The sequence below is a fragment of the Bacteroides cellulolyticus genome, from assembly GCF_025567135.1.
GTDB lineage: Bacteria > Bacteroidota > Bacteroidia > Bacteroidales > Bacteroidaceae > Phocaeicola > Phocaeicola cellulolyticus.
The window spans coordinates 115,343-173,013 of the sequence record NZ_JAOQJJ010000004.1; the positions used below are offsets into that span (position 1 = coordinate 115,343).

At 44.8% G+C, this 57,671-nt stretch carries 49 protein-coding genes (2 of these 49 running past the window's edge); 34 read left to right on the top strand and 15 right to left on the bottom strand.

Going from position 1 to position 57,671, the window contains the following annotated elements; translation table 11 throughout:
- Both OCV82_RS06170 and OCV82_RS06175 read left to right on the top strand, forming a co-directional pair.
- Nucleotides 1-948: the 3' end of a SusC/RagA family TonB-linked outer membrane protein gene (locus OCV82_RS06170; protein WP_154043643.1), read on the top strand. The gene continues 2,148 nt to the left of window position 1, outside the view; the window shows 948 of its 3,096 coding nt (coding positions 2,149-3,096); the start codon falls outside the window, past its left edge; the stop codon is at nucleotides 946-948.
- Between the two features lie 25 nt (nucleotides 949-973).
- On the top strand, nucleotides 974-2,437 hold the full coding sequence (locus tag OCV82_RS06175) for a RagB/SusD family nutrient uptake outer membrane protein (RefSeq protein WP_154043644.1): 1,464 nt from the start codon (nucleotides 974-976) through the stop codon (nucleotides 2,435-2,437).
- A gap of 62 nt (nucleotides 2,438-2,499) precedes the next feature.
- Here OCV82_RS06175 and OCV82_RS06180 read toward each other — a convergent pair whose 3' ends face one another.
- Both OCV82_RS06180 and OCV82_RS06185 read right to left on the bottom strand, forming a co-directional pair.
- On the bottom strand, nucleotides 2,500-4,140 hold the full coding sequence (locus tag OCV82_RS06180) for an ABC-F family ATP-binding cassette domain-containing protein (RefSeq protein WP_154043645.1): 1,641 nt from the start codon (nucleotides 4,138-4,140) through the stop codon (nucleotides 2,500-2,502).
- A 130-nt stretch (nucleotides 4,141-4,270) separates the two neighbouring features.
- Nucleotides 4,271-5,953 carry a putative transporter gene (locus OCV82_RS06185; protein WP_154043646.1) on the bottom strand — a complete coding sequence of 561 codons (1,683 nt, stop codon included), beginning with the start codon at nucleotides 5,951-5,953 and terminating at the stop codon, nucleotides 4,271-4,273.
- Nucleotides 5,954-6,240: 287 nt separating this feature from the next.
- Between OCV82_RS06185 and mutA the strand changes: the two genes are divergently transcribed.
- Nucleotides 6,241-8,148, top strand: coding sequence for a methylmalonyl-CoA mutase small subunit (gene mutA / locus OCV82_RS06190; protein ID WP_154043647.1), 1,908 nt, complete (start codon nucleotides 6,241-6,243; stop codon nucleotides 8,146-8,148).
- Nucleotides 8,149-8,150: 2 nt separating this feature from the next.
- Nucleotides 8,151-10,301, top strand: a complete 2,151-nt coding sequence (gene scpA / locus OCV82_RS06195) for a methylmalonyl-CoA mutase (protein WP_154043648.1) — start codon at nucleotides 8,151-8,153, stop codon at nucleotides 10,299-10,301.
- A gap of 209 nt (nucleotides 10,302-10,510) precedes the next feature.
- On the opposite strand, the gene OCV82_RS06200 is transcribed toward scpA, so the two are convergent.
- The 3 genes from OCV82_RS06200 to OCV82_RS06210 all read right to left on the bottom strand — a co-directional run bounded on the left by OCV82_RS06200 (nucleotide 10,511) and on the right by OCV82_RS06210 (nucleotide 14,255).
- On the bottom strand, nucleotides 10,511-12,061 hold the full coding sequence (locus OCV82_RS06200; RefSeq protein ID WP_154043649.1) for an ATP-binding protein: 1,551 nt from the start codon (nucleotides 12,059-12,061) through the stop codon (nucleotides 10,511-10,513).
- A gap of 175 nt (nucleotides 12,062-12,236) precedes the next feature.
- The gene (locus OCV82_RS06205) at nucleotides 12,237-13,523 is read right to left on the bottom strand and encodes an NCS2 family permease (RefSeq protein WP_154043650.1); all 1,287 of its coding nucleotides are present in this window, start codon (nucleotides 13,521-13,523) and stop codon (nucleotides 12,237-12,239) included.
- A 30-nt stretch (nucleotides 13,524-13,553) separates the two neighbouring features.
- Complete coding sequence (locus OCV82_RS06210; RefSeq protein ID WP_154043651.1) at nucleotides 13,554-14,255, bottom strand: nucleoside-specific channel-forming Tsx family protein; 702 nt, start codon at nucleotides 14,253-14,255, stop codon at nucleotides 13,554-13,556.
- A gap of 114 nt (nucleotides 14,256-14,369) precedes the next feature.
- On the opposite strand from OCV82_RS06210, the gene OCV82_RS06215 reads away from it, so the two are divergent.
- On the top strand, nucleotides 14,370-16,346 hold the full coding sequence (locus tag OCV82_RS06215) for an alpha-L-fucosidase (protein WP_154043652.1): 1,977 nt from the start codon (nucleotides 14,370-14,372) through the stop codon (nucleotides 16,344-16,346).
- A 27-nt stretch (nucleotides 16,347-16,373) separates the two neighbouring features.
- Nucleotides 16,374-17,600: a phosphoserine phosphatase SerB gene (gene serB, locus OCV82_RS06220; RefSeq protein WP_154043653.1), complete on the top strand. Its 1,227-nt coding sequence runs from the start codon at nucleotides 16,374-16,376 to the stop codon at nucleotides 17,598-17,600.
- Nucleotides 17,601-17,714: 114 nt separating this feature from the next.
- Here the strand turns inward: serB and OCV82_RS06225 are convergent, their stop codons facing one another.
- From OCV82_RS06225 to OCV82_RS06235, 3 genes are read right to left on the bottom strand one after another with little or no spacing between them, the layout of a single operon-like run.
- Nucleotides 17,715-18,170, bottom strand: coding sequence for a TspO/MBR family protein (locus OCV82_RS06225; RefSeq protein ID WP_154043654.1), 456 nt, complete (start codon nucleotides 18,168-18,170; stop codon nucleotides 17,715-17,717).
- Between the two features lie 12 nt (nucleotides 18,171-18,182).
- Nucleotides 18,183-20,372 (bottom strand): glutamine synthetase III family protein, encoded by a 2,190-nt coding sequence (locus OCV82_RS06230; RefSeq protein ID WP_154043655.1) that lies wholly within the window; start codon nucleotides 20,370-20,372, stop codon nucleotides 18,183-18,185.
- Between the two features lie 49 nt (nucleotides 20,373-20,421).
- The gene (locus tag OCV82_RS06235; RefSeq protein WP_154043656.1) at nucleotides 20,422-21,651 is read right to left on the bottom strand and encodes an LL-diaminopimelate aminotransferase; all 1,230 of its coding nucleotides are present in this window, start codon (nucleotides 21,649-21,651) and stop codon (nucleotides 20,422-20,424) included.
- A 225-nt stretch (nucleotides 21,652-21,876) separates the two neighbouring features.
- Between OCV82_RS06235 and OCV82_RS06240 the strand changes: the two genes are divergently transcribed.
- Both OCV82_RS06240 and OCV82_RS06245 read left to right on the top strand, forming a co-directional pair.
- Nucleotides 21,877-22,764, top strand: coding sequence for a YitT family protein (locus OCV82_RS06240; protein WP_154043657.1), 888 nt, complete (start codon nucleotides 21,877-21,879; stop codon nucleotides 22,762-22,764).
- 20 nt (nucleotides 22,765-22,784) lie between these two features.
- Nucleotides 22,785-23,372 (top strand): Crp/Fnr family transcriptional regulator, encoded by a 588-nt coding sequence (locus tag OCV82_RS06245; RefSeq protein ID WP_154043658.1) that lies wholly within the window; start codon nucleotides 22,785-22,787, stop codon nucleotides 23,370-23,372.
- A gap of 85 nt (nucleotides 23,373-23,457) precedes the next feature.
- Here the strand turns inward: OCV82_RS06245 and OCV82_RS06250 are convergent, their stop codons facing one another.
- The 4 genes from OCV82_RS06250 to OCV82_RS06265 all read right to left on the bottom strand — a co-directional run bounded on the left by OCV82_RS06250 (nucleotide 23,458) and on the right by OCV82_RS06265 (nucleotide 26,160).
- Complete coding sequence (locus OCV82_RS06250; RefSeq protein ID WP_154043659.1) at nucleotides 23,458-24,093, bottom strand: outer membrane beta-barrel protein; 636 nt, start codon at nucleotides 24,091-24,093, stop codon at nucleotides 23,458-23,460.
- Between the two features lie 14 nt (nucleotides 24,094-24,107).
- Nucleotides 24,108-24,728 (bottom strand): DUF4136 domain-containing protein, encoded by a 621-nt coding sequence (locus tag OCV82_RS06255; protein ID WP_154043660.1) that lies wholly within the window; start codon nucleotides 24,726-24,728, stop codon nucleotides 24,108-24,110.
- A gap of 23 nt (nucleotides 24,729-24,751) precedes the next feature.
- Nucleotides 24,752-25,303 carry a DUF4251 domain-containing protein gene (locus tag OCV82_RS06260; RefSeq protein ID WP_154043661.1) on the bottom strand — a complete coding sequence of 184 codons (552 nt, stop codon included), beginning with the start codon at nucleotides 25,301-25,303 and terminating at the stop codon, nucleotides 24,752-24,754.
- 164 nt (nucleotides 25,304-25,467) lie between these two features.
- A complete protein-coding gene (locus tag OCV82_RS06265; RefSeq protein WP_154043662.1) occupies nucleotides 25,468-26,160 on the bottom strand; it encodes a DUF4369 domain-containing protein in 693 nt (230 codons plus the stop codon).
- Nucleotides 26,161-26,466: 306 nt separating this feature from the next.
- Between OCV82_RS06265 and OCV82_RS06270 the strand changes: the two genes are divergently transcribed.
- Entirely contained in the window at nucleotides 26,467-28,632 is a 2,166-nt protein-coding gene (locus OCV82_RS06270) for a S46 family peptidase (protein WP_154043663.1), read from the top strand.
- Entirely contained in the window at nucleotides 28,632-30,794 is a 2,163-nt protein-coding gene (locus OCV82_RS06275; RefSeq protein ID WP_154043664.1) for a S46 family peptidase, read from the top strand. The genes OCV82_RS06270 and OCV82_RS06275 overlap by 1 nt, the downstream gene beginning before the upstream one ends.
- Before the next feature lie 132 nt (nucleotides 30,795-30,926).
- Here OCV82_RS06275 and OCV82_RS06280 read toward each other — a convergent pair whose 3' ends face one another.
- The 3 genes from OCV82_RS06280 to OCV82_RS06290 all read right to left on the bottom strand — a co-directional run bounded on the left by OCV82_RS06280 (nucleotide 30,927) and on the right by OCV82_RS06290 (nucleotide 35,413).
- The gene (locus tag OCV82_RS06280) at nucleotides 30,927-33,254 is read right to left on the bottom strand and encodes a transglycosylase domain-containing protein (protein WP_154043665.1); all 2,328 of its coding nucleotides are present in this window, start codon (nucleotides 33,252-33,254) and stop codon (nucleotides 30,927-30,929) included.
- 437 nt (nucleotides 33,255-33,691) lie between these two features.
- Nucleotides 33,692-34,510, bottom strand: coding sequence for a GIY-YIG nuclease family protein (locus OCV82_RS06285; RefSeq protein ID WP_154043666.1), 819 nt, complete (start codon nucleotides 34,508-34,510; stop codon nucleotides 33,692-33,694).
- A gap of 84 nt (nucleotides 34,511-34,594) precedes the next feature.
- Nucleotides 34,595-35,413: a hypothetical protein gene (locus OCV82_RS06290; RefSeq protein ID WP_154043667.1), complete on the bottom strand. Its 819-nt coding sequence runs from the start codon at nucleotides 35,411-35,413 to the stop codon at nucleotides 34,595-34,597.
- A gap of 277 nt (nucleotides 35,414-35,690) precedes the next feature.
- On the opposite strand from OCV82_RS06290, the gene OCV82_RS06295 reads away from it, so the two are divergent.
- The 24 genes from OCV82_RS06295 to OCV82_RS06410 form a co-directional block, all read left to right on the top strand.
- On the top strand, nucleotides 35,691-36,836 hold the full coding sequence (locus tag OCV82_RS06295; protein ID WP_004320429.1) for a site-specific integrase: 1,146 nt from the start codon (nucleotides 35,691-35,693) through the stop codon (nucleotides 36,834-36,836).
- Between the two features lie 199 nt (nucleotides 36,837-37,035).
- Nucleotides 37,036-37,740 carry a hypothetical protein gene (locus OCV82_RS06300; RefSeq protein ID WP_005679961.1) on the top strand — a complete coding sequence of 235 codons (705 nt, stop codon included), beginning with the start codon at nucleotides 37,036-37,038 and terminating at the stop codon, nucleotides 37,738-37,740.
- Nucleotides 37,741-37,940: 200 nt separating this feature from the next.
- Nucleotides 37,941-38,315: a helix-turn-helix domain-containing protein gene (locus OCV82_RS06305; RefSeq protein WP_008645392.1), complete on the top strand. Its 375-nt coding sequence runs from the start codon at nucleotides 37,941-37,943 to the stop codon at nucleotides 38,313-38,315.
- On the top strand, nucleotides 38,293-39,393 hold the full coding sequence (locus tag OCV82_RS06310) for an AAA family ATPase (RefSeq protein ID WP_007487638.1): 1,101 nt from the start codon (nucleotides 38,293-38,295) through the stop codon (nucleotides 39,391-39,393). Before OCV82_RS06305 ends, OCV82_RS06310 begins: the two co-directional genes overlap by 23 nt.
- 102 nt (nucleotides 39,394-39,495) lie before the next feature.
- Nucleotides 39,496-40,383, top strand: coding sequence for a toprim domain-containing protein (locus OCV82_RS06315; RefSeq protein WP_004320436.1), 888 nt, complete (start codon nucleotides 39,496-39,498; stop codon nucleotides 40,381-40,383).
- A 243-nt stretch (nucleotides 40,384-40,626) separates the two neighbouring features.
- Entirely contained in the window at nucleotides 40,627-41,070 is a 444-nt protein-coding gene (locus OCV82_RS06320) for a hypothetical protein (RefSeq protein ID WP_004320438.1), read from the top strand.
- 1 nt (nucleotide 41,071) lies between these two features.
- Nucleotides 41,072-41,398 (top strand): DUF4134 domain-containing protein, encoded by a 327-nt coding sequence (locus OCV82_RS06325; RefSeq protein ID WP_005679963.1) that lies wholly within the window; start codon nucleotides 41,072-41,074, stop codon nucleotides 41,396-41,398.
- Nucleotides 41,399-41,452: 54 nt separating this feature from the next.
- A complete protein-coding gene (locus OCV82_RS06330; protein WP_004320444.1) occupies nucleotides 41,453-41,830 on the top strand; it encodes a DUF4134 domain-containing protein in 378 nt (125 codons plus the stop codon).
- Nucleotides 41,831-41,845: 15 nt separating this feature from the next.
- Complete coding sequence (locus OCV82_RS06335) at nucleotides 41,846-42,142, top strand: DUF4133 domain-containing protein (protein WP_004320446.1); 297 nt, start codon at nucleotides 41,846-41,848, stop codon at nucleotides 42,140-42,142.
- A gap of 111 nt (nucleotides 42,143-42,253) precedes the next feature.
- Nucleotides 42,254-44,962: a TraG/VirB4 family ATPase gene (locus OCV82_RS06340; RefSeq protein WP_004320448.1), complete on the top strand. Its 2,709-nt coding sequence runs from the start codon at nucleotides 42,254-42,256 to the stop codon at nucleotides 44,960-44,962.
- Nucleotides 44,963-44,973: 11 nt separating this feature from the next.
- Complete coding sequence (locus OCV82_RS06345) at nucleotides 44,974-47,520, top strand: GumC domain-containing protein (protein ID WP_004320450.1); 2,547 nt, start codon at nucleotides 44,974-44,976, stop codon at nucleotides 47,518-47,520.
- The gene (locus OCV82_RS06350; RefSeq protein WP_004320452.1) at nucleotides 47,517-48,242 is read left to right on the top strand and encodes a hypothetical protein; all 726 of its coding nucleotides are present in this window, start codon (nucleotides 47,517-47,519) and stop codon (nucleotides 48,240-48,242) included. Before OCV82_RS06345 ends, OCV82_RS06350 begins: the two co-directional genes overlap by 4 nt.
- An 18-nt stretch (nucleotides 48,243-48,260) precedes the next feature.
- Nucleotides 48,261-49,028, top strand: a complete 768-nt coding sequence (locus OCV82_RS06355) for a DUF5045 domain-containing protein (protein ID WP_004320453.1) — start codon at nucleotides 48,261-48,263, stop codon at nucleotides 49,026-49,028.
- A 12-nt stretch (nucleotides 49,029-49,040) separates the two neighbouring features.
- Nucleotides 49,041-50,174, top strand: coding sequence for a membrane protein (locus OCV82_RS06360; protein WP_008645383.1), 1,134 nt, complete (start codon nucleotides 49,041-49,043; stop codon nucleotides 50,172-50,174).
- A gap of 41 nt (nucleotides 50,175-50,215) precedes the next feature.
- Nucleotides 50,216-50,611 (top strand): hypothetical protein, encoded by a 396-nt coding sequence (locus tag OCV82_RS06365; protein ID WP_004320474.1) that lies wholly within the window; start codon nucleotides 50,216-50,218, stop codon nucleotides 50,609-50,611.
- A 3-nt stretch (nucleotides 50,612-50,614) separates the two neighbouring features.
- Nucleotides 50,615-51,229 (top strand): conjugative transposon protein TraK, encoded by a 615-nt coding sequence (traK, locus tag OCV82_RS06370; RefSeq protein WP_004320476.1) that lies wholly within the window; start codon nucleotides 50,615-50,617, stop codon nucleotides 51,227-51,229.
- Between the two features lie 12 nt (nucleotides 51,230-51,241).
- A complete protein-coding gene (locus OCV82_RS06375) occupies nucleotides 51,242-51,622 on the top strand; it encodes a hypothetical protein (RefSeq protein WP_004301338.1) in 381 nt (126 codons plus the stop codon).
- 10 nt (nucleotides 51,623-51,632) lie between these two features.
- A complete protein-coding gene (locus OCV82_RS06380; protein ID WP_004320479.1) occupies nucleotides 51,633-52,115 on the top strand; it encodes a DNA N-6-adenine-methyltransferase in 483 nt (160 codons plus the stop codon).
- A 7-nt stretch (nucleotides 52,116-52,122) separates the two neighbouring features.
- Entirely contained in the window at nucleotides 52,123-53,274 is a 1,152-nt protein-coding gene (gene traM / locus OCV82_RS06385) for a conjugative transposon protein TraM (protein WP_005680011.1), read from the top strand.
- An 11-nt stretch (nucleotides 53,275-53,285) separates the two neighbouring features.
- Entirely contained in the window at nucleotides 53,286-54,071 is a 786-nt protein-coding gene (locus tag OCV82_RS06390) for a DNA-methyltransferase (protein ID WP_004320483.1), read from the top strand.
- A gap of 37 nt (nucleotides 54,072-54,108) precedes the next feature.
- Nucleotides 54,109-54,960 (top strand): conjugative transposon protein TraN, encoded by an 852-nt coding sequence (traN, locus tag OCV82_RS06395; protein WP_004320485.1) that lies wholly within the window; start codon nucleotides 54,109-54,111, stop codon nucleotides 54,958-54,960.
- A complete protein-coding gene (locus OCV82_RS06400) occupies nucleotides 54,957-55,469 on the top strand; it encodes a hypothetical protein (RefSeq protein ID WP_004320486.1) in 513 nt (170 codons plus the stop codon). The genes traN and OCV82_RS06400 overlap by 4 nt, the downstream gene beginning before the upstream one ends.
- 25 nt (nucleotides 55,470-55,494) lie before the next feature.
- Complete coding sequence (locus OCV82_RS06405; RefSeq protein WP_004320488.1) at nucleotides 55,495-56,151, top strand: hypothetical protein; 657 nt, start codon at nucleotides 55,495-55,497, stop codon at nucleotides 56,149-56,151.
- A gap of 28 nt (nucleotides 56,152-56,179) precedes the next feature.
- Nucleotides 56,180-57,671, top strand: the 5' portion of a protein-coding gene (locus OCV82_RS06410; protein ID WP_004320491.1) for a type IV secretory system conjugative DNA transfer family protein. Its footprint extends 695 nt past the window's final position; only the first 1,492 of its 2,187 coding nucleotides appear in the window; its start codon is at nucleotides 56,180-56,182; the stop codon falls past the right edge of the window.

The following is a 57,671-nucleotide window of genomic DNA, read 5'->3' on the forward strand; positions in this document are numbered from 1 at the left end:
CTCAATTTAGGTTTGGATATAAGCTTCCTGAACAGAATATCAATATCAATCGACTGGTACAACAGAATAACCAAAGACCTGCTGATGAACAAACAACTTAACTCAATTAGCGGTTTCGGTTCTGTTATTGACAACATTGGCAAGATGCAGAACAAGGGAGTTGAACTGGAAATAAGAACAAACAACATACAAAAACGTGATTTTTCCTGGAGCACCTCTTTCAATCTGAGCCACAACAAAAACAAGATATTAAAACTGGCAGACCTTTCATGGTACACTGACGGAAGGTATATCAGAAAAGAAGGACTTTCTTACGGAACACTCTATTTAAGAGAATATGCGGGTGTAGATCCTGACAACGGTAAGCCGATGTATTACGACAATGTGGAAGATGAAAACGGAAATCTTTCAAAAAACATTGTTTACGACCCTAATGACGCCAACCCTATTCCACTGGTGGACATTTATCCAAAAGTATCAGGTGGATTGATGAATACATTCAACTATAAATTCATAGACCTGTCCTTCAATCTTTCTTATAGTCTTGGTGGACACTCTTACGACAATGGAATGTACGCCATACAGGATGACGGATATTATTACCAATACAACAAGAGTACAGAATTGAGAAGAAGATGGCAGGAACCAGGAGACATTACAGATGTGCCAAGATTCGTTTACGGACAGGAATATGGCGGATACTGGAATTCATCGAGAGGAATACACAGCACAGACCATCTGAGACTTAAAAATCTTACATTAGGTATCTCAGCTCCAAAGGAATGGTTGAAAAACATTGGTATCAGTAACCTAAGAATATTCTTCTCTGGTACAAACCTGCTCACATGGGCAGCATACGACCAATACGACCCTGAACTGACTGGTGTGGTATCTTTCTTTACACCTCCATTGAAAACATTCTCTTTCGGGTTAGACATTAAGTTATAACTAAAAACATTTAACAGAATTGATTATGACAAGACATAAATATATTTCAAAACTGGCAGGAGTTTTAGTTCTGTCATTAGGCTTGGTCTCATGCACCGGAAGTTTCCTTGACACTACCCCAAGCAACAAAGTACCTACAGAAAATGCTTTCGATTCATTCAGTTCTACTGAAAATGCAGTTAACGGACTATACGACCTGATGTCGTCATACGGCTATTACGGTGGAACCATGTTCTTTTATGGAGACATGAAAGGAGACGATATACAGAGCTCATACAACAGCGGACGAGATTGCAACAACTGTTATCTGTTCAATCATAGAGCAAACAATCTTGGTGCTGGATATCTGTGGGGAAGGCCATATTATATTATACGTCAGGGATGGAACATTGTAAGTGCAATAGACAACAACAAAATACAAGACGCTACCACTGAAGATCTGGCGTATCTTAAAGGAGAAGCTTTGGCTGTGATTGCTTTATGCCACTTTGATCTTACAAGATGTTTTGGATATCCTTATACAAAAGACAACGGTTCTTCATGGGGTGCACCAATAGTAGAAAGAGCAATAGGACTGGATGAAAATCCGGAAAGAAAAACTGTTGCCGAAGACTATAATTTTATCATAAAAACCCTCAACGATGCTATTCCACTCATGACAACAGACAAAATGAATGGAAGGATGAACCAATATGCCGCACGTATGCTTTTGTCAAGAGTGTACCTGTATATGGGAAACGAAGAAGAAGCATATAATGTGTCAAGCAAACTGATTGAAGAATTGAAAACAGGTAACGAATACAGGTTATATACCAACGAAGAATACCTGAAATCATGGAATCTGGATGAAAAGTTCGGAACAGAATCACTGTTTGAAATAGCAAACGCGTCGGACGACAATGAAGGAAGAAACTCACTGGCTTATCTTATGCATCCGTATGGCTATGAGGAAATGTTCCTGACAGAAAGCTTCATGGAACTAATGAACAAGGATAAAAACGATGTCAGATATCAACTGATTGGAGAAGTTACCTATAATAAAGCTACCAGATATTGGCTAAAGAAATGGCCGGGTAGTGATGATACAACACCGGCATCGTATAACAACTATGTTGTATTCCGCCTGTCAGAGCTTTATCTTATAGCAGCCGAAGCGGCATTAACACTTACAGGAGAAAAGAAAGATAAAGGATTGGAATATCTAAACGAAATTGTATCAAGAGGAAATCCTGACAATAGTGTTGATATGGACGAATATACACTGGAAAGAGTCCTTGAAGAAAGAAGAAAAGAACTTGTGGGAGAAGGACACCGTTTCTTTGACGTCTTAAGAAACGGAATGAAAATTACAAGAACAGGAAACCTACATATGGAAAACGCAGTGAAGGAAATAGACTGGAACTACGAAAAATGCGTTCTGCCTATACCAGAAGACCAGTTTGTATTTAATCCTGACATGGAACAAAACCCGGGATATTCAAAATTCTAATAGTACATAAGCTCTAAAAAATAAACGGCAAATCCTTGTTGGATTATGCCGTTTATTTTTTTTTATTTCTTCTTTTCCAATTCCTGAAGACTTTCCATCTTCTTAGTCTCAAGGAACTCGTATATACCGCAAAGGTGTTCTTTAACCTTCTTGTTACCAAACTCATAAACCTTGGTAACGAGTCCATCAAGGAAGTCACGGTCGTGGGAAACCACAATCAGAGTTCCGTCAAAATCCATGAGAGCCTGTTTCAGTATATCCTTGGTTTTCATGTCAAGGTGGTTGGTAGGCTCGTCAAGAATAAGCAGATTCACCGGTTCAAGCAGGAGTTTAATCATAGCCAGACGGGTACGTTCACCACCGGACAAGACCTTGACCTTCTTCATTGATTCTTCCGGACCACCAAACATAAATGCTCCAAGCAGGTCCCTGATTTTGTTTCTGATTTCGCCTTTAGCCACATCGTCTATAGTCTGGAACACCGTAAGATTTTCGTCAAGAAGAGAAGCCTGGTTCTGTGCGAAGTATCCTATCTGTACGTTATGACCGAGAGTAAGTGTACCTTCGTGGTCTATCTCATTCATTATACATTTCACGAGGGTTGACTTACCTTCACCGTTCTTACCTACGAAAGCCACTTTATCGCCACGTTCTATCGTCAGAGTGGCATTGCGGAACACCACATGGTCGCCGTATGTCTTTCCTACTCCATCCATTATCACAGGATAGCTTCCACTGCGTGGTGAAGGAGGAAACTTAAGCCTCAACGCCGATGTATCTTCCTCGTCAACCTCTATCAGTTCAAGCTTCTCCAACATCTTCACACGGCTCTGTACCTGGAGTGTCTTACTGTATGTACCCTTGAAACGCTCAATGAAATCCTTAGTTTCCTGAATCATCTTCTGCTGTTCTTCGTACTGCTTCATCTGCTGTTCGCGACGTTCCTTACGCAGAACAAGATACTGGGAGTAGTTCACCTTATAGTCGTATATACGCCCCATAGTGACTTCAATGGTACGTGTAGTGATATTGTCAACAAACTTACGGTCGTGGCTTATAACGATTACAGCCTTAGCACTGTTGATCAGGAACTCTTCAAGCCACTGTATAGACTCGATGTCAAGATGGTTTGTAGGCTCGTCAAGCAACAATACATCCGGATTTTGAAGAAGAAGTTTTGCCAACTCTATACGCATACGCCATCCACCGCTGAAATCACTCGTAGGACGGTTGAAATCTTCTCTCATAAACCCAAGACCAAGGAGAGCCTTCTCTACATCTTCTTCGAAGTGAGTCATGTCTATGGCATAGAACTTTTCGCTCATGGCAGCCACTTTCTCTATAAGAGCCATATATGAATCGCTTTCATAGTCTGTTCTTGTGGCCAGCTCATTGTTCATTGCCTCTATCTCCTTTTCCATCTCCTGAAGATGGGCAAAAGCCTGCGAAGCTTCTTCGAAAACGGTTCTGCCATCTTCGGTCATCAGATGCTGTGGTAAATATGCAATGACACAGTCCTTAGGTGCTGTAACTTTTCCACGGGTAGGTTGCCTTACCCCAGCCAAAATCTTTAACAAGGTTGACTTTCCGGCTCCGTTCTTTCCCATAAGGGCTATACGGTCTTTCTCATTGATCTGAAAACTAATGTCACTAAACAAGGTGGTACCGCCAAATTCAACGGTCAATCCATCTACTGAAATCATATAATTAAAAGTTTTTAGTTTGTGAGTTTATAAGTTTTTGAGTTGAACTGCAATTACAAAATAAATTGGCAAGCAGACGGGGATATTGTCCTTATCCACTTGCCAACACACATTTCATATAAAATTAATATTATGCCATAAGCAATATAAGCAACTGGGCCGTAAGAATACGCAAGAACATACTCAACGGATATACTGTAGAATATCCTACGGCAGGAGCATCATTGCTTGACACCTGGTTTGCGTATGCCAGTGCTGGTGGGTCTGTATTACTACCTGCAATAAGTCCCATCAGTGTATAATAGTTGAGTTTATGTCTCCAGCGGGCTACAATACCCATGATAATAAGAGGTATTATAGTGATAAGGAAACCTATACCTACATAAAGAAGCCCATCGCCCTCTACAACTGTCTGTACGAAACTTCCGCCTGCCTTAATACCTACACTGGCAAGGAACAAGGCCAAGCCTACTTCACGAAGCATCAGATTGGCACTCATTGTAGTATAAGTAACAAGTTTTACCTTATGTCCGAAACGACCTATAAGTATGGAAATGATAAGCGGACCACCGGCAAGACCTAACTTGATAGGGGTAGGTATTCCCGGAATTGCAAAAGGAAGGCTACCGAACAGAATACCACAAAGAATACCTATAAATATGGTAACAATGTTAGGATGGTCAAGACGCTTCAACTGATTTCCCAGCAAACCGGCTACACGTTCCACTGCATCCTGCGGACCTACAACCATCACACGGTCACCCACCTGTAGAGTCAACTGGCGTGATGCGAAAAGGTCCATACCTGAACGGTTAACACGAGTGACGTTTACTCCATACATACTGTTGAAATGCAATTCACCAAGTGTCTTACCGTTAATGTTGGACTGAGTGACAAGAATACGGCGTGACACCATCGGTTTGTCTGTTTTGCCTTGAGCCTCCCAGTCAACATTCTGAACCTGAGGGCCAATGAATGTTATAATAGCCTCCGAATCATCTTCGGCACATACAATGAACATCTTGTCGTTAAGTTCCAAAACAGTGTTTGCAGTAGGAATATATACGCAACCGTCGCTTTTCATTATTCTGGAACAAACAAAGTCGCGAGCAAGGAAATTACGTACCTGCAAAACTGTCTTACCCTGCAAAGCTTCATTATGAACCTCCAGATTGAGGAAGAAAGGTTTCAGATGAGGATTGGCTTCTTCACCACGCTTGATTTCCTCCTCTTCCTTATTTAAATCTATCCTGCAGATTATACGTATGAGAATCATAGATAAGATAATACCCATCACTCCCAACGGATAAGCACAAGCATATCCCATTGCTATCTGAGGTCCGTTATAATTAATCTGAGTCAAAGCTTCATTTGCGGCACCAAGACCAGGAGTATTGGTTACGGCTCCACATAGAATACCTACCATCATAGGTATATCTACCCTACCCTGAAGTGCAAAGTACAGTATCAAGGCTACAGCTATGTTCAGCGCCACTATGCCTACAGCAACCATATTCATGGCTATACCGCCTTTCTTAAAAGAAGAGAAGAAAGATGGTCCAACCTGAAGACCAATACAGAACACAAATAAAATTAACCCGAAGTCTTGCACGAAATTAAGAATGGAGGTATTTCCGGTAAATCCAAAATGTCCAACCAGAATACCTACGAACAAGACAAATGTGACCCCCAGCGAAATACCGAAGATCTTAATCTTTCCCAATAACACACCCACTGCTATAACAAAGGCATAAAGAGCAACTATGTGGGCTATTGAATCGGGATTGAATAACAAATCACTTAACCAATTCATAGTTTTTAAAATAACACATAAATAATTTGCAACAAAAGTAGTTAAAAAATAATAAGGTGTCAAATTATAAGCCTCAAAAGTAATTATTATGAAAGTTTTTTTTGCCACACAGACATTACAATACTATAAAAAATCATTCCGTTTTATAAAATAAATGTTTATATGAAGTGTATTTCTTACCCGAAAATGCACGAGATAACAAGAAATTTGTATCTTTGCCTTAAAAGGTACTTGAACTATGAAGTACGAATCTTTAATATAACCTATTTATATAAACCTAATCAACTATGGCAGATAGTAAAGAAAAACTCTTTTCCGATTTCCCTTCCGTAAGCACACAGGAATGGTTGGATAAGATTACAGTTGACCTTAAAGGCGCTGATTTTGAAAAGAAGTTGGTATGGAAAACCAACGAAGGATTTAAAGTTAAACCTTTTTACCGCAAAGAAGATCTTGAAGGACTGAAAACAACAGAAGGACTTCCCGGAGAATTCCCATACGTAAGAGGAATAAAAAAAGACGACAATACTTGGTTCATACGTCAGGATATAAAAGTCATTGATCCGACTGAAGCAAATGCCAAGGCTCTGGACTTGCTAAACAAAGGCGTTGATTCACTTGGATTTAAAGTAAAGGCATCTGATTTAAGTTCCGAATATATAGCTACACTGCTGAAAGACATCTGCTGTGACTGCGTAGAACTGAACTTCTCTACATGTCAGGGACATACAGTAGAACTGGCAGAATTACTTGTAGCTTATTTCAAGGAAAAAGGATACGATCCTAAGAGTTTGCAGGGTTCTGTCAACTTCGACCCTATCAGCAAGATGTTAGGCAAAGGCAAAGACAGAAGCGGACTTATTGCCAACGCAAAGAAACTTGTTGAGGTTTTGGCAGAATATCCAAAATTCCGTTGCATTACCGTAAACTGTGTTGACCTTAATAATTCCGGTGCATATATTTATCAGGAATTGGGATATGCACTCTCTTGGGGTAATGAATATCTTAATCAGATGGTAGAGGCAGGCGTTCCAGCAGCTCTAGCCGCAAAGAAAATAAAATTCAACTTCGGTATCAGCTCAAACTATTTCATGGAAATCGCAAAATTCCGTGCCGCTCGTATGCTTTGGGCTAACATCGTAAAAGAATATAATCCTCAATGTCCTCGTAAAGACTGTTCTAACACTGGTGCAGACGGTACTTGCTACTGCGCTTGCAAGATGGTTGCACATGCTGAAACATCCAAATTCAACCTTACACTTTTCGATGCTCATGTAAATCTGCTCCGTACTCAGACTGAAGCCATGAGTGCTGCTCTGGCAGGTGTAAACTCTATCACAGTGACTCCTTTCGACAGTGTTTACGAAACTCCTAACGAATTCTCAGAACGTCTGGCACGCAACCAGCAGTTATTGCTCAAGGAAGAATCTCACCTCAACCGTATAGTTGACCCTGCTGCCGGTTCATATTATATCGAGAACCTGACTGCTTCTATTGCTCAGCAGGCATGGAACCTGTTCCTGGCTACAGAAGACGAAGGCGGTTTCCTTGCAGCTGTAAAAGCTAACAAGGTACAGGAAACTGTAAATGCCAGCAACAAGGCTCGTCATGAGGCTGTTTCAAAACGCAAGGAGATACTCCTCGGTACAAACCAGTATCCTAACTTCACTGAAATGGCAGGCGAAAAGACTCCTGAAGAATGCAAGTGCAACTGCGGATGCAGCCACGGAACAGAAGAAACTCCTTATATGGCTCTTGACAAGTCACGCGCTGCAAGCGAATTCGAAGTTCTTCGTCTGCAGACAGAACACTCAGGCAAGCGTCCTAAAGCATTCATGCTTACTATCGGTAACCTTGCTATGCGTCAGGCCCGTGCACAGTTCTCTTGCAACTTCCTTGCATGTGCCGGATATGAAGTTATCGACAACCTCGGCTTTGCTACAGTAGAAGAAGGTGTGGAAGCTGCAATGAAGGCTAATGCTGACATCGTAGTGATGTGTTCAAGCGATGACGAATATGCAGAATACGCAATCCCTGCATTCAAGGCACTCGACGGACGCGCTATGTATATCGTGGCAGGTGCTCCGGCATGCATGGACGACCTGAAAGCTGCAGGTATAGAGAACTTCATACACGTTCGCTGCAACGTATTGGAAACTTTAAAAGAGTATAACGAAAAGTTAGGAATTAAATAACTATGAAACCGAATTTCAAAAACATCGATATATATGCCGGATTCCAGCCTAAGAACGGTATGGAATGGCAGAAAGCCAATGGCATCGAAGCCAATTGGAGAACACCGGAACAGATTCAGGTAAAACCGGTCTATACAAAAGAAGACCTTGAGGGAATGGAACACCTTGACTATGTTGCAGGTATCCCTCCTTATCTTCGTGGCCCTTACTCAATGATGTACACTTTCCGTCCTTGGACTATCCGCCAGTATGCAGGATTCTCTACAGCCGAAGAATCAAACGCATTCTATCGCCGTAACCTTGCATCAGGACAGAAAGGTCTTTCTGTGGCATTCGACCTTCCTACTCACCGCGGTTACGACCCTGACCATCCACGTGTAGTGGGCGATGTAGGTAAAGCCGGAGTATCTATCTGCTCGCTAGAAAACATGAAGGTTCTGTTCGACGGTATTCCATTGAACAAGATGTCCGTATCAATGACCATGAACGGTGCGGTACTTCCAGTTATGGCCTTCTACATCAATGCCGGACTTGAACAGGGTGCAAAACTTGAAGAAATGGCAGGTACAATCCAGAACGATATCCTTAAAGAGTTCATGGTGCGTAACACATATATCTACCCACCAGCATTCTCAATGAAGATTATCTCTGACATCTTCGAATATACTTCACAGAAGATGCCTAAGTTCAACTCAATCTCTATCTCAGGTTACCACATGCAGGAAGCAGGTGCTACAGCAGACATCGAGTTGGCTTATACTCTTGCCGACGGTCTTGAATATCTCCGTGCCGGTGTAGCTGCAGGTATCGACATCGATGCCTTTGCTCCTCGCCTCTCGTTCTTCTGGGCTATCGGTATGAACCATTTCATGGAAATTGCCAAGATGCGTGCCGCTCGTATGCTTTGGGCCAAGATTGTAAAACAGTTCAATCCTAAGAACCCTAAGTCACTGGCATTGCGTACTCACTCACAGACTTCAGGATGGTCGCTAACAGAGCAAGACCCGTTCAACAACGTAGGCCGTACTTGTATCGAAGCTATGGCTGCCGCTCTTGGTCACACTCAGTCACTGCATACAAACGCACTTGACGAAGCCATCGCACTTCCAACAGATTTCTCTGCACGTATCGCACGTAACACTCAGATTTATATCCAGGAAGAAACTCAGATATGCAAGAACGTTGACCCATGGGGCGGTTCTTACTATGTTGAGGCTCTTACAAACGAACTTGCTCACAAAGCTTGGGAACACATTCAGGAAATCGAACGTTTGGGCGGTATGGCCAAGGCTATCGAAACAGGTATTCCTAAGATGCGTATCGAAGAAGCTGCAGCCCGCACTCAGGCACGTATCGACTCTGGCGAACAGACTATCGTTGGTACAAACAAATACCGTCTTGAAAAAGAAGACCCAATTGATATCCTCGAAGTGGATAACACTGCCGTTCGTCAGGAACAGATTGAAAACCTCCGCCGCTTGAAGGAAGGCCGTAACCAGGCTGAAGTTGACAAGGCTCTTGCAGCAATCACCGAATGCGTGAAGACAGGTAAGGGCAACTTGCTTGAACTAGCAGTAGAGGCAGCACGAGTTCGCGCTACATTGGGAGAAATCTCAGATGCTTGTGAAGTGGTAGTAGGACGTTATAAAGCAATAATCAGAACAATATCAGGCGTGTATTCATCAGAAAGTAAGAAAGATGCAGATTTCGCAAGAGCTTGCGAACTGACAGAAGAATTTGCGAAGAAAGAAGGTCGCCGCCCACGTGTAATGATTGCCAAAATGGGTCAGGACGGACACGACCGTGGTGCAAAAGTTGTAGCAACAGGTTTCGCCGACTGCGGTTTCGACGTTGACATGGGACCATTGTTCCAGACTCCGGAAGAAGCAGCACGCGATGCAGTGGAAAACGACGTTCATGCAGTAGGTGTTTCTTCACTTGCGGCTGGTCATAAGACTCTTATCCCACAGATTATCGCCGAGCTGAAGAAACTCGGCCGCGAAGATATACTTGTATTCGCAGGTGGTGTAATCCCTGCTCAGGACTATGACTTCCTCTATAAAGCAGGCGTTATGGCTATCTTCGGTCCCGGTACATCAGTAGCAAAATCTGCTTGTCAGGTTATGGAACTGTTGATGGAAACTGAAGAGTAATATATTATAAGTTAGACAATAAATTATCCGGTCATTAAATGCTGTTTAAATGGTTATTAAATACTATTTAAACAGCATTTAAAGGCCGGATTTTTATTACTTTATCAAATACTAATTTAATATACTAATCTATCGGCAAATTTATATAATAAAATTCATGAAAAAGATACATTTTTTGCCGATATCGGCAATATTTCACTCAAATAAAGTCAGGCTATTATCCACCTGTCTATAGTTCTTGTCTCGGAACTGAAATTCACCCCAACCTTGACAACTTTTCTTCCGTCGGCAGCAAATGCAGAGGCATACCCTTTCGCGTCTATCTGAGCCATTGCTTCCTCGGCTGTTCCATCAAGTTTGAATTCCATCACGTAGATATAGTCAGAGGTTTTCAGCACGAGGTCAACTCGTCCGCGCGATGTATGATATTCCACTTCTGCATGGAATCCCATAAGCTTGAACACTATGTAGAGAATATTCTGATAGTGCACTTCACGGTCGCGTGGAGCAAGTTCGTATGGTATATCATCAAAGAAAGTCTGCAGGCGGCTCAGGAAAGAATCCACATCACCTTTGCGGACTTCCTCTACAAAACGCTGGATCTCGTATGGAGATTTTGTTACGCTGACAGAGGCATAATTGGGAAGAAGGAAACGGAAAAAGCCCTGCTCAACCTCACGGTTAGGAAAACCGAGAGTGTAGTTCTCGAACTCTTCATTATAGCCCTTTATTGTCAGATAACCGCTCTGATAGATTACAGGAACAGGGTCAGTGGATGCCGCATCTATGGAATCAAGAACAGGACCGCTGGTCACTATATCCTCTATCTCCTCAACATTGTAGTTATGCTGCTTCATCAGTTCCACAAGATATGTTGGTGTACCGGTAGCAAACCAGTAATTATCTATCTGCATATTGGCAAAGGTATTAAGAATGCTGAAAGGATTATACAATCCAGGTGACTTAAAGCTGAAATGATAACCGTCATAATTCAGTTTCAGGCGTGCGCAAGTCTCTTCATAACCTGTTCCAAGTTTCTCGGCCAGAGTGTGAATATCATCGTCAAAATATCTGTGTAATTCCTCTTCAGTTATTCCGCATATTTCAGAGAAACGGTTTATCATGGAGATATCCATCAGATTGTTCAAATCGCTGAACACACTTACTTTTCCGAATTTTGTCACACCTGTGAGCATGGCAAACTGTATGTATCCGTCGCACGACTTCAATGCTCCATAGAAAGCTTTCAAGGTATTACGATATTCAGTCTGAAGTTCAGGATTGCCTATGGCCTGAAGCATAGGCTTGTCGTATTCGTCTATGAGAATGACAGTGTTATGTCCGGTCTTTTCGGCAGCTCTGCGGATTATTCCCTGAAATCGTAAAGACAGACTGGTTTCACTTTCCCTGCTACCATAAATATCTTCCCATCTGCACAAAGCGTCATTAAGAATACCTTCAAGCTTTTCTACACTGTCATATTTTTGCGTATTCAGGTCAAGATGCAACACAGGATACTCTATCCAATCCTTCTCCAGTTTTTCCATCTCCAGCCCGGCAAAAAGTTCGCGTTTGCCTGAGAAATACGCTTCGAGAGTAGATATAAGCAGGCTCTTGCCAAAACGGCGAGGACGGCTGAGAAAATAATACTTTCCGGTACTTATCAACTGATATATCAATGCTGTTTTGTCAACATAAATATAATCTTTCTTTCGTAAATCCTCAAAATTCTGTATGCCTATAGGATAAAGTTTGCTCATGACTGACTGATTTTTAATCTTAGACACAAAGATAACAGTTTTATTTTGCAAATCCTAAATTCGGATTAATGAACATACAGTGAATACATAAAAGACACACCCTCTTTGTCATAAAAAAAAGAGGGCATGCATTTTGACACACCCTCCTAATATAATATCTATCTAAGTTTATTTATCAAACAAAGAATTTCAATACGAATATTGCAGCCAGTATATACATACCGATTGTAAGTTTCTTATACTTACCTGTAAGCAGATTAATAAGAACATAGCTTATCATACCTAGTACGATACCGTCTGAAATGCTGTAAGCAAGAGGCATGAAGATGATACAGATAAATGCAGGGATAGCTTCAGAATAATCAGCAAAATTGACTTTAAGTACTGAAGACATCATCATCAGACCTACAAGTATCAATACAGGCGCTGTAGCAGCTCCCGGAACAGAAAGGAAGAAAGGAGCAAAGAACAATGAAAGCAGGAAGCAGACAGCTGTTACAAATGAAGTAAGACCGCTTCTACCACCCTCTCCTACTCCTGAAGCACTTTCCACGAATGTAGTGATAGTACTTGTTCCAAGCATTGCACCGGCAGTAGTACCTATGGCATCTACCATGAAAGCTTGTTTCAGATGAGGAATCTTACCGTTCTTGTCCATCATTCCGGCCTTAGTAGTCACACCTACCAATGTTCCGATGGTATCAAACATATCCACAAACAGGAATGTGAATACCACTACAATCATTTCCTTTGTGAATATATTGTGCCATTCAAACTGCCAGAAGATAGGTTCTATTGATGGAGGTGTACTGAATATACCGTCAAACTTTGTGATACCCATAGGAATACCAATAAGTGTTGTAATAAGGATACCAAAAAGCAACGCACCTCTTACTCCCTTAACCAAAAGAAGTGAAGTAACAACCAGACCTATCATTCCAAGCAAAGCTGTACCTGAAGTGATATTTCCCATGCTGATAAGCGTAGCATCGTTGTTTACGATGATTCCCGCATTCTGCAATCCGATGAAAGAGATGAACAGACCTATACCGGCACCGATGGCGTTCTTCAATGTGACAGGTATCGCGTCAACAATCTTTTCGCGCAGGTTTGTAACTGTCAATAATATAAAGATAAGACCTTCAATCAATACCGCAGTAAGAGCAAACTGCCATGTATATCCCATAGTAAGACACACTGTATAGGCAAAGAAAGCGTTAAGTCCCATACCCGGAGCAAGTCCGAAAGGCAACTTTGCATAGAATGCCATCAGCAGTGTGGCAAAAGCAGAAGCAACAACTGTTGTTGTGAACAAAGCACCCTTATCCATACCTGTGGCACTAAGGATGTTTGGATTAACGGCAAGGATATATGCCATTGTAAGGAATGTTGTGATACCTGCCAATACCTCAGTACGTACACGGGTAACATTCCTGTCGAATCCGAAAAGTTTTTCTAACATGATATTTCCTTATTTTTAAGAATTACAAAATTAGAATGACCATTTCATTGCCAAAGTAGGCATCCATTTCCAACCGTTCATAATACCGAAGTTTGAAGAGATTTCCCACTCAGTACCAACGCTTAAATTGAAATCATCTGCTACCTTATCAAACTTATTCAAATTCACCCAGAACTGTGGTTCTGTTATGAAAGTAAAGTTATGTTCCTCGCCTTTTTCGAAATCCTGATGTTTTTCTTTCCAGAAATCAGCAAATCCTGAGAATGTACATTTACCCTTGCAAAAATGCAGATACCATGTAGCTGTCAACTGGAAATTGTGTGGTTTTGGATTTTTCTGAATGATTTTATAAGTAGGAGTAAAAGTAAATCCTTTTGTAAAATCAGCATTGTTCCATGTATAAGTAGCACCCAAGAGGTAAGCGTTCTTTATTCCATTAACTCCACCGTTATATTCCACGTGTGCAGAGAATGGTCCACCCCAGAAATTCAATTCACGGGCAATTTCCCAGTATGCACCGGTTACACCCTTGTTTGTGTAATCCATATCCACAAAGAAGAATGTACTACCCCATCTGTCTGGCTTGAACATTTCAACTGTAGTAGTAACCTTAGCTCTTGTACTCTGAGAGTCATAAATCGAACTACCGAAGTCATAATGTAACTGAACATTCTGTGCACCCACAATCGCTGTTATCATACAAATGATGATTGATATAAACAGTTTTTTCATTGTCTTTTTTAGTTTTTTAATGATAGTTATAAATACGAGCGGCAAAATTAATGAAAAGTTAGCATATCACAAAAGAAGTGATTATCTTTGCTCATCATTATATCATTATATATTATGAAGATACGTATCTTATCCATATTCTCTCTACTGTTAATATACATAAACTGTGTTTCCGCACAGGTTTCGGAAAGTGCTTCAAAAGTCTGGCAAGACAACAAGATTGCAATGAAAATTAATTTCCTTGTGCCAAAAGGCACCAAAGGAGATGGAGCCAGAATAGATTTCAATTATGCCAAGTTCAATGCAGATTCCATAGTGGCATTCGCTGCAAAATCAGGAATACGCACCATCATATCTCCAGCCAAAATCGGAAATATGTATTTATTCAATACGTCAACAGACAATAACTCATGCTATCATAAATATAACCACAGGGATATTATAAAGGAACTTAGCATGGCATGCAGCAAAAGGAAAATACAATTCGGAATTTATTTTCCTATTTCAGAAAAGCATGATAATAACGGATATCCTACATCAGAAAAGCTGAACGGACACATAAAAAAACAAATAACCGAGTTAATTACCAAGTATGGGAAAATATCGGAAATCAACTTCGATATGGGAACCAGATCCCCGGAAGAGAGTAAAGAGCTATACACTCTGATACACAAGCTGCAACAGGACTGTATGGTAAGCAATGATGCCGGAAATGGATATTATGACTTTTGCAATATCCTTAAATATCATTTTCAAAAAGATTTTTTAGAATGCGACTGGAGATACGACTCTTCCCTATCTTTTCATACATCATATTTCGAAACAGACAACGCACAGTCTGACGCCAAAAGAATAATACAGAAAATAGCAGAGGCAGTATCATATGGAGGTGGGTTCATACTAAACATGCATCTGGACAAGAATTGCCAGATATATGCTTATGATAAAGAAATAATCAATAATATAGGAGACTGGCTGAAAAAAAACAGCTTTGCGATATACGGAACCTCACGTACTCCTTTTTTTGATAAATTCGACTGGGGAACTGTTACAAGGAAAGACAATATGCTGTATTTCATTTTGTCCGGCAAATATCCTAAGGACGGAAAAATAAAAATGTATATGCCTGAATACGAACTGGAAAGAGCCGACGGCAAACTGGCCACTTGTATTCAGAAAAACGGTCTTATAGATATTGCAATACCTGCATCGGCATACAAAGGAAAGACTATAAATGTGCTCACTCTAAAATTCAAACAGGATATACTTGACCAACAACCTGAAGCGATAAGGGCAATAACCCTGAAACAGCATAATGCCATACCTCTTTACAGCATTTCCGGATTTGATTTCGGCAGTACGTATAGAAGCACTGTAAAATATTCATGGTACTTCGAACAGCTGATGCTAAAACAGCTTGAGTTATTATATACAGAACAGGAAAAAGGAAAGAAAATAGAAATAGTGCTTGACGGAAAGACTTATAATGTCACACTGAACAATGGTAAACCGTCTTCTCTCACTGCTACCGACGGAATAGTCTGGGGCAAACAATACATCTGTGGTCCTGACGAAAAAATGTTCCATGCACCCCACACCATAATGACAGACATTAAAAATCCGCCTGTCGAAAACTCTGCATGGAAGGAAATTACCATAGGCAAACATACATTTGACGCTAAGCCTAAAGATACATATTATGTGATGCAAAACATCGAATCGCCTAGGGAACAGAATATAATAATAGATGCAGGAGCCGGAAACGGTATAGAGATTTATCTGAACGGAAAATCTATAATGAAACATCTGAACCCTTACGGATGCAAGTTCAGAACAGAAAAAGTACTTCTGCCACTAAAAAAAGGGAATAACCAAATAGTAATGAGAATATACAACAGGTTCGAAAAGAACATAAGTTACATTCTCTGTCCGTCTAAAGAGCAGACTATTTACAAACAGGATTTTACACTACAGGAAACAAGCAAAAAGAAAAACCACAAACTGACCGTACGCCAAACAGGGCTACCTTCGGAAAATGACGATACGGAACTTTCAAACCTGCGCATAAGACTCAGAAGAATTGCATTATAAAAAACAAATACATATTGTCAAAACATTATGAACACAGAGCTGACACTAATAAGAATAACAGGCATCGACCGTCCGGGACTTACAGCTTCAGTAACGGAAATATTATCAAAATATGATGTAACAATACTGGATATAGGTCAAGCAGACATACACCAGACACTTTCGTTGGGAATACTGTTCAAGAGCAAGGAAACTGAATCGGGAAACATAATGAAGGAACTCCTGTTCAAAGCATCGGAACTGGGTGTAAACATACGATTCTACCCGGTATCTGTAGAAGAATACGAAAACTGGGTTTCAATGCAGGGAAAGAACAGATACATAATCACAATACTGGGCAGACGGCTGACAGCGAAACAGATTTCTGCCGCAACAAAAATCATAGCTGAACAGGGACTGAACATCGACTCAATAAAACGTCTCACAGGACGTGTGCCACTTGATGAAGAAAAGGCAAGCGTGAGATCCTGTATAGAATTCTCAGTGAGAGGAAATCCGAAGAACAGAGTGGAAATGCAGCGCAGCCTGATGAAACTGAGCAGCGAGATGGGAATGGACTTCTCATTGCAGCTTGACAATATGTATCGCCGTATGCGAAGACTTATCTGCTTCGATATGGACTCTACACTGATACAGACCGAATGTATAGACGAATTGGCAGAACGTGCCGGTGTAGGCGAACAGGTAAAAGCCATAACCGAACGTGCTATGCGTGGTGAGATAGATTTCAAGGAAAGTTTTACAGAGAGGGTGGCACTGCTTAAAGGGCTTGACGAAAGCGTGATGAAAGAAATAGCAGAAAACCTGCCTATAACGGAAGGTGTGGAAAGGCTTATGTTCGTGCTGAAACATTACGGCTACAAGATAGCCATACTTTCCGGAGGATTTACATACTTTGGAGAATACCTGAAACGTAAATTCGGAATAGACTATGTATATGCCAACGAGCTTGAAATAGAGAACGGAAAACTCACCGGAAGGTATCTGGGCGAAATAGTTGACGGAAAACGAAAAGCCGAACTGCTCAGACTGCTGGCACAGGTAGAAAAAGTTGACATTGCGCAGACAATAGCAGTGGGCGACGGAGCAAATGACCTGCCTATGCTTTCTACTGCCGGACTTGGCATAGCATTCCACGCCAAACCTAAGGTTGTGGAAAATGCCGAACAGTCCATCAACACAATAGGACTGGACGGAGTGTTATATTTCCTGGGATTCAAGGATTCTTATCTTGACGAGAAAGGAAAACTGTAAATTATACCCTAACACTACCTTCTGCTGACAACTGTGGGCAGATATTGAAACAAAAAAATTCCGGAACAAACCTGATAAAGTCTGTTCCGGAATTTTCATTTTATAGAGGTAATGTCAATTATTGATCAGTATATATCCATTCAGATAAGTAGCTATAACCAACCATAGTATATAAGGTATAAACATATACAGAGATGGTTTATCCTTCTTACTTACGGATATCATAAAATATACAACAGAAGCGTCAAGCAACAATATATCTATAAATCCCCAGAAAGGCATACGCATAGTGAAGAACAATATGCTCCAAAGGAAATTAAACACAAGCTGAACCATCCAGATTACAGTACTTTTCTTGTCTCCTCTGTTCAATACTCTTCCCAATGAAAGCCCCATCAGCAGGTATATAACCGACCATGCAATAGGAAATGCTATATTTGGCGGAGTCAGAGCTGACTTATTCAGATTAGGGTACCACTCCATCATGGACTCAGACTGAAGCCTGCTTGCAGCAAAGCCAATGCCGAAACATAAGAGGACAGGCCATATATAATTGATGATACGCTTCATGACATTCTGTTTTTATCTTATAAACAACAACTCTCTATATTTAGGAAGTGTCCACATACGGTCATCGACAATAAGTTCCAGCTTGTCGATATGATAGCGGATAAGTTCCAGCATAGGAGCGATATTGTCATGGTATGCAATGGCTCTTTCGCGGATAGACTCTATTCTGTTGGCTACCTTACGGGCTTCAACCATAGCGTCAACGTTTTCCTTGATATATGCTGTATGTTCAGCTATTTCCTTGATGATAGCTATATTCTCAGCCGAAAGACTGTTAGCCTCATCATCAGAGAAGATTGACTTCATCTTATAGACATTATCTACAAGTTTTGTCTGGTATTCAGTAGCTACAGGAACGATGTGGTTCATAACCAGATCGCCGAGCACACGGGCTTCAATCTGGATTTTCTTTACATACATTTCCCATTTCACCTCATTACGCGCTTCCAATTCCTTACGGTTCATGACGCCTGTTGACTCAAACATCTTGATAGTTTCAGGCTTCATGTAGTTGTCGAATATCAGAGGACAGCTGGTCTCACAGTCCAGACCACGACGTTTTGCCTCTTCTTTCCATTCGTCGCTATATCCGTTACCGTCGAAACGTATAGGCTTGCATATAGTTATATACTTGCGGATAGTCTGAAGTATAGCCGACATCTTAGGTTCACCCTTTTCGATAAGCTCGTCAACTTCCTTCTTGAATATCATCAACTGTTCTGCCACAGCAGTGTTCAATGCTATCATTGCACTTGCACAGTTAGATTCAGAACCCGGAGCACGGAACTCGAATCTGTTTCCTGTAAATGCGAATGGCGAAGTACGGTTACGGTCTGTATTATCTATCAGCAGTTCCGGAATCTGAGGAATGTCAAGCTTCAATCCCAACTTGTCGCTCAATGACATGAACTCGTCTGCCTTGCTTTCTTCTATATGGTCGAGCACCTTACTCAACTGAGAACCGAGGAATGAAGAAATGATTGCTGGAGGAGCTTCGTGTGCTCCAAGACGGTGAGAGTTTGTTGCACTCATGATAGATGCCTTGAGCAATCCGTTGTGGTGATAAACGGCCATCAATGTATTGACAACGAATGTGATGAAACGCAGATTTTCTTCCGAAGTCTTACCCGGAGCCATCAGCAGCACACCTGTATCAGTACCAAGCGACCAGTTGTTATGCTTACCAGAACCGTTCACACCCTTGAAAGGTTTTTCATGAAGCAACACCCTGAAACCATGGTTACGTGCAATCTTACGCATGAGCGACATAACAAGCATGTTGTGGTCAACAGCCAAGTTACATTCCTCATAGATAGGTGCAAGCTCAAACTGGTTTGGTGCAACCTCATTATGACGAGTCTTGACAGGGATACCAAGTTCAAGTGACTGGATTTCCAAATCCTTCATAAATGCAGCCACACGTGTAGGGATAGCACCGAAATAGTGATCTTCAAGCTGCTGGTTCTTGGAAGCCTCATGTCCCATCAGCGTACGTCCTGTAAGCAACAGGTCAGGACGTGCAGCATACAAGCCTTCGTCAACAAGGAAATACTCCTGTTCCCATCCCAGATATGAATATACTTTCTTTACAGAAGGGTCAAAATAGTGTATTACGTCAAGTGCAGATTTTGTCACTGCATGTATAGATTTCAAAAGAGGTGCCTTATAGTCAAGCGACTCTCCTGTATATGCAATGAAGATTGTAGGAATACACAATGTATCATCAACTACGAACACTGGTGATGAAGGATCCCATGCACTGTATCCGCGAGCTTCGAAAGTATTGCGGATACCACCGTTAGGGAATGACGAGCCGTCCGATTCCTGCTGTACAAGGAGCTTTCCCGAAAAATCTTCAAGCATGCCCCCTTTACCGTCATGTTCCACAAAAGCATCGTGCTTTTCGGCTGTACCTTCTGTCAAAGGCTGGAACCAGTGAGTATAATGTGTCGCTCCAAGTTCTACAGCCCATTTCTTCATTCCGGCTGCAACTTCATTTGCTATACTGCGATCCAAAGTGGCACCATTATCTATCACATCAATAAGTTTCGTATAAACCTTGCTTGGAAGATACTTGAACATCTTCTCGCGATTGAATACATATTTGGCAAAATATTCACTAGGACGCTGTGACGGCGACGGCACATTTACAGGTTTCTTGTGAAAAGCCTCTTCTACTACTTTAAATCTTAATTGTGACATAATACCTAAGTTTGTATTTATAATATTGGTTGTTTATTCAAATGTAAATCTATATGTTTTGACAGATTCTCTGTATTCCTTCCTTACACCTGTCCCTATCGCCGAATGCCGTAAGACGGATATAACCTTCTCCGCTCGGTCCGAAACCTATTCCAGGTGTACTGACTACCTGCGCCTCGTAAAGAAGTTTATCGAAAAAGCCCCATGATGTCATCCCCTTAGGAGCCTTGACCCACAAATATGGAGCATTCTCTCCGCCATATGCTCTCAGACCGATACTGGTGAGTCCCTTTTTCATTATTGAGGCATTCTCCATATAGTAATCAATCATGGCTTTGACCTGTTCTTTACCTTCCGGACTATATACAGCCTCTGCGCCTCTTTGTGCAATGTACGACGCGCCGTTAAATTTGGTTGTCTGTCTTTTAAGCCATAATTTGTTTAGTGAGATTCTTTCCCCCATAAGAGTTGAAGCGGTAACTTCCTTTGGAACTACTGTATATCCGCATCTTATTCCGGTAAAGCCTGCTGTTTTTGAGTAACTTCTGAATTCTATGGCAACTTTCTTTGCACCTTTTATTTCATATATGGAATGAGGGATATCCGGTTGCCTGATATAAGCTTCGTATGCCGCATCAAACAGTATAAGCGTATCATTCTCTATAGCATAGTTCACCCATTTTTTCAGTTCTGCCTTAGTCAATACAGTACCGGTAGGATTATTTGGGAAACATAAATACACTATATCGACACGTTGCTCCGGAATAGGAGGAATGAAATTGTTCTCCGGACTGCACGGCATATATATCACATTGCTCCACCTGTACCCTTCACCCAAGGTACCCGCGCGTCCGCATGATACATTAGAATCTATATATGCAGGATATATCGGATCGGTTACTCCAATGCTGTTGTCATGCCTTAATATATCACCGAAATTGCCGGAATCCGTTTTCGCTCCGTCATTAATAAATATCTCGCTATGTTCCAGACTGATTCCCCTTGACGCATAATCATGCTTCAATATGGCATCTATAAGAAAGCTGTATCCCTGATCAGGTCCATAGCCATGGAATGTTTCTGCTTTTGCCTGGTCCTCAAGTGCCTTATGCATAGCATTCAAACACGCTTGCGGTATCGGACGGGTAACGTCACCTATTCCCAAATTAATGACATCCGCCTTAGGATGAGTAACCTTAAAAGTATTTACCTTTTTCGCCAAGTCAGTAAATAAATAATTGTCGGGCAGTTTTAACAAATGTTCGTTGACTAATGCCATATATCATATTTTTAGTCTATTCGGCTGCAAAAATATGAAAAAAATGTCATTAATGAAATATAAAACGGCGCTTTTGTATATCAAGTTACGTCTTTACTAAACTTTTTTTACATTCTGATATTAATCCGCATTTTTCACAATTGATTTATATCAATAATTATTTTTTTTAGTAACTTTGCTGCGGTTAAAAAATATAATTGTTTTACTAATAAAAATAGATGAAAGATGAGTTCTATTTTTCAGAATTTGAATAGACAGCAATTACTTAGAGAAACTAAAGACTATCTATTGATTGCATTAGGGATGATTATGTACGCCATAGGATGGACAGTATTTTTATTACCGAACAATTTACCTTCCGGTGCTGTTCCTGGCATTGCTTCTGTCGTATATTGGGCAACCGGTTTTCCTGTACAATATACATATCTGATTATTAATTTCAGCCTGCTTCTTCTGGCATTAAAGATTTTAGGACTAAAATTCTGCCTGAAAACAATATTTGCGGTAGGTGTGCTTACGTTTGCAACACCAATATTCCAACATTTTGTAAAAGGCTCACTTATAAGCGACCAGCCTTTCATGGCATGCGTGCTTGGAGCATCTTTCTGCGGTGGAGGTATAGGTGTGGCATTCTCGGCAAACGGCAGTACAGGCGGTACTGATATCATTGCAGCGATTATCAACAAATACCGCGACATCACGCTTGGAAGAGTAATCCTTATATGCGACATTATAATTATTTCATCCAGTTATTTTGTACTGCATGACTGGGAAAAGGTCGTTTACGGATACGTAGTATTATTCATATCAAGCTTTGTACTTGATCAAGTAGTGAACAGCGCACGCCAGTCTGTACAATTCTTCATCATATCCCGTAAATACGAAGAAATAGGTAAAAGGATAAACAAAGACCTGCACCGTGGTGTTACATTTATTGACGGAGTGGGTTGTTACACCAACAACAACGTAAAAATGATGTTCGTTCTTGCCAAAAAGCGTGAGTCAAATATGATTTTCCGTCTGATTAAAGACATTGACCCTAACGCTTTTGTATCACAAAGTGCGGTAATCGGTGTATTTGGTGAAGGTTTCGATAAAATCAAAGTTAAGTAATAAATAATAATCCAATGAATATGAACTCAAATTTAGATATTGCCAAAAGGATATCCTCTACATTGGATTGTCCGTTAAGTAAAGAAGTATTAAAGGCATTTGCCGAAATACTTACAGTTGAGAAATACAAGAAAGGTGAAAAAATACTGGACGAAGGTCAAGTATGCAAGTCACTATATTTCATAGACAAAGGCATGACACGCCAGTTCTATTTCAAATACGATAAAGACCTTACAGAACATATCGGATACGAAGATGCGATAATAGTATGTCTGGAAAGTTACTTTAACGAAGAACCTACAAAATTAATGATTGAAACCCTGGAGCCAACCATAGCATGGAAAATCGACAAACATGACATAGAGCGTCTGGCATCGCTAAACAGCGAAATAGGAACATTATACCGAAGGATATTCGAGAAATCATTAATCACGTCACAGCAGAAGGCCGATACGTTAAGGTTTGAACCTGCAAACGAAAGATACAACAAGCTCATGCAGAGACATCCGGAAATACTGAAGCGGGCTCCACTTATATATATAGCATCATTATTGCAGATGACTCCGGAGACTCTCAGTCGTGTACGCTCGGCCAGTCTAAACTCATAAAAAGAGAATAATACATTTTAAAGCAATAAAGGCAGGAAGTTTTAACTTACGGTTTTAAACTTCCTGCCTTTTATGTTTTATTTTATCAGAATATTACTCCGACACGGAATCCGGCATTATTCTGACCATTTATCTCACTGGTTAAAGTATATGTCTTGTTTGTTCCATAACTATAATATCCTGCCACATGGAATCCCCACTTTTTAGTCTTGCACGGATATATATTAAATCCGATTTCCGGAGAAACATATCCTCCCCATGCTTTATCATACAAACCTTTTATACCATAATATGTAGTGTTTCTGGCAAACATCGTACCTGCCTTTAATCCAACATAAGGGACAAAATGCTTTCCATCCCACAATTTATAGTTTGCCACTACACCAAAAGGCACCTGGAATGCCGAACGTTGCTGGTCAGTTGTCAGACTTTCAGTAGGCGAAAGCTGCAATGTCTGTCTTTCCACATATTGATGGTTTGAATGAAATGAAGCAAAAACTCCCAGTTCCCAACGAGGATTAACTTCATACTTAAATTCGTAATTCATTCCCCAGCCGCTGATTTTGTCTGCATATCCGGTAGAGAACGGAGCATTGACCTGCCAGTCTATCACAAGATTCAGATTCCGTACATCCCATTGTGCGTTTGCAGATAGAACTAACGCTGAAAGAAAGCAGCAAAATACAATCAACCTTTTATATATGCTATTATAAGTTTTCATTTTTACCTCCGTTTTTAATTGTTACATTGAATATATTCCGATTGTTTGAAAGCCTGTTCCACTGAATTTACAAGCAACTGCAGATTATACATACCGCTATATTGCGCTCCGGAGGCATTGGCATACCATAACACCGGAATATTCTTTCCGTCAGAATCACCTGTCAAATCCACCATTTCCATAACCAGAGTGTTGGTGCTATAAGTATAAGTCACCGGATAAGGATAATACCATCCTCCCCACCATGGGCCCCAATAACCGTAATCCCACCATCCGCCAAAATATCCTCCGGATACGACCTGATACGACTCATCAACATAAGACAGCTGAATACCCAGATCTGCATTATCCTTATCTTCCGGATCTGTCAAACGGGTATAGCCACGTTCATTCATCTGACTTTCTACAGCTTTTATTATCTTCATTGCATTTTCATCCTTCCAGTAAGTAGCTTTATGTCCTCCAGCTTCCAATATACTGTCCGGTAGAAAATATGTTTTGTAACTTCCAAAATCAGCACTACTGTCATAATCAGTATATACCGTCAAATCTGTGTCAAGTTCTGACATGTCAGGATCTTTTTCGCACGAAGCTAACGCAAACATCAAACAAGCAAAAAATAATAGTTTTTTCATATTCACAAGTTTTAAAATGATTATCAAATAGAATTTCCTTTAAATACGCGGCTCTTATAATAAGGAACAATATATCCGCTCAGAGTAATACGGTTTGAGTTGAAATTTGGTGATATAGTCACAGACGCTTTATTGGAGCCTGCATACTTAACGATATTGACTACTGCAGAAATTCCAGCCCCCATAACATTCATCGAGATACTGATATTACCCTTTTTGTCTTGCTTCTGTTTATAATTCGATATGTTACCATCAAGTGTTATACCGCCAATGCCGTTAGGTCCGGACACAGGCACATTAAATGAGACCTGCACCACCGACTTGTCATCGGCAACAGAAACGAAGTTTGTATTAGAATTCACAAACACGGTTTCTCCACGTTTGAACTCCACCTTATCTGCCTCCAATACAAAATGTTTGTCTGTAATAGCTTTCTCTGCCTCGAACGATTTCAGACTGTCAATCCTCTCCTCTAACAGTTTCTCAGAATCAATGTTTTTCTCACACTCCTGCGAATAAACATTACATGCCATAAAAGGCATCATCATAATAATGAAGGTTACAACTATTTTCATACTAATTCTCCTTTCTTTTTTAATTCAAAGCAAAATTAGAATGATAAATTTACCTTTAAAATAGAAATTTCCTATATTATCATAGGGATTTGTATATTTCGAATAGGTGATTTTCCCCCTTAATTACCTGGATTTCCAAAATGATATTATCAGCCCTGCAGGAGTCATTGCAAAGGCTGTTCGCTATACTCACCAGCCAACGTGATATAGTTTTTTACCAGATAATTATTCTTGAACACTTCAGGAGCCTCGTCCACAATATCCTTCATCAAAGGAGTCATAAACGGATAAGGCAAAGAATTGCCTATCATTATAAATACTCCAGGACCTAAAACATTTTCATAATTTGTTTGAATAAATGTCTTTACCAGATTATCCATCTGTTTTCCTACAGATGCCCTCTGTTTGTCTATCTCAGCCTGCACAGTATTTATATCTATGCCATCCATAATCATACGGCTTTCTTCCCTCTCCACTTCATATGCCTTATCATCAATGTCAGTCTTTTCTTCGATAAATTTATTAAAGCTGTCGTTAAGAGGAGTTCCCTTTATGGAAATGCCTACATTATCTATTTCAATATTAATATTCCCCTCTTCCAGAACAAGCGGCATTATACATTCATCGTCCATATAAAGCGATGCAAGCACTACAGAATCCACCTTACCATTCATACTGAAATATCCATGAATAACTTCTGCAGAATCTATGCTGACAAGCTGGTCTCCTGAAACAACCTTTATGAACAGCATCTTGCCATCAAGTCTGGAAACGGAAGTTACGCCATCTACCTTATACTTTTTTCCGCAAGACACCAATGTAGTTATGAATAATAAGACAAAACAAAACCTATACATATAAATAAAAAGAAATTATTCTGCTGCAAAGGTAACTCCTTTATGATTTCACAAGAAAATTTTTATCACAAATTATACTAAATACTTGACGATTATACATTTAAAAAAGATGAAAACATGATGTAAGAGATTATATTTCGTTACATTATGAATATTTTTATATCATAAAAACAAACTTATTTTGTCCGTAAATGTTATCTTTGTATCCTATTTAGTGTTCATTGATAAAGGTATATATGTATTTTACTTTCCAATTGGTCACTTTTGAACTTTTTTAAACAATAACAATTCAAAAACTATAGTCAAATGAAGAAAATCAAAGTTTTGGCACTGGCACTTCTGTGCTCAGTATTCACGCCATCGAAGGCGGACGAAGGAATGTGGCTTCTGCAGCTGATGAAAGAGCAGAATCTGGCTGACAAGATGAAGGCACAAGGTTTGAAAATGAACATCTCAGACATCTACAATCCTGAACAGATTACACTGAAAGATGCAGTAGGTATTTTCGGAAGAGGATGCACAGGCGAAATCATCTCTCCTAACGGACTTATCCTAACGAACCACCACTGCGGTTATGATGCAATCCAGCAGCACAGTTCAGTGGAACACGACTATCTGACAGACGGTTTCTGGGCTAAGAGTATGGAAGAAGAACTCCCTACTCCGGGATTGACATTCAAGTTTGTTGAACGTATAGTTGACGTCACCGACAGAGTAAATAATGACATCAAAAAAGGCAAAATTGAAGAAGCCGAATCATTCGGAAGCGAATACCTGAAAAAGATTGCAGCCGACGAGCTCAAAAAGAGCGACCTGAAGAAAGCTCCGGGCATCACAACAATGGCATTGCCTTTCTACGAAGGTAACAGATTCTACGTATTCTATATCAAGACTTATACAGACGTACGTATGGTGGCTGCTCCACCTTCATCAATCGGTAAATTCGGTGGTGAAACAGACAACTGGATGTGGCCTCGTCACACAGGCGACTTCTCTATGTTCCGTATCTACACAGACAAGAACGGAAATCCTGCCGACTACAGCAAGGACAATATCCCATTGAAGGCAAAGAAACACCTTACTATTTCTTTGAGAGGTCTTCAGGAAGGCGACTATGCCATGATTATGGGATTCCCTGGAAGCACAAGCCGCTATCTTACTGAAAGCGAAGTGAAACTGAGAATGACAGGTACAAACACTCCAAGAATTGAAGTCCGCGAAGCAAGACAGAACGTACTGAGAGCAGAAATGGCTGCAAGCGATAAGGTTCGTATCCAGTACGCAAGTAAGTTTGCCGGTTCAAGCAACTACTGGAAGAACTCTATCGGTATGAATAAGGCCATCATCGACAACAAAGTGCTTGAAACAAAAGCTGAACAGGAAGCTCGTTTCGCTAAATTTGCAATGGCTAAAAAGAATGCCGACTATCAGGGAGTAGTTGAAAAAATCGATGAATACGTAAAGACTGTTGAACCTATCCGCACTCAGTCAACTTATTTCAGCGAAGTGTTCAGAACAGGTATAGAATTCGAATCTTCTTATACTCTATTCAACAATCTGAAGAAAGCCATTGAAAAGAACAAGAAGAAAGATATCGAAAAAGCTGTTGAAGCACTTAAAGAAGAATTTGCAGATGTACACAACAAGGACTACGACCACGAGGTTGACCGCAAGGTAGCAAAAGTCCTGATTCCTCTTTACGCGTCTAAAGTTCCTGCCGATGCTCTTCCTGAGTTCTACGAAACTATCAAGGCTAAATTCAACGGCGACTATAACGCATATATTGACGCTTGCTATAACAACTCTATCTTCGCAAATGAAGAAAACTTCAACAAGTTCATCAGCAACCCTACTGTAGAAGCTATCGAAAGCGACCTAATGGTACAGTACTCTGAAGCAAAAGCTGAAATGAGCAAGAAACTCTCGGAAAAACTCAAAGCTGCCAGCGAAGGTATCAACCTGCTACACAAGACATACGTGAGAGGACTTTGCGAAATGTATGCACCGGAACCAAAAGCACCGGATGCAAACTTCACTATCCGTCTGACTTACGGAAATGTTAAACCATACGATCCTAAAGACGGTGTACACTACAAATACTACACTACTCTGAAAGGTGTAATGGAAAAAGAAGACCCACAGAACCCTGAATTCGTAGTTCCAGAAAAGCTTAAAGAACTTTACTCTACAAAGAACTTCGGACGTTATGCTATGGCAAACGGTGAAATGCCAACATGCTTCCTTACTACAAACGACATCACTGGCGGTAACTCTGGTTCACCTGTAATGAACGGTAACGGAGAGCTTATCGGTTGTGCATTCGACGGTAACTGGGAATCACTGAGTGGCGACATCAACTTCGACAACAACCTTCAGCGTTGTATCGCAGTGGATATCCGTTACGTTCTCTTCATTGTAGAAAAACTCGGAGGATGCAAGAACCTTATTGACGAAATGACAATCGTAGAATAATGAAAAAAACAATATTACTATCACTACTCACCACATTCACCCTCGCCGGACATGCCGACGAGGGAATGTGGATGCTGACCGACCTGAAAAAACAGAATGCGGCAGTAATGTACGATATGGGGCTTGACATCAGCATAGACGATGTTTATTCGCCCGACAACATATCGCTGAAAGATGCAGTGGTACACTTCGGTGGCGGATGTACAGGTGAAGTTATCTCAGCCGAAGGTCTTGTACTGACCAACCATCATTGCGGTTATGGCTACATACAGCAACACAGTTCTGTAGAGCACGACTACCTGACAGACGGCTTCTGGGCAATGACACGCGAACAGGAATTGCCTTGCGAAGGACTTACAATTACATTTATCGACAAGATACTTGATGTCACAACTTACGTCAAGGAACAACTTAAGAAAGATGAAGACCCGGAAGGGCTGAACTACCTGTCACCGTCATATCTTTCGAAAGTGGCTGCAAGATTTGCCAAGAAAGAGAAAATCAAGACAGACGAATTCACAGTTCTGGAACTCAAGCCTTTCTATGGAGCCAACAAATACTATCTTTTCGTAAAGACAGTATATAAGGATATCCGTATGGTGGGCGCGCCTCCTTCATCAATAGGAAAGTTCGGAGCCGATACAGATAACTGGATGTGGCCTCGCCATTGCGGCGACTTCTCAATGTTCCGCATCTATGCCGACAAGAACGGAAAGCCTGCCAACTACAGTGCAACCAATGTTCCTCTGAAAGTGAAGAAACATATCGCAATCAACCTGAAAGGAGTGAAAGAGGGTGACTTTACTTTCGTTATGGGATTTCCTGGAAGAAACTGGAGATACATGATAAGCGACGAAGTGGAAGAACGCATGCAGACCACAAACTTCATGCGCGACACTATCCGCGGTGTACGCCTCAGAGTGCTTGGCGAAGAAATGGCAAAGGATGCAAAGACACGCATACAGTATGCAGCCAAATACGCATCGTCTGCCAACTACTGGAAGAACGCAATAGGAATGAACGAAGGATTAGTCAAACTGAAAGTTCTCGACAAGAAGAAAGAACAGCAGGAATACCTTCTGGAATATGGCCGTGAGACAGGCAACAACAGCTATAAGGAAGCCTTCGATGCCATCCGCTCAATAGTGGCAAAACGCAGAAATGCCGTTTATCACCAGCAGGCTATCTACGAGGCTCTTATGCTCGGAACAGAGTTCTACAAGATTCCTGATACAGACGCACTCCGCAATGCTCTCGAATCAAACGACAAGAAAGCAATAAAGGAAGAAACAGAAAAACTGAAAGAGGCTTACAAGAAGTTCTACAACAAGGACTATAATCCGGAAGTTGACCGTAAGGTTTCAAAACAGCTGATTGCGCTTTATGCAAAACTGATACCGGCAGAACAGCGCATAAGCATCTTCAAGCAGATAAACGAGAACTTCGGCGGAAACACAGATGCTTTTGTTGATGCATGTTTCGACAAGTCTGTCTTCAGAAGTCAGGCTGCACTTGATGCTTTCCTTCAGAATCCTGACACCAAGACTCTTCGTGAAGACCTGATGGTACAATATTCCAAGTCTGTAAAGGACGGATACAACGCTACATCAAATGCAATGAAAGCCGAAACAGACGCATATAATCTTGCACACAAGACATGGGTAGCAGGAATGCTTGAACTGAAAGCCAAGAACGGTACACCGGTTTATCCTGATGCCAACTCTACACTGAGACTTACTTACGGCAAGATTGGTTCTTACGAACCGGCAGACGGTGTGGAGTACTTGTACTACACAACACTGAAAGGTGTTATGGAGAAAGAAGACCCAAACAACCCTGAATTCGTTGTTCCTGCAAAACTGAAGGAACTGTATGAAAAGAAAGATTTCGGCCCATACGCAATGCCTGACGGACGCATGCCTATATGCTTTGCCACCGGAACAGACAACACAGGAGGTAACTCCGGTTCTCCTGTATTCAACAGCAAAGGTGAACTGATAGGAACAGGTTTCGACCGTAACTACGAAGGACTTACAGGCGACATTGCCTACAACCCACAGTTGCAACGTGCCGCGTGTGTTGACATCAGATACACACTGTTCATCATCGACAAGTTTGCTGGTGCAGGACATCTGATTGATGAAATGACAATTATCAAATAAACCTGTCCTCGAATAACTGTGAATAAATAAAAATCGCGCTTTGGCTCCCCTGTCCTACAGGAAATGTCAAAGCGCGATTTTATTTGTCATGATTTAAACAGTATTTAAATACCGCTTAAATATCATTTATAATCATTGGAAGAACAGGTCATCAAGACGGCTTGTATTCTCTTCTTCAAGTTCCGATACCTTATCCTTACACGGATCAAACTCATCAGGAATATCAAATTTCTCTTCCTGCGAATATCCCAAAGTCTTGTCGGCATAAACCTTATTCATATATATACCCCATATAGGAAGAGCCATCGAAGCACCCTGTCCGTCAGCCATACGGTCAAAGTGAATATCACGTTCCTCACCTCCTACCCAACATCCTGATACCAGACTCGGAGTAAAGCCCATAAACCAACCGTCTGAGTTATTTTGAGTGGTACCTGTCTTACCGCCCATATCTGCCGTAATGTTATACAGTCGTCTGATACGTCCGCCGGTACCCTCGTTTATTACCGCACGCAGCATTACAAGCATCTTGTATGCGCTGCTTTCGCTTATCACCTCGTTCACCTGTGGAGAGAATGTGGCAAGCACGTTACCGTCATTATCCTCTATACGTGTAACAAACAATGGTGCCGTACGTATTCCCTTATTCACGAAAGCCGTGTATGCGCTTACCATCTCACCTACCGATATCTCACAAGGTCCGAGACAAAGAGATATAGTAGGCTGAATTTCTTTATTAAGCACACCGAACGAATGAATCAGTCTGACAAATTCATACGGATTAAGTTTGCTCATCAGATAAGCAGAAATCCAGTTGTTAGAGTTTGCAAGACCCCATTTCAGAGTTACAATCTCACCGTAATGTTTTTTAGAACTGTTTCTCGGAGTCCATGCAATACCGTTTTCATCGAAATAAGTACCCTCTACGTTTCTCGTCTCATCGCACGGAGAGAAACCGTTTTCCATCGCAAGCGAATACAGGTACGGTTTGATGGTAGAACCCACCTGACGGCGTCCCACCATAGCCATGTCATACTTGAAATTGTCATAGTTAGGTCCGCCCACGTATGCCTTCACATATCCCGTTATAGGGTCCATCGACATAAATCCTGCACGAAGGAAATGCTTGTAGTATTTTATAGAATCGAGAGGAGTCATGATAGTATCCTTCTCACCCTGATATGTAAACACTGTCATTTCACGAGGAGTATTGAAAGCCTTCATAATTTCAGCATCCGAATATCCAGCAGCCTTCATCACACGGCGACGCTCGCTCTGTCTGATAGAACGGTTCAGGATAGCCTCAACCTCCTCATTAGTAAGCTGATTGGTATATGGAGCAGTCTTTCTGCCTTTCTTTTCTTTGAAGAAACGAGGCTGCAGATACTCAGCCACATGCTCCTGCACAGCCTCCTCGGCATATTGCTGCATACGCGAATTTATAGTGGTATAAATCTTTAACCCGTCTGTATAAAGATTATAGTTTGAGCCATCTTTTTTCTTGTTCTTGGCACACCAACCGTACAGAGGATTTGTTTCCCATGCAAGAGAATCTTCGTAGAACTTCTGCATCTGCCAGCCACGATAATTCTTCTTCACCGGTTTCTTGGCATTCAATACACCTCGGAGATATTCTCTGAAGTATGTAGCCAGACCGTCGTTATGGTCAACCGGCCTGTATTTCAGCACCAATGGCAATGCCTGAAGCGAGTCACATTCAGTCTCAGTCAGATAACCGGCCTTACGCATCTGGTCGAGCACCACATTTCGGCGACCACGTGTACGCTCATTGAAACGACGCGGATTATACAGCGATGGGTTCTTACACATACCGATAAGTGTAGCAGCCTCCTCAATGTTCAGGTCCTTAGGCTCTTTTGAGAAATAAGTACCTGCGGCAGTCTTTATTCCCACGGCATTGTTCAGAAAGTCGAACTTATTGAGATACATCGTAAGGATTTCCTCTTTGGTGTAATAACGTTCCAGCTTAACGGCAATCACCCATTCGATAGGTTTCTGCAACAGACGTTCCATCACATTGTCTGCTGTAGGCGAATAAAACTGCTTTGCCAACTGCTGCGTGATAGTACTACCTCCACCGGCATTCTTCTGCATCAGCACACCACGCTTGATAAGGGCACGCATGAAAGCCCTCGCATCAATACCTGAGTGTTCGCTGAAACGCACATCTTCCGTAGCCACAAGAGCATGTACCAGATTTGGCGACAAGTCCTCGTAACCTACATACAGACGGTTCTCTTTGCTGAGCGACCACGTACCCAACACCTTTCCGTCGTCCGAAATAACCTGAGTGGCAAACTTTAGATTAGGATTTTCCAGTTCCTCGATAGGTGGCACATAACCTATCTTGCCATCCGAGATAGCCGAAAATATTATATACGTTGCCAGCATTCCTATCAGCAGCAACGCCCAAAGTACGATGATAAATGTTTTCCTCATTGAAATAGCTTATTTGTTACGTTCAGTCCCATAATTCTTACAAACAGGACAAATCGCTACAAAAGTACAAAAAAACAACGGGATTAATGTATTATGGAAGATATTTTATAATTTGCCATTACTCATTGTTCATCATTAATTAACCACGCGCATCGCCTGCATCTTCAATATTGTGGGCTTTTAAGGCATTCAATATTTCATTCCATTATTTAAACATCATTTAAATATGTTTTCAGTGAACGGTCAGTGAATGGCTGCTGAACACTCAGTAAACACATAAATCATATTCTGTTCACCCTATGTTCACTAACCGTTCATTAAGCGTTCACTGGCAGGTATTGCAAACGTTTTGCAAAATGTTTTAAATAGGTTTGCAAAACTTTTCTATTTTATACAAGTTCCAACTTTACCAAATTCACACCCAAGTTGGGGTCGAATTAATCACCATTAGCCACAGCTTCACATCTTCTCCTCAACCTTACCAGTTCATCCAGTTTTGCAGGATTTTTATCCAGATTAAACAAAGGCAGATATTGAGCAATCAAAGACCTTTCCATTTCCTCAAGATTATCAGAGTGAGCAACGAAATTTACCTCCAAATTATCTTCTATCCATCCTAATATTTCCGCAGAATCATGTTTAGAGAACTTATAGTTTCTTTTATTCTTACGTTCCTTTAAAGAGCCTTCTTCCGGCAAATATCCCAACACTGCACCTAAAGAGCGGAAGAATGTTCCGTGACCTTTTGCATGTAATTCATTACCCCAAAACCTGTCTCTTAATGAATTTGTAGAAATTCCTATGTACATGATATTGTGCTTTCTCTCATGCAATACTTTACTGAATATTTGAGGCAGTTTCTTTATATCCTTGATTTTGATAACGTATATGCCAGGCACATCAGGGATATCTAAGGCATTCAATTGTTTTACACTACGGAATTTTGAGGAATCCATTAACAGTTCAACAGATATTTGAGGAGCTGAAGTTTTTACAGATTCATTCTTAATTACCTTTTTCTCATAGTTTTTTCCGGAATGTGGAATAAACCACCTTCCATTACTAAGCTGATAAGCATGTTCTATTTCTCCGGCTCTTAAAATATCCCTTAACGGTTTGCCAGGTCTGCTTGACGAATCATTAAGTATTCCTGCTTCATCAAGTATTTCAGCAGCCTCAACTGCTGTTAATGCATCTATACCATTTCTTTCGATATATTTGTCCAAATTTGATATAATCAATTCACAATTCTTCATAACTAAATATTCTAATTGGTAGCACTAAAAATTTCAAGCTATCGGGTTTTATTTTTTCTTTTCTTCACTGATGGTTGGTTATCCTTAATTATCCATTATCGCATCCAGCATCTCAGAACACTTATCCACTTCAAATTTATGTTCAGAATAAAACTCAACACATTTATTAAAAGTCACATTCAAAAGACGATTTTCTAAATTCCATAAAAAATTGTTCATATCCTCATACTCAAAATATGTGTCTGGAATATAGTCAACAAACTCAGAACCCGACATTGCTCCTATCCCTTTCCTACACCTGAACATATCAACAATAAGCCTGTTTTTCAGACAATCAAAATATTCGGCAAATTGGTTTACCTTCATTTCTTCAATAGAGATAAAAGTTTTTACAATTCCACACTTCTCGCCTATCCAGTCACCAAGAACCATACCATTATAGCAAAATCCCCTTATGGAATCTTCTCTGCTCCTTTTATATATCGAAATACGATTATTCAATACATAAAACATTTTCCTGATGTCCTTATTAGATATTTGAATATCATCTGTCAATGATTTAAGATATCTCTCCTGATATCTTTCAAAAAAATGGACCGGAAAGAATAATACAAAATCTTTTAATAAAGAAGCAGTCCACACCCCACCTTCATAATGGAAAAATACTATAAAAACCGGATCCACTATTTTATTTTCCTTTTTCGACCAGGCACTAAATATAATATTCCATTCATTATATCTTTTAGTCTTTATAACAGTCTCCCAAATCCACGGGTACTTGGGCTGGTTCAAACACATACGCTTAAATTTGTTTTCAAACCTATTCCACCTGTCATGCACCTCACGGAAGTCAGCCAAAAGTTCTTTGGCAATCTCTTCCAATGTCATAGTTGAAGTAATCATAAACCGTTGTTTTATTTATACCATTAGTCACAGCAACACATTTTCTGCGCAAACTTTCCAGATTTACGCATTATATGTATAGAATGAAAACAACATCCAATAAATTGATAACAAATATCCTGTAAATCAAAGTTTTATAATCTTATTTTTATTTTCGGTTGTTTTCAGTACTTTCAGTAGATTGGCTCTTGTTTGGTGCAATTTTGTTTCTCATTTGTTTCTCAAATTCGATACTTATTCGTATATTTGCAGTAGAAAAAATGAGAAAGGAATCCCTATGGCACGAGTTAAGAATCATACAAAAGTCAAAGAGCCAATTCGTCTTCGGATGAAGTCGCTGAGCAATGGCAGCAAGAGCCTGTATCTGGATATATACCGCGACGGAAAGCGGACATATGAATACCTCAAGATGTATATTATCCCGGAAACGGATAGCAACTCCCGCAGGCAGAATCAGACGACAATGGACGCCGCCAATGCCATCAAGTCGAAGCGTATTATCGAACTGACCAGTAATGAGGCCGGGATTGTATTCCGTAAGGACAAGACTTTCCTGCTGGATTGGATGCAGGTTTATATGGAGGCTCAAGAGAGTGCCGGTAAGAAAGATGGCAGTCAAATCAAGATTGCCATGCGCATACTGAAAGACTATGCCGGAGAAATGGTCACACTGGATCAGATTGACGGGGACTTTTGTCGTGGCTACATCACTTATCTGCTGACGGAATATCATCCGAAAGGCAAGGACATATCGAACTACACGCTTCACAATTATTACCGTGCGTTGAACGGTGCGTTGAACTCTGCCGTCAGGAAGAAAAAGATGAAGGCCAACCCTTTCAACGAACTTGAGAAGTCGGAGAAAATCCGCAAGCCGGAGAGTATGCGGTCGTACATGACCATCGAAGAGGTACAGGCGTTGATTGACACTCCTATGCCCCACGAGGAATACGAGATTGTAAAATGCGCATATCTGTTCTCCTGCTTTTGCGGATTACGCATCAGCGATATAATCAAGCTGAAATGGAATGACGTGTTCGTTGACAGGGGACAGTACCGTTTGGCCGTGTCCATGAAAAAGACCAAAGAGCCTATTTACCTGCCCCTCTCTCCTGAAGCGTTGAAGTGGATGCCGGAACGTGGGGGCAAATCATCAGAAGATAATGTGTTCGACCTGCCGTCCGCCAATACAATCAGAATGCAGCTCAAACCTTGGGCGAAAGCAGCCGGAATCTCCAAGCGGTTCTCCTACCACACCAGTCGCCATACGTTTGCCACCATGATGCTGACGCTCGGAGCGGACTTATATACTGTCTCGAAGCTGCTCGGCCATGCCGATGTGAAAATGACACAGGTGTATGCCAAGATTATCAATAAGAAAAAGGACGAGGCTGTGAATCTTGTAAACGGTTTGTTTCACTAATTGAAGGCATTCTGTGGTCCATGTCTAATTTACAAACATATATTTACGGCATTTCTCCGGTTGTAAATGCAACCGAAGTTAATGCTTCCATCACATATTATAAACTCAAAAAGGTAAATCGACATGAAAAGACCTGAAGACGGCCTTCTCTCTTTTTGGAGGGAGCCAACACCTGCAGCACTTCGCTGCGGACAAGGATGTGGCGAATGAACTTTTCGCCCTGCTTACCGAAGCAAAAACAGTTTATCTCCACGATGTTGTGTTGGGTGGTAAACAGTACCACCGCTATGTGGACGATTTCGTAAACGGACACCGGTACATAGACTGTGACCATGCGGCCTGCCGGAACTGCCACGAAATGAACATCCACATTGTCAAGGGGCTGCTGACCGAGTGCGCCAGTTCCGTCCAGCCCTGCTTTGCCGCACCGGATTTCACGTTTAATGAGTGCATGAAGTTGAAACGGATGTATGACACCTCGGAATCGTTGTCTCCGCTTGGTCCGCCCCGTATCAACCGACCTGCGGCTCTCTCTCTTTCTTTTGGTTGTAATTTTACCCCGGAACAGATGAAAAGTATAGTGGCTTGCGCCAATACTTATCATCTGTTCTGTGTTTCTGTACGCATTGAAGACATGGAGGCTCTCTTCGCCTGCAAGAAGGGCTTTTCCATCCGCGTGAACAATATCCGCCGTGTGGTAATCCTGTTCGATGCGCTTCTTGAAAACTCGTTCATCCAATCTCGGTGGCAGAATGTTCTCGGCAAGGGCGCATTCCTGCAGTCCAAGGACGGGACACGCTCCGTTTCGGTGTCAACCCTGTCTTCCGCGCTGTCATCCATCAAGAACAACATGACATCGGTCGCATACAGCATCCGAAAGGTCATTGATCGGCTGAAAGAATGACAGAAAGTGACAAGAAGCGAAGTATGTGAAAGGTAAAAGCATGAGAGTTACAATGACACGTGCATAGTATCATTCCCCAAATCACGGCATCTTCGTTTACAGGACATACCTTTGACCTCCGTTAGCGCGCTGCATAACGGAGGTTTCATCTCCATTGTCAAAAATCAAACTGTGTTATTATGCCGAATAGAATGACATTCATGGAGCGGATGAGCGGACGGCTCGCCGCCATCGAATCGGTACTGAAGAAATTGGAACCGGTCGAAAGTCTCTTGGAGCGTATTACGCTGCTGGAAAATACCATCTTCACGACCAAGAGAGTTTTCACATTTCAGGAAGCCTGCATGTATATCGGGGTTTCTGAAAGTATGCTGTACAAGCTCACATCGAGCAAGGAGATACCGCACTACAAACCGCGCGGTAAAATGGTTTATTTCGCCAAGGAGGAATTGGACGAATGGCTGTTGCAGAATTATGAACCTACCATGAACGAGGCAGTGCGCAGGGTGACGGAAGCCGCCGCCACAGAACCGTTCCTTAACAAGAGACGCTATGGAAAACGAAAGAAGGATTGACCGCACAACCAGCATGGGGATGGATGAACACCGCCTGTCGGACATCCTCCATGCCTCGCAAATCAAGGCGACGGACATTTATGAGACCCCTCCGCAAATCATCTGGATAGATAACTCAACGATTGCCACGCTCGGCAATTTCAGTGCATCGACTGGCAAGGCGAAATCGAAAAAGACGTTCAACGTCTCTGCGCTTGTCGCCGCATCATTGGCGGGGAAACAAGTATTGAACTACCGTGCACATCTGCCCGAAGGCAAACAGCGTATTCTGTACGTCGATACGGAACAGAGCCGTTTCCATTGCCGCTCGGTATTGGAGCGTATATTGCGGCTGGCCGGGTTGCCCACGACGACCGATCCGGAGAATCTCGATTTTTTCTGCCTGCGTGAATATTCGCCGTCGGTGCGTATCGAGGTCATCGACTATGCGCTGCGCCAACAGAAAGGCTACGGACTGGTCATCATCGACGGCATTCGCGACCTGATGCTCGACATCAATAATGCCGGTGAATCGGTGGAAGTCATCAACCGGATGATGGAATGGTCTTCGAGATACGACCTGCACATCCACTGTGTGCTTCATTTGAACAAAGGGGACAACAACGTGCGCGGACATATCGGAACGGAGATGAGCAACAAGGCGGAGACCGTGCTGGTCATCAGCAAGAGTAACGAGAATCCCGGCATCAGCGAAGTCCATGCGCTCCATATCCGGGAAAAAGAGTTCAAGCCGTTTGCATTTACCATCAATGAAACAGGACTGCCCGTCATTGCGGAAGTACACTCGTTTGGCGAGCCCCCGAAGCCCAAGGCAAGAACGGGGTTTACGGAACTGAGCATCGAACAGCACCGCGAAGCTCTCTCTGCCGCATTCGGGGAAAAGCCCATCCGGGGATTCGACAACCTGCTGCAGAGCCTGATGGTCTCCTACGAGGCAATCGGGTTCAAACGCGGCCGGAGTGTCATGATAAAACTGATGCAATACCTGATAGACAACCTCAAGCTCATCATCAAACGGGACAAGTTGTTCTATTACGACATGACGCCTACCGAGGCCATGCTTTTTGATGAAGAATGAAGTCGTGCGCGGGCTTATATCATTTAGTTTACTTTAGTATTTATATATATAGGGGAAAAACTAAACTAAACCTTTTTTTGAAATCAAGTGAAAGAAAAATAGATGACCATAGCAGAAGCAAAACAAGTACGCATCGTGGATTTTCTGGCACAGCTCGGCCACCATGCACAGCATATAAAATCGGAACAATACTGGTACTTCTCACCGTTACGGAACGAGCGTACCCCGTCGTTCAAGGTGAATGACCGAATCAATGAATGGTACGATTTCGGCGAGGCGACCGGCGGCGACCTGGTGGAACTGGCAAAATACATTTGCCGGACGGACTGCGTGAGCGAGGCACTGGCGTATATCGAGAGGCTTGTGAATGGCGCATCACTACCGAGAACCCGTATGCCGACCGCTCCACCCCGACCGGTGGAGGCTGAAATGAAAGACGTGATCGTGATTCCACTCCGCCATCACGCCCTGTTCTCTTACCTCCAATCCCGGCTTATCGACGCGGACATCGGCCGTATGTATTGCAAGGAGGTGCATTATGAACTGCGAGGCCGTCATTATTTCGCTCTCGCATTCGGCAATACCTCCGGTGGTTACGAGGTGCGCAACGCCTATTACAAGGGATGCCTGAACAACAAGGACATCTCATTGATAAGACATCTGACAGAAGAGACACAGGAAAATGTCTGTGTTTTCGAGGGCTTCATGGATTTCCTTTCCTATATGACACTGAAACTGGCAGGCGACCGAACGGTCTGTCTTGCCATGCCATGCGACTACCTCGTGATGAACTCGGTAAACAACTTGAAAAAGACGCTGGCACGTTTACAGGAATATTCGGTCATCCACTGTTATCTCGACAATGACCTTGCCGGGCAGAGAACCACAGAGACCATTGCCGGGATGTATGATGGACGTGTCAGCGATGAATCCTGCCACTATGCGGAATACAAAGACCTGAACGATTACCTGCGCGGAAAGAAACGCTGATATTCAGTGTTCTCCTTTGCCACCTAAAGCTCTCCACCACGAGAGCTTTTTTTATGCCCCGATTTCTCCATTTCCCTCCATAGAGACTGCAATATAGTACGATTTAATAGTTCGATTTTTGGAAATTACATAAATCTCATTAACGAAATAGATGTTTAATGCTCAATTATTTTATGGTTTTATATTTCGTGCGTTTCTTTGCAAAATCATACTAATACAAATTTTAATATTCATACTAAATACATGAACTCATATTTCATTTTTGCCATCGTCCTGACGGTTGCCTACATCATTTACTACGCCGTCATCATAGCGCATGACATCTACGGGAAAAAGGGGACGGACAAACCGAACGAGGAAGTTTTCGACCTCGGCGCACCGGAAGAGGAAGAGAGTGTGGCTGTCACGGAAAGCGAGACCGGCTTCAGTATCGGTAGCGAGAACTACGAGACGGAAAGTACGGCTACCTCTTCCGAAACATCCCTTGAGGATGTCAAGGACAAACCGGGAACGGCGCAGGAGAAACTGGAACGGCTGAAGGCCGAGGCGGAGGAACAGATGGAAGAGACCACGCCTTACCTGTCGGACGCACGCACGTCGGAGGAGATGTACAAGGCTATGATTTCCAAGGGACGGTTAGACAACCGACCGGAAATAAAGTGGAACCCAATTCAAGACCGGTTGTGAGATGTCGAAAGCTAAAAAGATTCTATGTGCGCTGTGCCTCCCGTTCCCCTACACGACTTTTGCCAAAAGCGGCAGCGTGAACTATAGCTGGGGAGCGGATGCGTTGGCCACGATGCACGACTTCGTGGTGACGATGATGCTCTATGTCCAGTATATCTGTTGCGCTATCGCCGGAGTTTACGTCATCGTGTCCGTCTGTCAGATATACATCAAGATGAACACGGGCGAGGACGGCATCACCAAGTCGATAATGACGCTTGTAGGTGCGTGCCTGTTCCTGATCGGGGCATTCTATGTTTTCCCGGTTTTCTTCGGCTACCGCATATAACCTTACTTGTATCAGGTCGCAGACAAATAAAGTATTCACTAAAAAAGTAAACGTATGTTTCAGAAAACCAAACAACTGTGCCGCAAGGCATTCGGATTCGTCAACGGAATCCCTACCAAAGTAATGATGTTCTCCTTCATGCTGCTGTCCGGCATGGTGGCGAAAGCGCAGAACTCCGCAGGCGACTATTCCGCCGGTACGAGCGCATTATCCACTGTCGCGGAGGAGATTGCCAAGTATGTGCCTATTATGGTGAAATTGTGCTACGCCATTGCCGGCGTTGTGGCCATCGTGGGTGCAATCTCGGTATATATCGCCATGAACAACGAGGAGCAGGACGTCAAGAAGAAGATCATGATGGTCGTGGGAGCCTGTATCTTCCTCATTGCGGCGGCCAAGGCGTTGCCTCTGTTCTTCGGTATTGCCGCTTAAACATCAAGGATAAGTATGAAAGGCAAGGACGAACGCTATCCGGACTACCCGCTGTTCAAGGGACTGCAACGGCCTCTTGAGTTTTTGGGCATCCAAGGCCGGTATATATATTGGGCGGCGGTGACGACGTGCGGAGCCATTGTCGGCTTTGTCGCCGCCTACTGCCTGCTCGGTTTCATTGCCGGGCTTGTCGTGCTGGCAGCCGTCGTATCGGCCGGTATCGTGCTCATCCTCCTCAAACAGCGGAAAGGACTGCATAGCAAGAAGGTCGTTCCGGGTGTGTATGTGTATGCCCACTCGCGCAAGATCTGACGAAAGAAAAACCATCACGGCAATGTGCATGGCTTTATTGATTGTTGAACGCGGGCGGGTTTGTCTTGAAGCAAGGCGAACCTGCCCCTATTTAATTACACGTATATCGAAATGACCCTATACATCATTTTATGTTTTGTCGCTTTGTGCGCGGGTATGGCCTTGTCGGTCTATGCGTTCGGTACGGGCGGCAAGCGCAAGCGAATCTTTCAGGACATCTATTTCTCGGCGGAGGAAACGGACGGTGTGGGTGTGCTGTACACCAAGACCGGCGAATATTCCGCCGTACTTAAGATAGAGAATCCGGTACAGAAATATTCGGCGGACATTGACAGTTACTACGACTTCACACACTTGTTCACCGCCCTTGCGCAGACGTTGGGCGAAGGGTACGCCATCCACAAGCAGGACATCTTCGTCAGGAAACAGTTTGCGAGCGAACCGACTGACGGTCAGGAGTTCCTGTCTTCATCCTATTTTCGTTATTTCAAGGGACGTCCTTACACGGACAGCCTTTGCTACCTGACCATCACGCAAGAGGCGAAGAAAAGCCGTCTGTTCTCGTTCGATAGCAAAAAGTGGCGCGACTTCCTTGTGAAAATCCGTAAAGTACACGACCAGTTACGTGACGGCGGCGTACAGGCCAGATTCCTGAACAAAGCCGAAGCGAGCGAGTACGTCGATCGTTACTTCGCCATGAACTTCAAAGACCGCACCGTGTCGATGACGAACTTCAAGGCGGACGATGAAACCGTGTCGATGGGCGACAAACGCTGCAAGGTGTACAGCCTTGTGGACGTGGACTGTGCCGCACTGCCCTCACAGATACGTCCGTACACGAATATCGAGGTCAACAACACGGAAATGCCCGTCGATTTGGTGTCGGTGGTGGACAGCATCCCGAACGCCGAGACGGTGGTCTATAACCAAATCATCTTCCTGCCCAACCAGAAGCGTGAGCTGTCGCTGCTCGACAAAAAGAAGAACCGCCACGCGAGCATTCCCAATCCGAACAACCAGATGGCGGTCGAGGACATCAAGCGTGTGCAGGAAGTCATCGCCCGTGAGAGCAAGCAACTGGTATATACACACTTCAACATGGTGGTGGCCGTGTCTGCCGGTGCAGACCTGCAAAAGTGTACGAACCACTTGGAAAACGCTTTCGGGCGTATGGGTATCCATATCAGCAAGCGGGCATACAACCAACTGGAACTGTTCGTCGGTTCGTTTCCGGGCAACTGCTACACGCTCAATGAGGAATACGACCGTTTCCTGACCCTTTCCGATGCGGCGATGTGCCTGATGTACAAGGAGCGTGTGCTGCACAGCGAGGAAACGCCGCTGAAGATTTACTACACCGACCGTCAGGGCGTGCCGGTGGCTATCGACATCACGGGAAAAGAGGGAAAGAATAAACTGACTGATAATTCCAATTTTTTCTGTTTGGGGCCTTCGGGCAGCGGCAAGAGTTTTCATATGAACTCGGTCGTGCGCCAGCTCCATGAGCAGGGAACGGATGTGGTGATGGTCGATACGGGGAACTCATACGAGGGACTGTGCGAGTATCTGGGCGGCAAGTATATCTCCTATACCGAGGAACGGCCTATTACGATGAATCCGTTTCGCATCAACCGGGAGGAATACAATATCGAGAAGATAGACTTCCTCAAGAACCTTATCCTGATGATTTGGAAAGGGTCGGACAGCCAGATTCCCGAAATCGAGTTCCGCATTGTCGAGCAGATAATCATAGACTACTATGATGCCTATTTCAACGGATTTACAAGATACACCGACGAGCAACGGGAGGTACTGCTGAAAAACCTGTTTGCGGCGGCCAGCCGAAAGAACCCAAACAAACCACCCAGAGAGGTGGATGAGATGGTGCGCAAACAGATAGAGGTGCTTGAGGCACGGCGGGCGGCTCTCAAAGTGTCGGAACTGAACTTCAACTCATTCTTTGACTACTCATTCGACCGTCTGGAGCAGATCTGCACCGAAAATGACATCACGACAATCAGCTACTCGACCTATTCGACCATGCTGCAGCCGTTCTACAAGGGAGGCGCATATGAGAAGATTCTCAATGAGAATGTGGATTCGGCACTGTTTGACGAGACATTCATCGTCTTTGAAGTGGATGCAATCAAGGAAAACAAGAAACTGTTTCCCATTGTCACACTGATTATCATGGACGTGTTCCTGCAGAAAATGCGCATCAAGAAGACCCGTAAAGTCCTTGTCATCGAAGAGGCGTGGAAGGCCATTGCCAGCCCGCTCATGGCGGAATACATCAAGTTCATGTACAAGACCGCCCGTAAGTTTTGGGCTTCTGTCGGCGTGGTGACGCAGGAGATACAGGACATCATCGGCAGCGAAATCGTGAAGGAGGCCATCATCAACAACTCGGACGTGGTGATGCTGCTTGACCAGAGCAAGTTCAAGGAACGCTTTGACGAAATCCGAAAGATTCTTGGTCTGACCGAGGTGGATTGCAAGAAGATATTTACCATCAACCGCTTGGAGAACAAGGATGGGCGCAGCTTCTTCCGCGAAGTGTTTATCCGTCGGGGGACGACCAGCGGCGTGTACGGCGTGGAAGAGCCGCACGAGTGCTACATGACCTACACGACCGAACGGGCGGAAAAGGAGGCACTGAAGCTTTACAAGAAGGAACTTCGGTGCAGCCATCAGGAAGCTATCGAGGCATATTGCCGGGACTGGGATGCCAGCGGTATCGGGAAGGCCCTGCCTTTTGCACAAAAAGTAAACGAGACGGGGCGTGTGCTCAACCTCCGTCCCGTGCATGAATCCAAATAAACATTGCAGCCATGAAACGACTACTCCTTATCCTGACCATCGCCTCGGTCACACTCTGCCAGACGGTTCACGCCCAGTATTACAGCGTGAACTACGACACCCGTACCGTTGCGGCGATGGTGGCTGCCTTCGGTACGGAAGCGGTCGCCGAAGGGTACTACCGGGAGCAGGTCGATGACGTCCTCAAGCACTACACGGCAGCGGAGGTCGCTACCGCCGGGATATTCGCGGCCAAGTTCTTGGAGCATAAAGCCCTGAGCGACCTCGGCATCTGGAACAGCCGTACGGAAAACTACTACTACCGGCGCATCTACCGGATGGTGGCGGAGAAAATCATGCCCAAGATATGGGTGGTGGCGAAGCAGATGCTCCATTCGCCGCAAACGGCTATCTATTGGGGCAGTTACCTGATGAAAGTCTGCGATGATACCAAAAGTCTGTGTATGCAGTTCGAGAGCGTGGTGACCAACAGCACGCTGACCTTTTCGGACATCGCCTTTCTCGAAATCAATCCGGAAATTGCCCCCTTGCTGAAACTCTCCGAAACGGGAAACATCGACTGGCAGCGGATGATGGACAACTTCGCCCGCATACCGGGCAACTTCACCCACGAGAACCTGAAAAGCGACCTCGACAACCTTTATAACACGGGGGTCGGCCTTGCAACGGCAGGCATTGCCAATCTTGGTGACGCCCTGTTGCAAAGCAGCTCGTTCCATGACCTGCTGGGTGGAAAGGTTGAAGAAATCGGCAACCTGTATGAACACTACGGGAGTCTATTCGAGCAGGCGGAACATGACATCAGCGGCTTGCTGATTGACATGGTGGGTGGTCCGGACAACGTGGCCGGTCTGTTCAACTTCAGCAACTACAACCTCACGGCATGGATGACCGACTACCTGGACGAAGCGATGGGGAACTATTACACGCAGCGGTGGTACATTGCCCGGCGTGACCAAGGGAGCGTATCGCTGTGCGACTACTATCCTCCGACGGACGACAACAGCATCCTGAACGGGGGCGCATGGGTGCGGTTCAACACGAGCGACCCGAATTTCTATCCTGATGCCTCGCAACGGGAACAGGTACTTGCCAACTCGGAAGGATATGCCGGTTGGTCAAGAAACCGCGTGCAGCAGTTGAACAACCAGAACGACGGGTTCAGCTACAGCATCAACTATTGGATGAGTGCCTATATCATCAGCAAGAAAAACAAGCAGACCAAAAAGGCATACGCATACGAAATCCATGTGAGCAAAAACTGGAACAAAGAAGAGGTCGTCTATGAGGAAGTCTTCGATTCCTACTCGATGGACTTGAACACGTTTCGGGCGCAACTGAATGTCCGGCTTGCGGAGTTCAACGAGAACGAGGACGGCTACACCTATTATATATCTTCCGGTGCGCGGAACTATTACCAAGCAACGGACGCAGCCAAATTGAAGGGATGCGAGAGCGTGACCATCAGCGTGACCTGTTCCGACGGGGTTACGCTCGGACAAGGCTCGACACAGTACAAGTGCCGCAAGTGCGGCAGCTCGTTGAATGCCCACACCAAGGAGTGCGCCATGCAGACCTCGGTGACGGAAAACGACCTCGACCTTTCGGAACTGGACGCGCTATTGAACGAGGCGAACAGCCAAGCGGCCAATATTGAAGCGCAAATCGGGGCATTGGAAAACGAGAACGCTGTCCTGCTGAAGAAAATCAGTACGGCGAGCATTGAGGATGCGGCGAATTACCGGCAGCAGTACAACGCGAACAAGACACGGATAGACCGTCTGAAAGGAGAACTCGCGGAATGGAAGAAGAAACAGTCCGACTATGCCCAAGCAAAGTCGGATGCCGCAGACGACAACAGCGTGGCGACGGATGACTATTACCGCATCCCTGCCATCATGCAGGACTGCAAGGCGGCATACGGTCTTACTTGGCAGGACGGCGGAGCATGGAACGGCTACTCGTATGTACGCAAGGCGACCATGCCGAATATCAACGGTATCATCACATTCAGGGCTACGGTCTCCATTGCCCGCAAGCCGAAATATTTTCTCGGCATAAAAATACACCGTACCATTATCCAAATCAAGTGGGAACTCACTTCGGAATATACGGACACACACGTCGCTGACGTGCTGACCCTTGATCCGGGACTTTCGGATGCGGAAAAGGCTAAACTGGTAAACGACCGGATAGCCGAAATCGCCCGTGAACATCCGTCCTGTAAAATCACGACGGAATACGCCCGCAGCGCACCGACGGAAGAAACGCCATCAGGCGACGTGTACCATCTGCTGTGGTCAAGCGACCGCCTTGAGATAGCGCGAGAGGTGGACAGCAGAATCACCAAGATATATGCCGACTTGGTATCGCTGGAAAAGATGATGCACTACAAGCGGAGCATCCTTGACGTGATGAAGGATGTGCAGCCCGGACTGGACACGGACGAAGGCCGTAGGCTGACACTCGTGGAGGAATGCCATGACCGCTGGGTGGAGAATGCACGGACGCTTCGGAGCGGCAACAGCAGGAATAGCAGAAAGGAGGTACGGCCATGAAACGTACCATACAGATTGCCGTCGTGCTGTTCGCCCTGCTGCCCGGTATCGCCAAGGCGCAGTGGACTTTCGATATAGTCTCCGTCGAAGCCTACATCAACGACCACAAGAAGCAGCGCAGCCTGCTGTTGGCTCGTAGCACCTTGGAGTACAGCAACAAGCTGTTGCACGAGTACAGCTGTAAAGAAATTGGGGACTATAAAGAGTTGAATATTGACCTTGACAAATACACCCGTGCGTTCGATGCCATCGACGTCATGTACCAGTCGTTGCGCACGGTGTTGAACGTCAAGAATACCTATACATCGGTCAGCGACCGTATCGGCGACTATAAATCGTTGTTGGAGGATTTCAATGCGAAGATCTTGAAACGTGGACGCATCGAATCCGCAGATACCCTGATTATCTCCATCAATGCGAGGGGGCTGAGGGCGATTGCCCGTGAGGGGGAACAGCTCTACAAGTCCGTGAGCGACCTCGTGCTGTATGCCACCGGAGCGGCAGCCTGCTCGACCTCCGACCTGCTGATGGTGTTGGAGGCCATCAACCGCTCATTGGACAACATCGAGCGGCATCTGAACCGGGCCTATTTCGAGACATGGCGGTACATTCAAGTGCGCATCGGCTATTGGAAAGCAAAGGTATATCGCTCCCGCACCATGCGGGAGATTCTCGATGACGCCTTCGGGCGTTGGCGCGGAGCCGGAAGACTGGATTATTAACGACAAAAAGAGAAGAATATGAACAGAAAACTATTACTCATGGCAGTGGCGGTCACCGTAACGACAGCCGTACACGCACAGTATGTAACGTACAACCATGATTCGCCGAAGCAGAATCAGGTAACGGTCATGGAAACCGGTACGGGCGCACTCTCGCCCGACCTCTATTATTCCGTGCTGCACAACAAATACAAGAAGTCGGCGGCGGCCAAAAACAAGCTCTCGTTCCGCACACTTGCCGGTATCAATCTCTACAACCAGGTGGACGAAGCGGAAGCCATTGATTCGGCTTTGGTCAAGCGGGCGAAGGTCGAGGCGTTGAACGTTGCCGACCGGCAGGCGGACATCGCGTGGCTTGCCGAGGGCGATAAGGTCAGCAGACAGATGGACCGGTTCCGGCGCAACATCGACCGTATTCTCCTGTCCGGCGGTACTCCGGCCGACAAGGAACGGTGGACGGAATACTACCACGTCTATCAGTGCGCCATCAACGCCACGAAAGACGCCTATATGCCAAACGCCCAGCGAAAGAAGGAGTATCTGCGCATCTACGAGGATGTGGCACGGCAGAACGAGATTTTAGTGAGCTACCTCGCCAAGCGTCAGAACGCAACGGCAACAAGCACACTGCTGAACGCAACGGACAACCGTACCCTGCATAAGGGCGGCATTGTCCGCAATGCCATGAGCCGGTGGCAGGAATCACGCCTTGCGGTGCGTGGCTCGCAATCGGGCGGCAACGGAAACGGCGAAGATGACAACGAGAGTGTAAACAGAGGGAAATAAAAAGACAGGGCTATGGCAAACGGAGATATACTTTCGGATTTCGGCATCAACCTGTTGGAGGAGGAAATAGATGATGTCATCTTTCAGACCAACGAGTTTCTGACGGACGCGACTTTTACCGGTGCGCAGGGTCCTTTTTGGTGGATATTGCAGATGTGCATGGCACTCGCGGCACTGTTCTCCATCGTCATGGCGGCAGGTATCGCCTACAAGATGATGGTAAAGCACGAGCCGTTGGACGTTATGAAGCTGTTTAGGCCGCTTGCCGTGTCGATTATCATCTGCTGGTGGTATCCGCCTGCGGACACGGGTATGGCGGGGAGCCGGAACAACTGGTGTTTTCTGGACTTTCTGTCCTACATCCCGAATTGCATCGGGTCGTACACCCATGACCTGTACGAAGCTGAAGCTTCACAGATATCGGACAGGTTCGAGGAAGTTCAACAGCTCATCCATGTGCGTGACACGATGTACACGAACCTGCAGGCGCAGGCGGATGTCGCCCACACGGGCACATCCGATCCCAACCTGATAGAGGCGACAATGGAGCAGACCGGCGTGGACGAAGTGACGAGCATGGAAAAGGATGCGGCGAAGTTGTGGTTCACGTCTTTGACGGCAGGAGTCATCGTGGGGATAGACAAAATCATCATGTTGATTGCTCTCGTGGTGTTCCGAATCGGTTGGTGGGCAACGATTTACTGCCAACAAATCCTGTTGGGAATGCTGACGATTTTCGGACCGATACAGTGGGCGTTCAGCATCCTGCCGAAATGGGAAGGTGCTTGGGCGAAGTGGCTGACACGCTATCTGACGGTGCATTTCTACGGGGCGATGCTCTATTTCGTGGGCTTCTATGTGCTGCTGCTCTTTGACATTGTATTGTGCATCCAAATCGAGAACCTGACGGCGATAACCGCCAGCGAGCAGACGATGGCTGCCTACCTGCAAAACTCGTTCTTCTCGGCAGGCTACCTGATGGCGGCTTCGATTGTAGCCCTCAAGTGCCTGAACCTTGTTCCGGACTTGGCGGCATGGATGATACCGGAGGGCGACACGGCATTCTCTACCCGAAACTTCGGCGAGGGCGTGGCACAGCAGGCGAAGATGACGGCAACCGGAGGGTTGGGCGGCATCATGAGATAATCCGCAAAAGATAATATAAACCCAATAAAAATCATAACAACATGAAATTGCAAGAGAAAATCAAAAGTTGGTGCAAGGATGAGAAATTCATGTCCTTTGCACAGGAACGAGCGAGAAAAGAGGTTTGCGAGGTGACGGAAAACCACCGCATCGACCCGCAGTATGAAGAACTGGACGAAGCCTTCGAGTACGACGACCGGTACATCGCCCCCTTGGTGACGTACCTGACGTACAAGCTGCGTCTTGCCCTGCTGCAGCGGAACGCAGGTAAGCGCAAAAGAGGAATCTGGTGGGTGCTTGTCCACGTGGAGATGCAGGGCTATTACGTGGAGATATTCTCGGCGGAGTTCGAGAATCTTTTGACGGAACTTCGGGATGCGGTCATACCCATGCTGCACACGGAATATGTACAGATGTTGAACGGTAAAAGGGAATAACCGATGGTCATCAAGAATTTGGAAAACAAAATAAGACTGGTGGGCATCATCTGTACCGCTTTTCTCGTGGGATGTGTCATCATCAGCTTGTCAAGTATCTGGACAGCCCGGACGATGGTCTCGGATGCGCAGAAGAAGGTGTATGTGCTGGACGGCAACGTGCCTATCCTCGTGAACCGCACGACAATGGACGAAACGCTTGACATGGAAGCTAAAAGCCATGTGGAAATGTTCCACCATTATTTTTTCACGTTACCGCCAGATGACAAATACATCCGCTATACGATGGAAAAAGCGATGTATCTGGTGGATGAGACGGGGTTGGCACAATACAACACGCTCAAGGAAAAGGGTTTCTACTCCAACATTTTGGGTACGAGTTCGGTGTTCTCCATCTATTGTGACAGCGTGGCTTTCAACAAGGAGAAGATGGAGTTCACTTACTACGGACGGCAACGCATTGAGCGGCGGAGCAACATCCTCATGCGGGAACTGGTCACGGCGGGGCAACTTAAGCGTGTGCCCCGAACAGAAAACAACCCGCACGGATTGCTTATCGTGAACTGGCGAACCCTGCTGAACAAGGACATCGAACAGAAAACGAAGATCAACTACTAAACAACGGAGTTTATGAATATCAAGGGATTCAGGCGGATGCTCTTCGGTGAAAAGATGCCGGACAAGAACGATCCGAAATACAAAGACCGTTACGAGCGGGAGGTGTCCGCCGGACGAAAGTTCGCCCAAGCGACACGCATTGACAAGGCTGCCGCCAAGGTGCAGGGATTCGCCAACGCGCACCGGATACTTTTTCTGGTCATCGTCTTTGGTTTCGCTATCGGAGGGTTCACTTGGAACATCTATCGCATTACAATGGCATACCGCAACAGCCGGCCGACACGCACGGCGACGGAAATGCAGGATTCGGTGCTACGGGAAAGACACAAGAGGCTGCAAGGGGGTGAAATAAGGGAAAATCGGAACGAGAACAAGAAATATGAACCGCAATAAAGGAGTGCTTATGAATACACGATTTGAAAAATCAGTCCGCTCGTCGGACGAATGGTACACCCCGAAGGAGGTGTTGAAAGCGTTAGGCAGGTTCGACCTTGACCCTTGCGCCCCTATCCGTCCGTTGTGGCCGACCGCCGAAGTCATGTATGACCGGAACATGGACGGATTGTCCCTGAAATGGGAAGGGCGTGTATGGCTCAATCCTCCGTACTCGCGTCCCCTTATCGAACAGTTTGTCCGAAAGCTGGCGGAACACGGCAACGGCATCGCGCTGTTGTTCAACCGTTGCGATTCCAAAATGTTTCAGGACGTCATTTTCGAGAAAGCGACGGGCATGAAATTCCTGCGCCACCGCATCCGGTTTTACCGCCCGGACGGAACACGCGGCGATTCTCCCGGTTGCGGCAGCATCCTGATCGCATTCGGAGTGGAAAACGCAGAAGTGCTGAAAAACTGCAGCATTGAAGGCAAGTATGTACAACTCAATTAAAAGATGTATGATGAAGATATTTGATAAAATCAATTTCAGGGAGCCGAAGTATATGCTTCCGGCTGTCCTGTATATCCCGCTTCTGGTTGCATCGTACTTCATCTTCGACCTGTTTCATACCGAAACGGCGGAGATTCCGGACAAGACGCTGCAGACAACGGAGTTTTTGAACCCCGATTTGCCGGATGCCCGGCTTAAAGGCGGTGACGGCATAGGCAGCAAGTACGAGAACATGGCCAAATCATGGGGTAAGATACAGGATTACTCCGCAGTGGATAACATAGAACGAGATGAACCCGATGACAACAAGGAAGAATATGAATCGCAATACACGGTGGACGACATCGCCTTGCTCGATGAGCAACAGCAGGAAAAGGCTGCGGCAGCGCAAATTGCCGATGCCAAGACACGCGAGCAAGAAGCTCTCGCGGAACTGGAGAAAGCCCTTGCCGAAGCAAGGTTGAGAGGACGCAATGAGGTATTACCGGCGACCGATACGGACAGTACCGCATCGGCGCAACCCCCGACGGCAACCATAGAGGTCAAGGGAAAAATAGAGGAAGAGAGCCGTTCGGTAAAAGCCCCGTCAGAGAACGAACCGCCCAGCGAAGTGGTACGCAAGGTAAAGACGGCTTCGGATTACTTCAATACGCTTGCGGTCAATGCCCGTGAACCGAAACTGATAAAGGCCATTATCGACGAGGACATCAAGGCGGTGGACGGCTCGCGTGTGCGGTTGCGTCTGCTCGACGACGTGGAGATCAACGAGTGCGTGGTCAAACGAGGGTCGTATCTGTATGCCACCATGAGCGGCTTCTCGTCGGGGCGTGTGAAGGGGAACATCACCAGCATTCTCATCGAGGACGAACTGGTGAAGGTCAGCCTGTCCCTTTACGACACGGACGGCATGGAAGGGCTTTATGTACCGAACAGCCAGTTCCGGGAAACGAGCAAGGATGTGGCAAGCGGTGCGGTGTCGGGGAATCTGAACATGAATACCGGCAGTTACGGCAACAGTCTCTCGCAATGGGGAATGCAAGCCGCTACGAATGCCTACCAGAAAACGAGCAATGCCATCGGCAAAGCTATCAAAAAAAATAAGGTAAAGCTGAAATACGGCACTTTCGTCTATCTGGTGAACGGACGTGAGAAACAGTAAAAACGGAAGCCATGATAGAGATTGACAACATATATAATATGGACTGTATCGAGGGTATGAAGCTCATGGCGAACGGCAGTGTCGATGCCGTGATAGCGGATTTGCCTTACGGCGTGTTGAACCGTAGCAACAAGGCGGCACACTGGGACAGGCAGATACCGCTCGAAGCGTTGTGGAAACAGTACCGCAGGATCACCAAGCCGGGAAGCCCCGTTATCCTCTTTGCGCAGGGCATTTTCTCGGCGCAACTCATGCTCTCGCAACCCCGGATGTGGCGGTATAACCTCGTGTGGCGGAAAGACCGGGTAACGGGTCACCTGAATGCCAACCGGATGCCGCTACGCCAGCATGAGGACATCATCGTGTTCTACGACCGTCAGCCGGTATATCATCCTCAAATGACGCCGTGTCCACCGGAACGGAGGAATCATGGACGCCGCAAGACGGACGGTTTCACGAACCGCTGTTACGGTGAAATGAAACTGGCTCCGGTGCGTGTTGCCGAAGACAAGTACCCGACCTCTGTCATTTCCATACCCAAGGAACACAAGACAGGAGCATTCTATCATCCGACACAGAAGCCGGTAGCCTTGATAGAGTACCTGATACGTACCTATACCAACGAGGGCGATGTGGTGCTGGACAACTGCATCGGTTCGGGTACGACCGCCATTGCCGCCATCCGCACGGGGCGGCATTACATCGGATTCGAGATTGAACCGACGTATTGCGAAATTGTCGGACGACGGATTCGGGAGGAACTGGAACGTGGTCATGGATTAAAGAAAGCGAAATAAGGGAAATAAAGAAATAAACAATATCAACAGAAACGATATGAACAAGAAAATAATTGTAACTGCATTTCTTCTGGCGGCAGGACTTTTTGCCACACGGAACGCACAGGCTCAGCGTACATACGAAGAGATGGAACGGCTGACTGTCAATGAACAGGTAACGACCGTCATCACAGCCACGGAACCGGTCCGCTTCGTGGATATTTCCACAGACAAGGTGGCGGGCGACCAACCCATTGAGAACATCATCCGGTTGAAGCCCAAAGAGACGGGACACGAGGACGGTGAAGTGCTGGCCATCGTCACCATCGTAACGGAACGCTATCGCACGCAGTATGCACTCATCTACACCACGCGGATAAGCGAGGCGGTGGCAGACAAGGAAATTCAGCTACAGGAACGGGATGCCTACAACAATCCTACGGTCTCGATGTCCACAGCCGACATGGTGCGTTTTGCAAGACGGGTGTGGAACTCGCCCGCGAAAATCCGCAACGTGGCGACCAAGGCGCACCGAATGGTAATGCGCCTGAACAATATTTACTCGGTGGGCGACTATTTCTTCATCGACTTTTCCATCGAGAACAAAACGAACATCCGTTTCGACATCGACGAGATACGGGTGAAACTGTCGGACAAGAAACTTTCGAAGGCAACCAACGCGCAGACCATCGAGCTGACGCCTGCCCTGGTATTGGAACACGGCAAGACGTTCAAGCACGGCTACCGGAACGTGATTGTCGTGAAAAAGATGACCTTTCCGAACGACAAGCTGCTGACCATCGAAATGACGGAACAACAAATCAGCGGGCGCAATATCAGCCTGAACATTGACTACGAGGATGTGCTGTCGGCCGATTCATTTAACACCGCTTTATTGGAGGAGGAATGACGATGAAAAAGACGATAATACTGATGCTTGCCTGCATGTGCGTCTTCATGAATGCAAGTGCGCAGCGTAACAGCGGCCGCCTCTCGCTTGGAGTGGGATTGCTGTATGAGAACGGCATGGACGTAACGCTTGCTTACGAACATGAAATGAACTACCGCCATGCGTGGGAGTTTTTCGCCAACGGCTATCTGAAATGGACGGAATGTAAATCTTGCGGTCATATTTGTCCGGAATCCTTCTGGCGCAACTATCGCACTTACGGTTTCGGTGTGGCGTACAAACCTTGTGTGGTGCGTGGACGCAACCATTACGGCAACTTGCGTATCGGAGCTTCGGCAGGGAGCGACACGAACAAGTTTCTTGCCGGAATCCATGTGGGTTACGAGCACAATTATGTGCTGCGGTCGGGATGCACACTGTTCTGGCAGGTAAAGAGTGACATGATGATAAAAGGGGCGGATTTGCTGCGGACAGGTATCGTGCTGGGGGTGAAACTGCCGATAAAATAAAGGAAAAACAAAAAACGAAAATAACATGATACGAAAGATTCAATGGTTTGCAATGGCAGTGACGGCGGTATTGTGCGCTGCCTGTGACGCCCATATCGACGTACCTGATACGGCGGTACGTCCGGGACATATTCTCTGCGAGGACGGTACGGCTTTATCCTACGTACAGTATGAACAGTCGGGAAAACGGGCAATAGCGGTTGTCTTCGATACCGAACACCGTGAAGGTACGGAAGGGAACGGCTATGCGGTTTACCTGTGGGACATTGCTCCGGCAGCTTTTGCCGACAGCCTCGGTGTCGCACAAGGGACGTCGGCCGACATCGAGGCTTTGGACGGGAACATGAACACCTTTGCGCTGTACGACACACGGGAGACGGCTTCGCCTATGGCGGAAGCGGTCTTTGACCTGTGGCGGTACGGACAGAGTGCCTATATCCCGTCGGTGGCACAGATGCGGCTGCTGTATGCCGTCCGGGAAACCGTCAATCCTGTCATCGAACGGTGTGGCGGCCATCCGCTGCCGTTGGATGAAAACGACTGCTGGTACTGGACATCGACGGAGGTAACCGGACAGGAAACGGCGAAAGCGTGGCTTTACTCGACAGGAAGCGGTGCGATGCAGGAGACCCCGAAGACACAGGCGCACAAGGTGCGGCCGATTATCACACTGAACAGGTAGGAACGAAAAGAGGGAAAGGACAAAGACAATGGAAGAAAGCAAGGAACTACAAGGATTTTACAAAATATTCCGTGCGGTCATCTATATCTCCGTGCTGATGGAGTTCTTCGAGTATGCCATAGACCTTGCCATGCTCGACCACTGGGGCGGCATATTGATTGATATACACGGGCGCATCAAGCGATGGATGATCTATAACGACGGCAACCTCGTGTATAGTAAGATAGCGACCTTCCTACTCATCTGCATCACTTGTATCGGCACACGCAACAAAAAACACTTGGAGTTTGACGCACGCAGGCAAGTGTTATATCCACTTATCTGCGGATTGTTCTTGATTGTGTTCTCCGTGTGGCTGTACCATCATACGATGGAAACGAGGCTCTACACCCTGCCGCTGAACATCATCTTCTATATGGCGGCTACGCTGGTCGGTGTGATATTGGTGCATATCGCATTGGATAACATCTCGAAGTTCATCAAGGAGGGACTGGGTAAAGACCGGTTTAACTTCGAGAATGAAAGTTTCGAGCAGAGCGAAGAGAAGGATGAGAACCAGTATAGCGTGAATATACCGATGCGGTACTATTACAAAGGTAAATTTCGCAAGGGATGGGTGTCGATAAGCAACTGTTTCAGAGGAACATGGGTGGTTGGAACTCCAGGTAGCGGTAAGACGTTCAGTATCATAGAACCGTTCATCCGCCAACATAGTGCCAAGGGCTTCGCGATGGTGGTCTATGACTACAAATTTCCGACACTTGCCACTAAACTTTACTATCATTACAAGAAAAACCAGAAGCTCGGCAAAGTGCCAAAAGGATGCAAGTTCAACATCATCAACTTCGTGGATGTGGAGTACAGCAAACGGGTGAACCCCATTCAGGCAAAGTACATCAATAATCTTGCGGCGGCGAGCGAAACGGCGGAAACCCTGTTGGAATCCCTGCAGAAAGGCAAGAAAGAGGGAGGCGGAGGCAGTGACCAGTTCTTTCAGACTTCTGCCGTGAACTTTCTTGCCGCCTGTATCTACTTTTTCGTGAACTACGAGCGGGAACCCTACGATGCAAACGGAAAGAAACTGTATGCGGAGAAACGGCAAGATCCGCAGACGAAGTTCTGGAAGCCGACGGGTGTCGTTCGTGACCGTGAGGGTGGCAGCATCGTGGAACCTGCCTATTGGCTTGGAAAATACTCGGATATGCCGCATATCCTTTCATTTCTCAATGAGAGCTACCAGACTATTTTTGAGGTACTTGAGACGGACAACGAGGTCGCGCCGTTGCTCGGCCCGTTCCAAACGGCCTTCAAAAACAAGGCGATGGAACAGTTGGAAGGTATGATAGGTACGCTGCGTGTCTATACCAGCCGTTTGGCTACAAAGGAATCTTACTGGATATTCCACAAGGATGGGGACGATTTCGACCTGAAAGTTAGTGACCCCAAGTCACCCAGTTATCTGCTGATAGCCAACGATCCGGAAATGGAAAGTATCATCGGAGCGTTGAACGCTCTGATAT

What these genes read in the sequence shown, in the direction of transcription:
- OCV82_RS06175 (WP_154043644.1), top strand. Translation starts at nt 974, where the DNA reads ATGACAAGACATAAATATATTTCAAAACTGGCAGGAGTTTTAGTTCTG.
- OCV82_RS06180 (WP_154043645.1), bottom strand. Translation starts at nt 4,140, where the DNA reads ATGATTTCAGTAGATGGATTGACCGTTGAATTTGGCGGTACCACCTTG.
- OCV82_RS06185 (WP_154043646.1), bottom strand. Translation starts at nt 5,953, where the DNA reads ATGAATTGGTTAAGTGATTTGTTATTCAATCCCGATTCAATAGCCCAC.
- mutA (WP_154043647.1), top strand. Translation starts at nt 6,241, where the DNA reads ATGGCAGATAGTAAAGAAAAACTCTTTTCCGATTTCCCTTCCGTAAGC.
- scpA (WP_154043648.1), top strand. Translation starts at nt 8,151, where the DNA reads ATGAAACCGAATTTCAAAAACATCGATATATATGCCGGATTCCAGCCT.
- OCV82_RS06200 (WP_154043649.1), bottom strand. Translation starts at nt 12,061, where the DNA reads ATGAGCAAACTTTATCCTATAGGCATACAGAATTTTGAGGATTTACGA.
- OCV82_RS06205 (WP_154043650.1), bottom strand. Translation starts at nt 13,523, where the DNA reads ATGTTAGAAAAACTTTTCGGATTCGACAGGAATGTTACCCGTGTACGT.
- OCV82_RS06210 (WP_154043651.1), bottom strand. Translation starts at nt 14,255, where the DNA reads ATGAAAAAACTGTTTATATCAATCATCATTTGTATGATAACAGCGATT.
- OCV82_RS06215 (WP_154043652.1), top strand. Translation starts at nt 14,370, where the DNA reads ATGAAGATACGTATCTTATCCATATTCTCTCTACTGTTAATATACATA.
- serB (WP_154043653.1), top strand. Translation starts at nt 16,374, where the DNA reads ATGAACACAGAGCTGACACTAATAAGAATAACAGGCATCGACCGTCCG.
- OCV82_RS06225 (WP_154043654.1), bottom strand. Translation starts at nt 18,170, where the DNA reads ATGAAGCGTATCATCAATTATATATGGCCTGTCCTCTTATGTTTCGGC.
- OCV82_RS06230 (WP_154043655.1), bottom strand. Translation starts at nt 20,372, where the DNA reads ATGTCACAATTAAGATTTAAAGTAGTAGAAGAGGCTTTTCACAAGAAA.
- OCV82_RS06235 (WP_154043656.1), bottom strand. Translation starts at nt 21,651, where the DNA reads ATGGCATTAGTCAACGAACATTTGTTAAAACTGCCCGACAATTATTTA.
- OCV82_RS06240 (WP_154043657.1), top strand. Translation starts at nt 21,877, where the DNA reads ATGAGTTCTATTTTTCAGAATTTGAATAGACAGCAATTACTTAGAGAA.
- OCV82_RS06245 (WP_154043658.1), top strand. Translation starts at nt 22,785, where the DNA reads ATGAACTCAAATTTAGATATTGCCAAAAGGATATCCTCTACATTGGAT.
- OCV82_RS06250 (WP_154043659.1), bottom strand. Translation starts at nt 24,093, where the DNA reads ATGAAAACTTATAATAGCATATATAAAAGGTTGATTGTATTTTGCTGC.
- OCV82_RS06255 (WP_154043660.1), bottom strand. Translation starts at nt 24,728, where the DNA reads ATGAAAAAACTATTATTTTTTGCTTGTTTGATGTTTGCGTTAGCTTCG.
- OCV82_RS06260 (WP_154043661.1), bottom strand. Translation starts at nt 25,303, where the DNA reads ATGAAAATAGTTGTAACCTTCATTATTATGATGATGCCTTTTATGGCA.
- OCV82_RS06265 (WP_154043662.1), bottom strand. Translation starts at nt 26,160, where the DNA reads ATGTATAGGTTTTGTTTTGTCTTATTATTCATAACTACATTGGTGTCT.
- OCV82_RS06270 (WP_154043663.1), top strand. Translation starts at nt 26,467, where the DNA reads ATGAAGAAAATCAAAGTTTTGGCACTGGCACTTCTGTGCTCAGTATTC.
- OCV82_RS06275 (WP_154043664.1), top strand. Translation starts at nt 28,632, where the DNA reads ATGAAAAAAACAATATTACTATCACTACTCACCACATTCACCCTCGCC.
- OCV82_RS06280 (WP_154043665.1), bottom strand. Translation starts at nt 33,254, where the DNA reads ATGAGGAAAACATTTATCATCGTACTTTGGGCGTTGCTGCTGATAGGA.
- OCV82_RS06285 (WP_154043666.1), bottom strand. Translation starts at nt 34,510, where the DNA reads ATGAAGAATTGTGAATTGATTATATCAAATTTGGACAAATATATCGAA.
- OCV82_RS06290 (WP_154043667.1), bottom strand. Translation starts at nt 35,413, where the DNA reads ATGATTACTTCAACTATGACATTGGAAGAGATTGCCAAAGAACTTTTG.
- OCV82_RS06295 (WP_004320429.1), top strand. Translation starts at nt 35,691, where the DNA reads ATGGCACGAGTTAAGAATCATACAAAAGTCAAAGAGCCAATTCGTCTT.
- OCV82_RS06305 (WP_008645392.1), top strand. Translation starts at nt 37,941, where the DNA reads ATGGAGCGGATGAGCGGACGGCTCGCCGCCATCGAATCGGTACTGAAG.
- OCV82_RS06310 (WP_007487638.1), top strand. Translation starts at nt 38,293, where the DNA reads ATGGAAAACGAAAGAAGGATTGACCGCACAACCAGCATGGGGATGGAT.
- OCV82_RS06315 (WP_004320436.1), top strand. Translation starts at nt 39,496, where the DNA reads ATGACCATAGCAGAAGCAAAACAAGTACGCATCGTGGATTTTCTGGCA.
- OCV82_RS06320 (WP_004320438.1), top strand. Translation starts at nt 40,627, where the DNA reads ATGAACTCATATTTCATTTTTGCCATCGTCCTGACGGTTGCCTACATC.
- OCV82_RS06325 (WP_005679963.1), top strand. Translation starts at nt 41,072, where the DNA reads ATGTCGAAAGCTAAAAAGATTCTATGTGCGCTGTGCCTCCCGTTCCCC.
- OCV82_RS06330 (WP_004320444.1), top strand. Translation starts at nt 41,453, where the DNA reads ATGTTTCAGAAAACCAAACAACTGTGCCGCAAGGCATTCGGATTCGTC.
- OCV82_RS06335 (WP_004320446.1), top strand. Translation starts at nt 41,846, where the DNA reads ATGAAAGGCAAGGACGAACGCTATCCGGACTACCCGCTGTTCAAGGGA.
- OCV82_RS06340 (WP_004320448.1), top strand. Translation starts at nt 42,254, where the DNA reads ATGACCCTATACATCATTTTATGTTTTGTCGCTTTGTGCGCGGGTATG.
- OCV82_RS06345 (WP_004320450.1), top strand. Translation starts at nt 44,974, where the DNA reads ATGAAACGACTACTCCTTATCCTGACCATCGCCTCGGTCACACTCTGC.
- OCV82_RS06350 (WP_004320452.1), top strand. Translation starts at nt 47,517, where the DNA reads ATGAAACGTACCATACAGATTGCCGTCGTGCTGTTCGCCCTGCTGCCC.
- OCV82_RS06355 (WP_004320453.1), top strand. Translation starts at nt 48,261, where the DNA reads ATGAACAGAAAACTATTACTCATGGCAGTGGCGGTCACCGTAACGACA.
- OCV82_RS06360 (WP_008645383.1), top strand. Translation starts at nt 49,041, where the DNA reads ATGGCAAACGGAGATATACTTTCGGATTTCGGCATCAACCTGTTGGAG.
- OCV82_RS06365 (WP_004320474.1), top strand. Translation starts at nt 50,216, where the DNA reads ATGAAATTGCAAGAGAAAATCAAAAGTTGGTGCAAGGATGAGAAATTC.
- traK (WP_004320476.1), top strand. Translation starts at nt 50,615, where the DNA reads ATGGTCATCAAGAATTTGGAAAACAAAATAAGACTGGTGGGCATCATC.
- OCV82_RS06375 (WP_004301338.1), top strand. Translation starts at nt 51,242, where the DNA reads ATGAATATCAAGGGATTCAGGCGGATGCTCTTCGGTGAAAAGATGCCG.
- OCV82_RS06380 (WP_004320479.1), top strand. Translation starts at nt 51,633, where the DNA reads ATGAATACACGATTTGAAAAATCAGTCCGCTCGTCGGACGAATGGTAC.
- traM (WP_005680011.1), top strand. Translation starts at nt 52,123, where the DNA reads ATGATGAAGATATTTGATAAAATCAATTTCAGGGAGCCGAAGTATATG.
- OCV82_RS06390 (WP_004320483.1), top strand. Translation starts at nt 53,286, where the DNA reads ATGATAGAGATTGACAACATATATAATATGGACTGTATCGAGGGTATG.
- traN (WP_004320485.1), top strand. Translation starts at nt 54,109, where the DNA reads ATGAACAAGAAAATAATTGTAACTGCATTTCTTCTGGCGGCAGGACTT.
- OCV82_RS06400 (WP_004320486.1), top strand. Translation starts at nt 54,957, where the DNA reads ATGACGATGAAAAAGACGATAATACTGATGCTTGCCTGCATGTGCGTC.
- OCV82_RS06405 (WP_004320488.1), top strand. Translation starts at nt 55,495, where the DNA reads ATGATACGAAAGATTCAATGGTTTGCAATGGCAGTGACGGCGGTATTG.